Here is a 56786-nt window from a genome sequence, read left to right as displayed (position 1 = left end):
GGTGCGAACTTCGTGCGCCGCGTCCGCAACCGCGACGAGGCGCTCGACGCGTTCACCGTGCTGCAGCCGAAGTGCGAGCAGGTACGTGTGATGCCGTTCCTGGAAGGGATTCCGGTGAGCGTGCATGGCATCGTCTTCCCGGACGGCACGGCCGTGCTGCGCCCCATCGAGATGGTCGTGCCACGCCGTCAGGGCCAGGCCAAGTTCCTCTACGCGGGCTGCGCGTCCTACTACGACCCGCCCCTGTGGATCCGCGACCAGATGCGCAACCTGGCCCGCCGCGTCGGTGAGCACCTGCGCGACTCCGTCGGCTACCGCGGCACGTTCACCCTCGACGGCATCGCCACCGAGGACGGCTTCCTGCCCACCGAGATCAACACCCGCTACGGCGGCGCGATGTCGTGCTTCGAGGACGCCCTGCCGTCGTTGCCGCTCGCGCTCGTCCAGGTCGCCCTGGTCGCCGGGTGGGACCTCGGCATCTCGTCGATGCAGTTCGAGGAGATGCTGCTGCAGGCCGCCGACGCGACGCGGGCCGGCTCCGTGGGCGCGAACGTGCGTGCGGTCCAGCCGACCGAGAAGACCGAGCGCGAGGTCGTGTTCAACGGCTGGTCGTGCCGGTTCGCGCACGGCGACGAGCCGTCGCACGCCACGCTGCGGCTGGCCCCGTCGCCCATCGGCGCACGGCTGGAGCTCGACCTGCACCGCGAGACGATGGAGCACGGCCGGCCGGTCGTGCCGCTGACCGTCGCCGCGTTCGCGCTGGCGGACCAGGAGTGGGGCACGGGCCTCGGCCCGCTGGAGCCCGCCGTCGCGGTCGAAGAGGTTCAGCAGGTCGAGGTCGTGGCCGCCGAGGCCGTCATCGCGTGAACGACGATTCGCCCTCGTCGTCGCCGTACGCGGCGATGAGGGCGAACCGGTAGCCGATCTTGGCCACCGTCACCTCGTGCGGCTGGTTCGCCGGCCGCGCCGTGGTCTCGTAGTCCTTCAGCACCTTCGGGTGCCCCTGCGCGATGCCCAGCAGCAGGAGATCCGGTGTCTCCTGCTTGCGCAGCAGGTGCAGGGCGACCTCGGCGGCCTCGCGCAGCATGTTGTCGTCGCACTCGTTGGCGGCCTCCTGCATGAGGCCGTCGACGTACGAGGGGCACTTGTCCGCCACGGAGCAGACGAGCGCGACGACGCACGCGGCGTTCTCCTGGGCCAGCGCCTCGAAGATCCTCGGTGCGCCCGTCGCCACGGCGTGGCGCGTCTGGGTGATCCAGTCCGGGGCGGTGCGCGGCAGCTCGCGGCCGACGGAGTTCCAGCGCCGCCGGGTCCGCTTGCCGTCCTCGGTGAAGCCCTTGTCCGCCAACGCCATCGCGGCGAGCAGGAAGATCACGCGGTCGCGCACGTGGGCCGCGACCTTGTACGAGGCGCCGAGCTCGACGAGGAACGGGACGGCGTAGGTGCTCGCCTCGGACACCGTGTCGTCGGTCAGGAGTCTGCCGGTCAGCTCGGCGAGGGCGCGCTCCCGTGCGTCGTACTCGGGGGCGACGAGGGCGCGCAGCAACGCGTCGAGTCCCTCGGCGCTTCCCCGGCCGTCGGAGAGCTCGTCCCACGGGATCCTGTCGAGTCCACGCAACGGATCAGGCCGTTGCCACGCACGCGGCAGCTCCATACAGGTGAACGCTACGGGATGTCCCGCCCGAGGGTCGGTTGGCGCAGCCGTACGATCACGCCGTGTCCTTCACGGTGGCCGACATCTTCTCGGGAGCCGGCGGCATGAGTCTCGGCTTCCACGCCCACCGTGACTTCCGGGTCGTCGGTGCGGCCGACGCCCAGATCGGCAAGCCGTCGTCGCGGCTCGGTTCGTTGCGCTGCAACGACACCTACCAGGCCAACATCGGCGTGAACCCGCTCGAGGTCGACCTCGCGAAGGTCTCGCCCGCGGCGATCCGCGAGGTGTGGGGACTCAAGCGGGGGCAGCTCGACGTGCTGCTCGCCTGCCCGCCGTGCTCGGGCTTCAGCCGGATCACCGCGGCGAACCACCTCCGCGACGACCCGCGCAACTCGCTCGTCGGCCGCATCGCCGCGTACGTCGAGGAACTGCGGCCGAAGGTCATGCTGCTGGAGAACGCGCGGGAGCTCGTGAAGGGCAAGCAGCGGCACCACTTCGTGGGGCTCGCCGACGAGCTCACCCGGATCGGTTACGTGGTCTCCGGCGACACGCACATGTTCTCCCGCTTCGGGTTGCCGCAGCTGCGTGAGCGCTCCCTCGTGATCGCGGTCGACGCCGGCCTGCCGTTGCTGACCATGGACGACCTGTGGGCCGGTCGCGAGGTCCGCAAGGCCGCGGTAACCGTGCGCCGCGCGATCGGCAGGCTGCCCGCGGTCGGTGCGGGGGAGGCGCACCCCGAGGACGAGATCCACGTGTCCCCGACGTTCAAGCAGGGCCGCACGATGGAACGGATGCGGGCGATCCCCGCCGACGGCGGCTCGTGGGCGGACCTGTTGAAGTCGCCCGACACCGAGCAGCTGCTCAACCCCGCGCAGCTCAAGATCGTCGAAGCCGGCCGCTGGGGTTCACACCCGGACGTCTACGGGCGCATGTGGTGGGACGAACCCGCGCGCACGATCAAGCGCGAGTGCTCGCACGTCGGCAACGGCAGATATGCGCACCCGGATCAGGACCGTCTCTGCACTGTCCGGGAAATGGCCCTGCTGCAGGGATTTCCGCGATCGTTCCGATTCGACGTGTCAATACTCGGCAACGCTTATCGGCATGTCGGCGACGCGGTTCCGCCGCTGATCGCCCATCAGCTCGCGGCGCTCGTGAAATGGATCTTGACCGGACAACGCCCGGCGGCCCGTGATCTTTGTCTTCGTGGAACTTCCCTGCGTCCTGGGGACATCAGGCCGGTAGAGGTGGCCGAACTGGTCGCCTGAACTCGATCAGGTGTTAGCCGATCCTGTGATCGTTCACTGGGTCGAGTGATCGACATCCCTCGATTCGGTGATAGCGCGTGTCTATGGTTGCGGGCGTTCCAATAGGCCGATGAAATCTCCGCATCCCAGCCGGCTGCACGGAAATCCATCTCGTGCACGGATTTTTGCTGGGACCTTTGAAGGAGAAATCCGCAATGCGCAAGTCGCTCATTGGCGCGCTCGCTCCCCTCGCCGCCATGGCCGGCCTCGTCGGCGCCGGCACCGCTCAGGCCGACACTCCGGACCAGGCCCCCACCCTCCAGGAGCTCAACGAGCAGTGGAACGAGGGTGGCGCGGCCATCGGCGGCGGTGCCGCTCAGATGGTGTCCGCCGCGTGGCTGGGCATCCCGGACTCGGTCCTCGTGTACGGCGGCGGCCCGACCGGCCTGCACGACGTCGAGTACGTCAACGGCGAGGGCTGATCTCGCAATTCTCTCCCGTACATGCCTTCGGGGGTACGGGCCTGCAAGGGGCGGTGGACCACTGGTCCGCCGCCCCTTTCGTATGTCCACATGTAACTGTTCGGCAACGACTTAAATCCGTTGACTGTGAACGACATGGCCCGGCCATGTCCATTGTGGACGAATGCGTCTCATTTGTGCTGGTGTAGCTAAGCGTGCGCGAAGGGTGACCCTCGCCCGATCAGGTGTAACTCGATCGGATAACGTGCCGTCGCTTCCTGTCGGTTCTGTGTCGGTCAGTGGGGTTCCGACCGTCCGATCAGGTCACGACTTTCTCACGCGTTCGGGCTAACTTCAGCGAGCAAGGAGACCCATGGCTTCCCGTCTGCGGATCGGTGCAGCCCTCGTCGGCGCATCGGTCGCTCTCACTTTCTCTGCACTGCCCGCCTCGGCAGATGTCATCGTGAAGCCCGACCACAGCGCGGGCCAGGGTGGTCTTGACGTTTACCTGCAGGGTTTCGGCGACAAGAAGTTCGACACCAGCCTGATCGGCCTCAAGGTCATCGACCAGGAGACGACGAAGGTCAAGGCGTACTGCGTCGAGCTGCCCACGCCGCTGAAGGGCAACAAGGGCCTGCGTGAGGTGCCGTGGGACAAGCACCCGAACCCGTCCTCGAAGTTCCCGCAGAACAGCGGCAAGATCCTCTGGATCCTCACCCACTCCTACCCGCAGAAGCCGGTCAAGGAGCTGCGTGAGGGCCTGAGCGAGCAGGAGGCCATCGCCGCCACGCAGGCCGCGATCTGGCACTTCAGCGACGAGGCCAAGCTCAACCCCGACAAGACGGGCAACGACGACGTCGTCAAGTGGTACGAGTACCTCGTCGAGAACGCGAAGGACGAGGCGCCGCAGCCGAAGCCGACCCTCAAGGTCGAGCCGGAGTCCAAGGAAGGCAAGGCCGGCGAGCAGATCGGCCCGTTCACCGTCACCACGACGGCGGACCAGGTGAAGGTCAAGGGCAAGCTGCCCAAGGGCGTCACCATCACCGACAAGGACGGCAAGCCGCTCGAGAACGTCAACGCCGAGGAGCTCAAGGCTCAGGGCACGGGCGACAAGGTCTCCGAGTTCTTCGTGAACGTCCCCAAGGACGCCCCGGCCGGTGAGGCGAAGTTCTCCCTCGAGGTGAACGCCGAGCTCAAGGCCGGTCGCCTGTTCGTGCAGAGCGACGCGGGTGACGAGAACAAGACGCAGTCGCTGGTCGTCGCCGCGCCGACCAAGGTCGCCGTGGACGCCGAGGCCAAGGCCAAGTGGGTCGCCGCGCCCGTCGTGACGCAGCCGTCCACGCCGGAGACCACCACCACGACCCCGACCCCGACCACCACGACGACCACGAAGCCGGCTCCGGCTCCGGGTGGCAGCGGCAACGACGACGACCTGGCCAGCACGGGTGCGTCGATCGCGTGGCCGCTCGGCATCGGTGTCGCGCTGCTCGCCGCCGGTGGTGCCGCGCTGTTCTTCCTGCGCCGCAAGAAGTCTTCGGTCTGAATCATCCGACTGAAGTAGTGAACGCCCCTGAGCCCGCGCCGGCTCAGGGGCGTTCTTTTCGTACTACCGCCTGGAAATACCGGCGACGGTGATGTCGCCGTCGGCGATCGCCACGTTCCGGTCACTTGAAGCGCCGGAGAACAACGCCCGCACGGGGTCGCGGAAGTTGTCGATGATCTCCACTCGCTGCACGGGTTTCGCCGTCGGGATCACCGCCTCGGGCGTCCACTTGCCACACTTCACGAGGTACGTGTTCACGTTCGGCTTGCCGTCCTCGGTGGCGTAGACGCGCCACGTGAACGGGTCGAGCTGCTCCATGTCCCTGGTGCGCAGGCCGCGGGCGACCTCCTTCGTCTCCCAGGTGCGACCGTTCCAAGTGGACATGTAGTTGTGCAGCGGGCCCTTGGCGTCGTCACCGGTGAACCACAACAGGAACGGCCGCTGCCCGAGCGTCGTGCCGACGAGCTGGATGTAGTCCGGCGACTTCACGCCGTTCGGCAGCGTCAGCGGCGTCTCCGCGACCTTGAGGTGGTTCTCCTGGTCCGCGTCGTCGATCTGCGTGCCCAGGTCGCGGCCCGTGACGGAGTAGAAGTGCAGGTTCCGCGGGTCGAACCAGGTGTAGTAGATGTTGCGGTGGTACCGGTCGTGCAGGTGGCCCTCGGTGCCGCCGCCGGCCAGCGTGTAGACGATCCGCACCCGGCCGTTGCGCTCCTGCCGCAGCTGGCCGATGTAGATCTCGTTCATGTTGTCGGCGCGCTTGACCGAGCCGATCGCCCAGTTGTCGCCGGTGATCTCCTTGGAGCTCTTCCAGGTCTTCCCGCTGTCCTTGGAGACCATGTAGAGCATCGGCCGGTCGTCGACCTGCGCGCCGGGGATCTGGATGTCGCGGGACGTCTCGCGGTAGAAGACGAAGATCGTGCCGTCTCTCGTGACGAACGGCATCGGGTACGTCGCGGCGTTCTTCGAGACGAGCGTCTCCTCCCACACGCCTTCGGCCGAGTGGGCCTGTGGCGAGCGGGACATCCGCAGTTCGACGTTGTGCATGCCCCGGAAGACGAGCAGGTGCCCGTCGGGCGCCTGGATCATCGTCGGGTAGTTGTGCGAGTCGGAGTCACCGTCACCGACGCGCACGGGCGTGGACCACTTGGCCGACCGGTGGTCGTACGACTGGACGTAGTTGTCCTCGTACTGCCCGGCCCAGGAGATGAAGGTCTTGCGGGCTTTCCCGTCGTACAGGCCGCCCGCGACCGGACGGCGGTCGCTGCGGGCGGCGACGTTCGTCGCGACCGTGGTAGTCGTGAACTTCGCTGCACCAGGGGTGGCGTCCGCTGGAGAAGTGATGACGAACGGCAACAGCAACAGCGCGGGAACGAGCCCGCGCACGAGCCGTGACATGTGGCGTTCCTCCTGGTTCTGGCCGCGTGCAGCGGCCGACCAGGCGGCGGCGCGGCCATCATCACCGGCGTCGAGCCGAGTTGTCCAGGCGGCTGTAGCGTGACTTCGGGTCCGGTACCCTGCGACGAGAGTGCGAGGGAGCACCATGAACTTCGACGAGATCAAGAACAAGGCCATGGACCTGGCCGAGGAACACCACGAGAAGGTGGACCAGGGCGTGGACGCCGCGGCCAAGTTCGCTGCGGAGAAGTTCGGGCATGAAGAGCAGATCGAGTCGGTAGCCGACAAGATCAAGGACATTCTTCCGGGTGGCGAGTGAACTCCTCCAACACGGCTGAGCGGGTCACCCCAGGAGAGACCCGCTCTCCTTCTGCGCAGAGCTCGACTTCTCGGCGGCCAGAGATGGTGACCTGGCAGGGCTACAACGAGCCTCGGTTGGAGCAGGTGCGCATCCTGCTTTCGCCGGACCAGCGCCTGCGAGCGTCCGGCCGGCTCGTCGCCGCCGGTCCCAGCGAGCAGTTCAGCGCCTCGTTCGAGCTCGCCGTCGGTGAGGGCGGCCAGGTCAAGCGGGTGCTGCTGCGCACCGCGACCGTCGAGGAGGAGCGGCAGGTCTCCGTGGCCCGCTCCGACGACGGCGCGTGGCTCGTCGACCACGGCAAGGGTGCCGAGCGGCACGCCTTCGACGGTGCGCTCGACGTGGACGTGCAGTTCTCCGTGCTGTTCAACGCCATCCCGATCCGGCGGCTCGGGCTGCACCGCGAGTCCGGCGAGCACGACCTGCCCGTCGTGAAGGTGTCGCTGCCCGACCTGACGGTCGAGGCCGTGCGGCAGACCTACCGGACCGTGTCCGTCGGCGACGCCGAGTCCGTCGTCCGGTTCGAGAGCGGCGACTTCGCGCAGGACATCACGGTCGACGCCAACGGCGTCGTCCGCGACTACCCCGAGATCTCGTACCGGATCTAGGCGCTCACACGCGCACCGCGACCGCGACTCCCTGACCGACGCCGACGCAGGCGGCGGCGATCCCGAGTCCGCCGCCACGGGCCCGCAGGTGCCGGGCGACGTCCACGATCACGCGCGGCATCGAGGCGCCGAGCGGGTGCCCGTACGCGATGGCACCGCCGTGCACGTTGACCTTCTCCCGATCCACTTCGGGCAGATGGTGCAGAACGGACAGTGCCATGGCGGCGAACGCCTCGTTGATCTCCCAGAGATCGACGTCCTCCGCCTGGATCCGCAACCGCTTCAACAGCTTCCGAATCGCGGACACGGGCGCCAGCGTGAACCGATGCGGCTCCTCGGCGGTGACCGCGGACCCGACCACCTCGGCCAGCGGCGTGATCCCCAGCTCGGCCGCCACGGCCTCGGTTCCCATCAGCAACGCGGCAGCGCCGTCGTTCAGCGGCGACGCGTTGCCCGCGGTCACCGGCCCGTGCTCGGAGAAGGCCGGCTTGAGCTTCCCGAGCTTCTCCAGCGAGGTCTCGGGCCGCACGGACTCGTCCCGCCGCACACACCCGCCGTCGTGCAGCTGCACGCTGAAGGCGAACCCGTCGTGCACGCCCGCGTCCCAGGCCGCGGCGGCCCGCCGGTGCGACCGCAGCGCGTAGGTGTCCATCTGTTCACGGGTGATGCCCAGCTCGACGGCGACCTGCTCGGCGGCCAGTCCCAACGGCACTGTCCACATCGAAGGCATCCGCGGGTTCACCAGCCGCCAGCCCAGAGCGGTCGACACGGTCTCCAGCCGGTCCGGGAACGGCTTGTCCGGCCGAGCCGTCACGAAGGGCGCCCGCGTCATGCCCTCCACACCACCGGCGATCAACAGGTCGGCATCACCGAAGGCCAGCGTGCGGGCGCCCTGCACGATCGCCTCACCGCCGGACGCGCACAGGCGGTTGAGCGTCACGCCGGGCACCGTCGGCGGCATGCCCGCCAGCAGCACGGCCATGCGGGCGACGTTGCGGTTCTCCTCGCCGGCGCCGTTGGTGTTGCCGAGCAGCACGTCGTCGACGCGCGCGGGATCGAGCCGGTCGTGCCTGCGGAGCAGTTCCACGATCGGCAGAGCGGCGAGGTCGTCGACCCGGATGCCCGCCAGTCCGCCGCGGTAGCGGCCGAACGGGGTCCGGGCGGCGTCGAGGATCAGCGGACGCGGCATATGTCCCATCTTGCTCGATTACCGCTTCAGCAAGAAGGACACGTACGTGGATTCCGTCGCGACCCCTGGATCGGTGCTGAACGCCCTGAGCTCGATCGTGTGCGGACTCTGCGACAACGTCGCGGTGTTGAGTGAGATCCGCCACCGGCCCGCGACGCCCGGACCGTCCGCTGTAGTGGACACGGTGGCGATCCGCGAGTCGTCCAGTCGCACGTCGAAGCCGGCCAGTCCCGAGACCGAACCGGACAGCGAGTCCAGCCGGACCTCCAGCACCAACCTGCCGCGCGGCACCGCAGCACCCTCACCCATCGGCTGACCGCTCGCGTCGAGCAGGTCCACCCGCGGCCGGGCGAGCATCTTGTCGCGGCTGCGCAGGGGATCGGTCACGGTCGGGCCCGGCGATGGTGGCCGCGCACCGGGCTCGGGGAACAGTTCGATGTCGACATGGGTCACCTGCACCCGCGTCGCGGACCTCAGCGCGGCGTTCAGCGGCGTGGGCACGCTGTCCAGGTCGGCGATCGCCTGGTACTCGACGCCCGGTTGCCATGGAGTTCCGGGCACCGCCGGTTTCAACGTCAGCTCGGCGCCGCCGATGAGGAGCTTCATCTGCGGGTCCTGTGCCTCGGCGGGAACCAGTGCGATCCGCAGCTGCCCGCCGCCCACCACGGCCGGTTTCGGCGGCGCGGGCGGTGCGGACGACGTGACCTGGACGTCGATCGGTGGGGATGGGACCAGCGTCGGGGTGTCGGTCTTGCCGCCGCGGAACCCGATGAGGTCCACACCCACGCGCGTGCTGTCACCGGCGAGCGCGGCCAACCCGACCAGCGCCGTCGCCGACTGCCACGATGGCACATAGGGAGAGGTCGCGACCGGCACGCCGTCGCGTTCCGCCCGCACGCCCCCAGGGGTGAGCACGAGCTCCCACCGCACGCTGATGCCGGGCACCGCGTGCGGCAACGACTGCGAGGAGCCGTTCGGGAACAGCTCGACCAGCGAGTTTCCGGACGCGTCCGTGGTCACCTTGAGCCGGATGGACTCGGGCGGCACCGCGTCCGACTGGATGCTCACCGGACCGGGTACCAGGTCCAGCAGCAGCTCACCGCCACCGCCGGCGGCGTCCGTCTCCACGACGAACCGGCTCTCCTCAGCGCGAACGAATGGGGTGCGCGACCGCAGCGACACCACGTTCGTCGCGCAGCTGCTGGTGATGATCAACCGGTCGTGGTCGTCGCCATCGCCGGGCGTCGCCCGTGCGCAGTCGGTGCGCTTGGCGAACCGCCAGCGCGCCGGGTCGGGCGTGTGGTCGCCGTCGAAGCGGTCGACGAACTCGTACGAGGCGTTGTCGGCGTGCGGCGTTCCCGCGGTGCTGACCGGCTGGGACCGCTGGCCGAACGCGTCGACCGCCCGGATGTCGATCTTCACCTCGCGGTCGTTGTCCAGCCCGTCCAGCTGGATCGCGGGCGGCGTGACGTAGCGGACGCGTTCACCCCAGCGCACCTCGTACCCCGGCGCGTCGCCGTCCCACGTGATCTTCAAGCGGTGGTGGCCCGACCTGGTGACCACGTTGCTCGGGGTGCGCGGCCGGTCGTGCGGCGACGGGATCAGCACGCCGTCGGCCGCGTAGGCCGTCACCGACGTGGGCGGCGGCTGCTTTGGCTGCTTCGGCGCATCATCGGACCCGGCGGTGCGCATGACCACCACACCACCGACCAGCGCCACTGCGGCGGCGACGATGACGACCCGGCGGCGGTCCACAGCTTCAAGCTAAGCCGTCGCCCGCACCTCGAACACCGCTTCGGTGGTAACGGCTTCGCCATGATCCGGTGGCAGGACGGTCAGCTTGAGCCGGTGTCCGCCCGCGGTGAAGTCGGTCGTGCGGAGCCAGATCTCGTGCCGTCCGCTCACGCCGGGGCCGTCCTCGGTGGTCGGCAACATCAGCAGGCGCTTGCCGTCGACCTCGATCTGGATCGCCTCGTGCCTGCCGTTGCCGATCTCCGCGGTGACCAGGATCCGGCCGGTCGGCGGGAACTGCGTCCCAGGCCTGACCCCGGAGTCGTGCATGATCGTGAGCTTGGGCAGCACCTTGTTCGCGGCGGGCTCGTGGTCGGGCAGCCGTGGCAGCGCGCCGGGCCGGGCGCCGGGTTTGCACACGACGACCACATAGCCGATCGCCACGGGCTGGTTCGTCCGGACGACCGCGTCCGTGCGGTTCAACGGCAGGTCCGCGGCCAGCGCGTCCTCGGTGAGTTTCTTGGTCGGGAGCGCGACGCCACCGAAGTCCACGGTGATCGGCTGGGTGTTCCGGGGGTTCGGCACGAGGATGAGTCGTGCCGACACCGCGTCCTCCAGCGCCTGCCGCGGCACCGAGCCCAGGTCGGTGCCCTCACGCAGCGGTACGACCGTGGCGGGCACCTCGCGTTCCGGCACACCGCCGAGACCGAACGAGTCGAGCATCGCCTCGCCCTCGACCATGATCCGCGGTCGCACGACGGTCCACGGCACTGCCACGGCCTCGGCCGCGACGACCACGCCGTCCCGGACGGCGACGATCGCGTCCTTCATGATCCGGACTTCCCAGCGGTGCCGTGAGTCCGGTGCGAGACCGGTCGCGGGCGCGTCGCCGAGCGCGATCAGCTTCTCGGTCGTGGGCAGCTTCGGGTCGGCCGTCAGCCGGGTGCCCTGGGACGACAGGTCCAGCGACACCGCACCGGGCGCAGGTCCCATGGGCCACGGGAGGTCCTGCAGCGGTTCGGGCAGCAACTCCAGCTGGACGTGGCTCTGCTGACCGCCCGCGGCCGTGATCATGACGCGTCCGGTCACGCCATCGGAGTCGGGGACACCCAGCCGCAACGGCTTGTTGGCCTGCAGCCCGGCGGCGCACTTGAAGTCCAGCCGTTTGCCCGTGCCGAACGGTCGCAGCCCGAGGCAGGCCGGGTCACCGAGCACGCGCCACTGCCGGGGGTCGAGGCTCTCCGGGCCGTCGAACCGGTCGATCGGCTCGATCAGCTTGTCCTTCGAGACCAGCACCTTGCGGGGGATCGCGGCCACGGTCAGCGGGTCGGACCGCCTGCCGACCGGGTTGACCGAGCGGATCTCGACCTCGGCCTCGTCATCCGGGTCGAGCCCGGTCAGCTCGGCCTCCGGAGAGGTGACCACCTGTGTGTGGTCGCCCCAGCGCACCTCGTACGCCTCGGCACTGCCGGACCAGGCGAGCTGCAGCGTGTCCGGGTCGAGCGCGGAGGCCCGCGGGTTGCCCGGCTTCTCGGGGGCGGCAGCCTCGACGAGCTCGATCGACGGGTCGACGAACCGCTCCGGCCGTTCCGGGGCCGATTCGTGCCGCAGCACGACGGCGGTCGCGACCACGATCACGAGCCCACCCGCGACGGCGGCGAGTTTCCGTCGATGCACCCGGCGACCTTACGAAATTTCCGCCTTCACGGTTGTGCCGTTCAGCGCAACGATGCGGCCTCCACGTGAGCCCAGACTGTGCAGCGCGGTGATCGCTTCGGGGGACGTGAGGTCGATCGTCAACGGAGTCCGCTCCGGCTGGTTGATCAGCTTCAGCCGGGCCTCATGACCGGCGTCGATGGTCTTCGCGAGACCTCCGGTGCTGGCCAGCGACCCGCGGGCCGCGCCGAGCCGGCCCAGCGCGTCGTCGACCGCGCCGAGCAGCGCGTCGCGGTTGCCCTCGCACATGGCGCGCACCAGCTCGGGCCGGCTGCCGGCGACCCTGGTGCCGTCGCCGAAGCTGCCCGCGGCCAGCGCGAGCGCCAGCGGTCCGCCGTCCGCGCCCACCGCGGCGAGCACCGCGGCCAGCACGTGCGGCAGGTGGCTGATCCGCGCGACGGCCGCGTCGTGCTCCTCCGGTGTCGTGGGCACGACGTGTGCGCCCGCGTCGAACGCGAGCGTGATCACGTCGATCAGCACGTCGTCGGACTGCTCGGCGGTGACCACCCAGGCGGCGTTCTGGAACAGGTCCGCGCGGCTCGCGTCCCAGCCGCTGCGCGACGTCCCCGCCATGGGGTGGCCGCCGACGAACCGGGCCTCCGGCGCGTACCGGTGCACAGCGTCGGCGACCGGCCCCTTGACGCTGGTCACGTCGGTGAGGCGGGTACCCGGCCGGACCTTGCGCAGGACGTCCGGGACCGCGGGCAGCGGGACGGCGAGCACCACGAGCGCGTCCTCCCGACGGGCTCTTTCCAGCGCCTCGTCGAGGCGGAGCACGGTGAAGCCGTCCGCCTCCGCCTTGGCCGCGTCCTCGGCCTGCGCCGCGCCCCAGACCGTCCGTCCCGCCGCCTTGGCCGCTCGCAACACCGAGCCGCCGATCAGTCCCAGTCCGACCACGCAAACGTCTCGCACGCGAGACATTCTGCTCTCACCTCAGGGCATCGAGCGCAAACGCCGCGTAGGTCGCCACCCCGTGCTCCATCGCGGCCTCGTCGAACAGCACGCGGTTGGAGTGGTTCGGCGCGGCCTCGGCCAGCTCGACGCCGCGCGGGCACGCCCCGAGGAACGCCAGCGCGCCCGGCACCTTCTGCAGCACGTAGGAGAAGTCCTCGGCGCCCATCAACGGGTCCGCCATCGGTTCCGACCAGCGGGCGCCCATCGCCGACGCGGCCAGCTCCACCACGTGCTGTCCGACCTGGTCGTCGTTCACCGTCACGGGGTAGCCGGGCACGATGCTGACCTCGGCGTGACAGCCGTGCGCGGCGGCGGTGTGCTTGCACACCTGCTTGATCTCCTTGTGGACGAGCGAGCGGGTCGCCTCGGACAGCGTCCGGATCGTGCCCTCGAGGATCGCCGTCTCCGGGATGATGTTGGTCGTTGTGCCCGCCTTGATGTGCGCGACGGTGACCACCGCGGGGGCGTGCACGCTGACCCGCCTGCCGATCATCGTCTGCAGCGCCCCGACCATCGCGGCCGCCGCGGGTACCGGGTCGAGCGCGTCGTGCGGCATGGCGCCGTGCCCGCCACGCCCCTTGATGTGCACATGGAACGTGTCGGCGCTGGCCATGATCGGTCCCGGCCGGCAGGTCACGACGCCGCTGCGCAGGGTCGAGGTGATGTGCAGCGCGAACGCCTTCTCGACCGGCCGTCCGGCGGCGTCGAGCAGACCTTCCTCGATCATGTACCGGGCGCCGTGGTGGCCCTCCTCGCCCGGTTGGAACATGAACACGACCTTGCCGTTCAGCGCGGCCCTGCGGTCCGCGAGCAGGCGCACCGTGCTGGCCAGCATCGCGACGTGCGTGTCGTGCCCGCACGCGTGCATGGACCCGTCCACTTCGGACGCGTAGGGCAGTCCGGTCGCCTCCTGCAGCGGCAACGCGTCCATGTCGCCGCGCAGCAGCACCGTCGGTCCCGGGTTGTCGCCCGCGAGCACCGCCACCACCGACGACGTGGACTTCCCCGGGATGACCTGCACCGGCAGCCCCTCGAGGGCGTGCAGGACCGAAGCCTGCGTGTTCGGCAGGTTCAGCCCCTGTTCTGGGTGCTTGTGGATCTGCCGCCGGAGCGCCACCGTGCGGGGCTGCAGCGCGCGGGCGGCCTCGAGCAGGCCGATGAACCGGGGATCCGTCATGGTTGTGCTCATGACTCGATAGTGACAGCCGCCACTCATCCGCGACCCTCTCAGCTACCGGGAAGGTCGTCCGCGCCCTACGGTGTGACCATGACGGAGCAGGAGCCGGTCAACGGCTTCGCTGTGGCGGTCGTCCGGGAGGACGGCCGCTGGCGGTGCAGCAGGATGGACAGCTCCGCGCTGTCCGAGCTGGACGCGGCGATCACCCAGTTGCGACAGCTCAGGTCGACGGGAGCCGTCTTCGGACTGCTGGCCGTCGACGACGAGTTCTTCATCATCCTGCGACCGGTCCCAGGCGGAGTCGCGCTGCTGCTGTCCGACGCGGCGGCCGCGCTGGACTACGACATCGCGGCCGACGTCCTGGACCTGCTTCGCGTCGAACCCCCCGACGAGGAGGACAACGAGCTGTGGCCCGAGGGCGACCTCGCGATCCTCGCGGACGTCGGAATGCCGCAGGGTGAGCTGCAGCTCATCGTCGACGAGGTGGACCTCTACCCGGACGAGCAACTTCAGATGATCGCGTCGCGCTGCGGGTTCGGCGACGAGTTCGTCAAGCTGCTCGACACCATTCAGGCGTGACCCCGGAGGACATGATCCGCGTGGCCCTGCGCGAGGCCGCGCGGGCTCCGGCCACCGGTGACGTGCCGATCGGTGCCGTGATCTTCTCGCCGTCCGGGTCCGTGCTGGCCTCGGCGTGCAACGCGCGTGAGGCCCTGGGTGACCCGACCGCGCATGCCGAGGTGCTGGCGATCCGTGCGGCGGCCGCTGTGTTCGGCGACGGCTGGCGGCTCGACGGCTGCACCCTCGCGGTCACGGTCGAGCCGTGCACGATGTGTGCCGGAGCCCTCGTGCTGGCGCGCCTCTCTCGTGTGATCTTCGGCGCATGGGAGCCCAAAACCGGGGCGGTGGGGTCGCTTTGGGACGTCGTACGCGACCGCAGGCTCAACCATCGGCCCGAGGTTCACGGCGGCGTGCTGGAGGAAGAGTGCGCTGAGCTGCTCGAATCCTTCTTCCGGACCCAGCGTTAAGTCGATGTACCCCGTCTTGTATTGTTCTTAGCGGTGACGTGTCCGAGCGGCCGAAGGAGCGCGCCTCGAAAGCGCGTGAGGTTCACGCCTCCGTGGGTTCAAATCCCACCGTCACCGCTCAGCAAAGAGCCCCGATCACCGTCCGGTGGTCGGGGCTCTTTCACGCTCGGAGGTCTCAAGGTCAGTCACGCCGGCCGATGCCTGGGAGGGGACCACCGGCCGGCGCCACTGCCGGACAGCATACCCCATGATCGAACACTTGTTCGAGTGATCTTTGCTGGGCCATTCGGTTAACCGTGAGTAACAACGTCTTCCGAACATCACCTGATCGGGGAAGGATGCGGCGACGCCGCTTTCCTCGGAGGACGAGTTGAGACCCACCCTGCCCAGAGTCGGCTTCGCGGTGACCGCCGCATCCGCCGTCGTTCTGGCCACCGTCGCCCCTGCAGTCGCCACACCCAGCCCCGATGCCGTGATCGCCGAGGTCTACGGCGCGGGCGGCAACAACGGCGCCACGCTCAAACAGGACTACGTCGAGCTCGCCAACCGCGGATCCGCGGCGGTCGACCTCACGGGCTGGAGCGTGCAGTACATCTCGGCGAACCCCGGCGCGACCACCACGTGGCAGGTCACGCCGCTGACGGGCCAGATCGCGCCCGGCAAGACGTTCCTCGTCGCCGAGCAGAAGGGCACGGGCGGGACCGTCGACCTGCCGGCCCCGGACGCGACCGGGAACATCGCGATGAGCGGTACCGCGGGCACCATCGCCCTGGTCAACGGCACCGCCGCGCTCACCTGCAAGACCGCCGCCGACTGCGCCGCGGACACCAAGATCAAGGACCTCATCGGCTACGGCGGCGCGACCGTCCGCGAGGGCAACGCCACCGCCGCGCTCACGCCGACGACCAGCGCGTTCCGTGCCGTCGACTTCGGTGACACCGACGACAACGCCGCTGACTTCAAGCTCGGCGAGCCCCGCCCGGTGAACTCCAAGGGTGAAGGCCCCGGCACCACCCCGCCGGATCCGACGCCGCAGCCCGGTGACAAGCGCATCCACGACATCCAGGGCGTCACGCGCTTCTCGCCGCTGTTCGGCCAGAAGGTCACCGGCGTGCCCGGCGTCGTCACCGGCACCCGTGCCACCGGCGACCGCGGGTTCTGGATCCAGGACACCGAGGCTCCCGACGCCGACCCGCGCACCAGCGAGGGCATCTTCGTCTACACCGCGGGCGCGGCCCCGACCGTCGCGGTCGGCGACAAGGTCCTCGTCAGCGGCACCGTGGCCGAGTACCGGCCGGGTGGCGACACGGCGTCGAACTCGAACCAGACGCTCACCGAGATCGCGCAGGCGACCGTCGCGACGCTGTCGAAGGGCAACCCGGTGCCGGCGCCCGTCGTGCTCGCGAACATCCCGACCGGCTACCTGCCGGACGCGGGCGGCGCGAGCATCGAGTCGCTGCCGCTGGAGCCGGGCAAGTACGGGCTGGACTACTACGAGTCTCTCGAGGGCACGCTCGTCCAGGTCAACGACGCGCGTGTTGTCGGCCCGAGCAACGCCTTCAACGAGTTGTGGATCACGGTCAACCCGGATCAGAACAAGGCGGCCCGCGGCGGCACCGTCTACACCGGATACGACCAGCCGAACAGTGGTCGCCTCAAGGTGAAGTCCACGACCCCGGTGCCCGCGTCGAACGTCGGTGACGTCTTCCAGGGCGCCACGGTCGGCGCCATCGAGTACACGAACTTCGGTGGCTACACGCTGGCGGCGTTGCAGCTCGGGCAGCACCAGTCGGGCGGCATCCAGCCGGAGGTCACGCAGCAGGGCCGCAACAGCGAGCTCTCGGTCGCGACGTACAACGTCGAGAACCTCGACCCGAGCGACCCGCAGGACAAGTTCGACCGGCTCGCCAAGGGCGTCGTGACGAGCCTGCGCAGCCCGGATGTCGTTGTGCTGGAGGAGATCCAGGACAACAACGGTGCCGTCGACGACGGCACGGTCGCCGCGGACCAGACGCTGCAGAAGTTCGTCGACTCGATCGTCGCGCAGGGCGGCCCGCGCTACGGCTGGCGGCAGATCGACCCGGCGAACAAGCAGGACGGCGGCGAGCCGGGTGGCAACATCCGCGTCGGCTTCCTGTTCAACGCCAACCGCGTGTCCTTTGTGGACCGTCCAGGTGGTGACGCCGTCACGCCTGTCTCCGTGGTGAAGAAGAACGGCCGCGCCGCGCTGTCCGTCTCGCCGGGCCGCATCGAGCCGGCGAACGTCGCGTGGGAGAACAGCCGCAAGCCGCTCGCCGGTGAGTTCAAGTTCAAGGGCCGCACGGTGTTCGTGGTCGCGAACCACTTCAACTCCAAGGGGGGCGACCAGGCGATCCACGGTCGCTACCAGCAGCCGAACCGGAGTTCGGAGGTCCAGCGCGCCAAGCAGGCGGCGACCCTGCGCGGGTTCGTCGACCAGGTCAAGGCCGTGGACCCCGGTGCGAACGTGGTCCTCGCGGGTGACCTGAACGACTACCAGTTCTCGCCCGCCGTGCGGACGTTCACCTCGGACGGCGCCATGAAGGCACTGATCGAGACGCTGCCGGTCAACGAGCGGTACAGCTACGTGTTCGAGGGCAACGCCCAGGTGCTGGACCACATCCTGATCAGCAGGAACATCACGCGGTTCGGCTACGACGTCGTCCACGTGAACGCGGAGTTCGCCGACCAGGCGAGCGACCACGACCCGCAGATCGTGCGACTGCGGCCGTCCACGGGCAACGCGCAGGTCGACGAGATCCTCTTCGCCATCGAGGACCTCGCCGACTGCCTGCGCGGCTAGCTGGACGACGCGGTCGAGGTGGACGCCACGACGGCCGCCGTGATCGAAGCGATCACGGCGGCCTGAACGGCGTCCATCGCGCCCTTCACCGCGGCGCCCGCCCAGTTGCCGCGGCTGATCTCCTTGGCGCGCGCCTTGATCGCGCGGGAGTCACCCCCGACGACCTTGTGCGCCGCCTTCATCGCGTACAGCAACGCGATCAGCGCCCCCGTGCGTTCGTCGGGCTCCTGCTGCCCGTAGAGCACGGCGCCGACCCGGTTGCGGATGTCCTGGCCGGGGTTCTCGTCGACGATCACCCAGCCGGTGCTCGGGAAGATGCCCAGGATCCTGCGCTTCTCCAGTCGCAGCACCCCGCGGTCGGCCAGCTGCCGCATGACGTTGTCGCGCACGTTCTTGCGCAGTCGTTCCACGGCCCGCTGCGGCTTCATCGCACGGTCCAACCTGGACAGTCCGTGGTACAGCAGCGGGTTGTCGAGCGGCGTGGGGTCGATGACCTCCAACCGCCTGCCGTCCGGCCCGAAGCCGACGCGGCCCGCGTTGACGAGGTCGAGCAGCACGGCGCCGCCCAGCCCGTTCTCGATCTCCGTGGACCCGGCGAGCACCCGTCCGGTCTCGCCGTCCAGCAGGAGCAGCATCAGATCTTCGGCCAACATGGATCCGACGGTAGGGCGCTCGTGATCGTCCCGCATGCCACTTCGGTCGCTCGTCGCCGCGACCAACGGATGACAAAGGCCCGGTCACCTGACGGTGCCGGGCCTCTGGTCAGCGGAGGATACGGGATTTGAACCCGTGAGGGGGTTAACCCAACACGATTTCCAGTCGTGCGCACTAGGCCGCTATGCGAATCCTCCGTCGCAGAGCCTACCCGACGGGGTCCTGGCCACCCAAAACGGGTGGTCGCAGGCGGGCGGCACGGCTGCGAGGGGTGGCGCCGCACGGCCGTTGTGACCGCCGCCTCCCCGTCGGAAAAGGTTCACACTGCGACGCACGTCTCATTCCTAATGAGATATTTGGACGAGCAAGGATTTCACCATTCAGATCATGATCAACTAGCCTGCGCGCGTGAATACCCAATGGCATATCAGCGCGTTTTTAGCTCCGATTGACAACGTTGCCAAAGGTGGTTTGGTGGCAAACGTACGTCAACTCAGGGCCAAGGTTCTGTTCGACCACGGCCGTCGTCCGGCGTTTCGCGCGGCGGACGGAACGCACATCGACGACCAGGTCCTCGATTTCGGTGCGTGGCACTTCATCGCACGTAGGGAGCCCAACGGGCCACCGGTCGGCTATATCAGGCTCTCGACACCACGAACGGGTGAACTTTTTCAGTCGCGGGCGTTTCTCGGTGCGGAACGGTACGAGGAAATCCTTCGCGCCGAAGGTGTGACGCACGAAGAGACTTTCGAGCACAGCAGGCTGGTCGTCGAGCACCGGGCGCGAAAGCTGGGCCTCGGCGCGTATTTGAACGCCGTCGCGATCGGGGCGGCGCACGCGCTCGGCGCGAAAGTGATGATCGGCACGTCCGGAACCAGGGACGGGCAGCACCGGTTCCACGAACGGTTCGGATTCCGCGCGTTGCCGGAAACCCGCCGGTACGTCGACCACTACACCGAGGACGTGGTGATCATGTGTCACCGGGTCGCGGACGGCGCGGGCGAGTACGACGGCCTGGTCGGCCGGATGCGCGACGAGTTCCCGCGGCTCGCGGTGGCCGAGGACGCCGAGTCGTTCAAGATCATTGGACGCGAGCGTCCCGTCGCACTGGAGTCGGGTACCGCTGACCGCACCTCGTGGCAGCCGGTCCTGTTCGATCCGGTCCGCGACGCGGATGCGCTCCAGGACCTGCTTGCCTCCGGTGAGGTCCGCGAGATCCACGACACGATCGACACCCAGCTCGAGGAGCTCGTCCGCAGCCGCGAGCCGTGGGTGCGTCACGACGCGGAGTCGTTGCGCGCCAAGAAGGACGAGCAGCTGGCCGGGCTCGCCGAATGGGAGTACGGCACCTGGGCCTGGTACCCGTGGTCGGCGCGCCTGGTGCACGTGCTGCCGCGCGAGGAGTTCCGGCTGGTCCGCACCGACCGCAACCGCGGCAAGATCGAACGACCGCAGCAGCGCGAGCTGTTCGGCAAGCGCGTCGCGGTCGTCGGGCTTTCGGTCGGCAACAGCGCCGCCGTGACGTTCACGCTCGAGGGCATCGGTGGCGCGTACAAGCTCGCCGACTTCGACGAGTTCAGCCTCTCGAACCTCAACCGGCTGCGGGCCGGCGTGCACCACCTGGGCGTCAACAAGGCGGTGATCTCGGCCCGCCAGATGTTCGAGATCGACCCGTACCTGGACATCGAGATCTTCACCGACGGTCTGACCGCCGGAAACCTCGACGCGTTCCTCGACGGCGTCGACCTGCTCGTCGAGGAGTGCGACACCCCGTGGGCGAAGATCGCGGCACGGGAGAGTGCGAGGTCGCGGGGCATACCGGTCGTCATGGACTGCAACGACCGCGGCATGCTCGACGTCGAGCGGTTCGACCTCGAACCCACCCGGCCGCTGCTGCACGGCCTGATCGGCGACGTGACCTCGGATCGGCTGGAGAACCTGACGCAGCAGGAGAAGGTCGACCTGATCCTGGCCATGGTCGACGCGTCGAAGATCAGCCCCGAGCTGCGCGCGTCGTTCGACGAGCTCGGCAAGACCCTCAGCAGCTGGCCGCAGCTCGCGTCCGGTGTCGCCCTCGGCGGCGCGCTGACCGCGGAGGTCGCGCGGCGGATCCTGCTCGGCGCGGAGTGCGTGTCCGGCCGGTTCTACGTGGACTTCGCCGAGCTGATCACGCCGTCCACCACCACTCTGCTCGCCGGGAGCCTCGTGTGAACGCGCTCCAGGTGCCCGTCGTCGTGGCGGGAACGGGCCTGCACCTGCCCGAGCGGGTCGTCACCAACGACGACCTCGCGCAGATGATCGACACCTCCGACGAGTGGATCGTCAGCCGCACCGGAATCCGCGAACGCCGCTGGCTGGCGCCGGAGCTCGCCGTGTCCGACATGTGCGTTGCCGCCGCGCGGCCCGCCCTGGACGAAGCGGGCCTGCTCGCTTCGGAACTCGACGTGATCATCGTGGCGACCTACACCTGGGACCAGCCGCTGCCGTCGACCGCGCTGATCGTCAAGGAGGCGATCGGCGCGCACAAGGCGCTCACCCTCGACGTCACGCACGCCGCGTGCGCCAACGGGTTGCAGGCGGCGATGCTCGCCGCGCACCTGCTGCAGACCTCGACCGCGCGATCGGTGCTGGTCATCGCGGCCGACTGCGCCTCCCGTGTCACGGACCCGGAGGAACGCACCACGCGGATCTTCTTCGGCGACGCGGCCGGTGCGGCGGTGCTGCGCCGTGGCGACGTCGAGGGCTCCGGCCTGCTGTCGTGGGACTTCGGCTCCGAGCTCTCGCACGACGTCGAGATCCGGGCCGGCGGCTCCCGCAGGCCGACGTCGGCGGCGACGATCGAGGCGCGCGAGCACTACGTGAGCATGAACGGCCGGACCGTGTGGGAGACCGCCACCCGGTGGCTGCCGGACAGCATCCTCAAAGCGGTGGACAAAGCGCGGATGTCGGTCGGCGACATCGACCACTTCTTCCTGCACCAGGCCAACCTGAACATCATCAAGGCCGCGGTGGAGAAGCTGGGCGTGTCGATGGACCGCGCGCCGGTCACGCTGGACCGGCTCGGCAACACCGGCTCCGCCGGGGTGTTCACCGCGCTGCACCAGTCCTACAGCCAGGGGCTCGTGCGGCAGGGGGACACCTTCGTGATGTCCGCGATCGGGGCGGGTTTCCAGTGGGGGACGCTCTGCTTCCGCCACGCCTGATCGGGTTGTCCACAGGTGTGGACAACACTGTGGGCAACTCGAACGCCTGTTCGATCTAGCGATGTGGGTACACTCGACGTGGACCTCGTGCGGCACACATCTCGCGAACCTCCCCAGGGCCGGAAGGCAGCAAGGATAAGCGGGCTCTGGTGGGTGCACGGGGTCCCCTTATGTGCTGGTCGGCGCTGGCGCGCCTTCCCAGCAGCTCTGATCATGTTGGGGGGCCGAGCCCCCCAAACCCCCCACGGTGCGCTCCTTGCTTTGAGTGGTGGGCTGGGTTTCGTTGTTACCAGCGTTGTCAGGGCTGTCGTTGGTGGGGCGGGTTGTCGTTGGGGCGGTGTGACGCCGATCGGGACTGTCGGTGCTCACCGGTACTGTCTGCGGCGTGGCGCTCGCTCTCTACCGCAAGTACCGTCCGGCCACCTTCGCCGAGGTGGTCGGCCAGGAGCACGTGACCGAACCCCTGCGCGTGGCACTGGCGGCGGGCAGGGTGAACCACGCCTACCTCTTCTCCGGCCCGCGCGGCTGCGGCAAGACGTCCAGCGCGCGCATCCTGGCGCGGTCGCTGAACTGCGTGCGGGGACCGACGCCGGATCCGTGTGGCGAATGCAACTCCTGCATCGGCCTCGCCCCCAACGGTCCGGGCAGCGTCGACGTGGTCGAACTCGACGCCGCGTCGCACGGTGGCGTCGACGACGCGCGTGAACTGCGCGACAAGGCGTTCTACGCGCCCGCGGAGTCGCGGTACCGGGTGTTCATCATCGACGAGGCGCACATGGTCACCACGCAGGGCTTCAACGCCCTGCTGAAGATCGTGGAGGAGCCGCCGGAGCACCTGATCTTCATCTTCGCGACGACCGAGCCGGACAAGGTCCTGCCGACGATCCGCTCGCGTACGCACCACTACCCGTTCCGCCTCATCCCGCCGGGCGTCATGCGCGGGCTGCTGGAACGCAACTGCGCCGCCGAGGGCGTCGCGGTAGAGCCGGCGGTGTTCCCGCTGGTCATCCGCGCGGGCGGCGGCTCGGCGCGCGACACGCAGTCGGTCATGGACCAGCTCCTCTCCGGCGCGGGCCCCGACGGCGTGAAGTACGAGCGCGCGGTCTCGCTGCTCGGCGTCACGGACTCCGCGCTGATCAACGACGTGGTCGACGGCCTAGCGGCAGGCGACGGAACTGCCGTCTTCGGCACGATCGACCGCCTGGTCGAGGCCGGCCACGACCCGCGCCGGTTCGCCTCCGACCTACTCGACCGCCTGCGCGACCTGGTGCTGTTGTGCGCGGTGCCGGACGCGGCCGACCGCAACCTCGTGTCGGCGCCCGAGGACGAGCTCGCCACGATGTCGGCGCAGGCCGAGCGCATCGGGCCCGCGGCGCTGACGCGGTACGCCGAGATTGTGCACACCGGTCTGGTCGAGATGCGTGGTGCGACCGCCCCCCGGCTGCTGCTGGAGTTGTTGTGCTCGCGGATGCTGCTGCCTTCGGTGAGCCAGTCCGAGGCGGCCCTTTTGCAACGCCTCGAGCAGCTCGAACGCCGCCCGCCCGCGGCCGCCGGTGAGGCTGCTGCCCCGGCGGCGGCGGGTGCGCCGATGTTCCAGCGAAAGTCGCAGCAACAGCCCGCGCCCGAGGTGCCGCAACAGGCACCGCCGCCCGCCGCCCAGGCACGGCCGGTCGCGCCGCCCCAGCCCGCTGCCCAACCTCAACCGGTCGCGCCGCCTCAGCCGGTTGCCCAACCTGAACCCGTCGCGCCGCAGCGGCAGGTTGAGTCGCCGCAGGCCGCCACGCCGCCACCCGCACGTCCAGCGGAACCGGAACCGGCCCCCGTGGCGGCCGGTGGGATCGACGCCGCCGCGGTGCGCCGCGTGTGGCCGGACGTGCTTGCGGCCGTGAAGTCCCTGCATGTCCCCACTTTCGCGATGCTGGCCAACGCCGCTGTCAGCGAGGTCGACGGCAACGTCGTCACCATCACGCACCCGGCGGCGCCATTGGCTCGCAGACTCGCCGAACCCCGCGCCACCGAGAAGATCGAAGCCGCGCTGGGCAGCGTTCTCAATGGCACGTGGACGGTCCGCTGCGTCCACGGCGCGCCCGGCGGCGCCGCTGCTCCGCCGCCTCCCGCCAAGGCGCCGCGTCCGGCGCCGACCCGGCCGAGCCAGGCCGCGCGGACCCAGCAACAACCGCAGCGGCAGACACCACCGTCGCGCCCGGCCGACGACGTGCCGCCACCGCCCGAGCCGCCGGAGCCCGACGAACCCCTCCCGCCGGAGCCCGAACCGGACGACGAGGAGTCGATGCTCGCGGAGGCGGCGAGGCCGGTCGACCCGAACGACGACACGCCCAGGCTGGACCCGGAAGAGGTCATGCTGAAGCTGCTGGCGGACGAGCTCGGAGCCAAGCCGCTCAAGCAGAAGTAGCCGCCCAGTCGGGTGGTTCGGCCCCGAGTTGTCCACAGATCGCCGACTGGCGGTTTCCGCAGGTCAAAGGCCGATAGACTGGCTTCGGGGTCGCCCCCGGGACGGGTGGGGGCTGCCTTGGGGTCGGTGAATTCGCAGCCAAGCAGGCCGCTCGCGTCGCCGCGCGGCGGCCCAGAACCGGCCCGCCGCCCGGCGGCCTACGCTTGAAGCACTGAGAACGAACGAGAGGACCCCAGCGGTGCAACCCGGTCAGTTCGACATGCAGGCACTGCTGCAGCAGGCGCAGAGCATGCAGCAGCAGATGCAGGCCGCCCAGCAGGAGCTCGCCGAGACCGAGGTCACGGGCACGGCTGGCGGCGGCCTCGTCACCGCGACGGTGACCGGCGGCGGTGAGCTCAAGGCGCTCGCCATCGACCCGAAGGTCGTCGACCCGGACGACGTGGACACCCTCAGCGACCTCGTGATCGCGGCCGTCCGTGACGCCAACCGCGCGGCGCAGGAGCTGGTCGAGGCGAAGCTCGGCCCGCTCGCCCAGGGTGGGCTCGGCGGATTGCTGGGCTGATGTACGAGGGGCCGGTACAGGACCTGATCGACGAGCTCGGCAGATTGCCGGGCGTGGGTCCGAAGAGCGCGCAGCGCATCGCGTTCCACCTGCTCGGGGCCGACCCGGCGGACATCCAGAAGCTGCAGGACGCGCTGCAGAAGGTCAAGGACGGCGTGGTGTTCTGCGACGTCTGCGGCAACGTCAGCGCGGAGACCACCTGCCGCATCTGCCGTGACCCGAAGCGCGACCTCACGCTGGTGTGCGTCGTCGAGGAACCGAAGGACGTCCTCGCCGTCGAACGCACCCGCGAGTTCAAGGGGCGCTACCACGTGCTCGGCGGCGCGCTCGACCCGCTCAGCGGCGTCGGGCCCGACCAGCTGCGCATCCGGCAGCTCCTCACCCGCATCGGCACGCCGACCGGCGGGGTGGACATCAAAGAAGTGATCATCGCGACCGACCCGAACACCGAGGGCGAGGCCACGGCCACGTACCTGGTCCGGATGTTGCGCGACTTCCCCGGCCTCACCGTCACGCGGCTGGCCAGCGGGTTGCCCATGGGTGGTGACCTGGAGTTCGCCGACGAGCTCACGCTGGGGCGTGCGCTATCTGGTCGCCGGAGCATGTGAAAGCCAGTCCACCGCGGCTCGGGCGCACTCGCCTGGTCGCGGTGGACGGGCCGAGCGGCGCCGGCAAGTCGACGTTCGCCCGAAAACTCAAAGAAGCACTCAACGCCACGCTCATCCCCACCGACCACTTCGCCACCTGGGATGACCCGGTGGCCTGGTGGCCGCGCCTCCAGGAGGTTCTCGACAAGATCGAGAACGGCGAAGAGGCCAAGTACCAGAAGAACGACTGGAGCGAAGGCTTCCCGCGACCGGGCGAGTGGATCACCATCCAGCCGCCGGACATCCTGATCATCGAAGGCGTGTCGGCGGCCCGGAAGTCCATACAGCACAAGCTCAGCTACGTGATCTGGGTCGAGCTCGAAGACCAGGAGCATCGCCTTGAGCGAGCAGTAGGCAGAGACGGTGAACAGAGCCGCCGCCACCTCGAGAAGTGGCAGGCGTTCGAACGCGGCTGGTTCGCCGTCGACGACCCGAAGTCCCGCGCCGACTACGTTGTCACTTCGAGCTGAGCCCGCACGACCTCCGCCTCCGGCGTGCCGATCTCGGTGAACAGGTCCAGCGCGATCTTCCAGTGCTTGTGCGCACTCTCCAGTGACCCCGAGGCCTTCAACGCGTCACCGGCCAGGTGCATGGACTTGGCGTGCACGAGCCGCTGCCCCGACGCCTCACCCAGCGAGGCGGCACGGCGGGCGCAGTCCAGGGCGTTCAACGCGTCGCCCGCGTCGAGGTGGATGCGGCCCAGCGTGACCAGGACTTCCATCTCCGCCAGGCGGAACTGGTAGCGGCCCGCCCGGTCCAGCGCCTCGCGCGCCATGCCGAACGCGTCCTCCAGCCGGCCCACCGCGCGGTAGGCCGACGCCAGGCCGCGCCGGGCGACGCAGTTGCCCCACGGGTACGACGTGTCCTGCGCGATCGCGAGCGCCTCCAGGTGCTGCACGATCGCCTCTTCAGGGCGCCCCTGGCCGTCCAGGGCGCGGCCGAGCATGTTCTTCGCGTCGCAGACGCTCTTGATGATCTCCAGGTCGGTCGCGATGGCGACGGCCTTGCGGGCCTCCTCGGCGGCCTCCTCGAACCGGCCGCGCATGGTCAGCGTTATCGCCAGGCCCTCGTGCGTGGTGTGCGCGAACGACCGGGCCGCCGCGCGGTCGTACAGGGCGCCCGCCTGCACGAAGTACGACGCCGCGGTTTCCGGGCGGCCGAGCAGGGCGTGCACCTCGCCCAGCGCGCGCATGCTGTTCGCCTGGGTGATCCACGAGTCGAGGCGCGTGCCGACCTCCAGCGCCTCCTCGAACGACACCATCGCCCGGTCCAGCTGACCCAGCTGCAGGTAGACGCCACCGAGGTTGAACAACGCAGTCGCCTGCAGCTGGTCCGAACGCACCCGGCGGGTGATCACCAGCGCGCGTTCCAGGTGCGTCGCGGCGTGCTCCAGCTCGCCGAGGTCGATGTAGACACTGCCGGCGTTGGACAACACGGCCGCCTCGACCTGCGGCAGGCTGCCCAGCTGTTCCACGATCGGGATGGCCTGCAAGTAGTAGTCGAGGCCGATCCGGTGCTGGCCCGTCATCCAGTACAGCGTGCCGAGCGAGAACAGCATGGCCAGCTGGCCCATCTCGTCGCGCGGCGATCGCGCGCTCGCGAGACTGATCTTGGCCGTCTCGCGCCACTCGACCGGCAGGCCCTGCGTGTAGAAGTAGCCGCGCAGCGCGTCCGCAAGGTGCCAGACCGCGCACCCCGGATCGCGTTCCGCTGCATAGGCGACCAGCGCGACGAAGTTGGCGCGCTCGGCGTCGAGCCAGGTCAGCGCCTCGGTGCTGGTGCTGAACGTGCGCGGCGTGACGCCTTCGAGCGGCTCGGGGCGGGGGAAGCGCAGCAGCGTGGTCTTCAACGCCTCGGTCGCGTTGTCCACCGACCGCACGTGCCAGTCGACCAGCCTGCGCAGCGCGAGCCGCGAGTCCGCCAGGCCGTCCTCGAACGCGAGCCGCTCGGCCGCGTAGTCGCGCAGCAGGTCGTGGAACTGGTAGCGCGACGGCGCGTGGTTCGCGATCAGGTTCGCGGTCGCGAGCCGGTCCAGCCGCCTGCGGGCGTCCTGGGTGGTCAGGCCGTTCAACGCCGCCGCCATCTCGGGCGTGAAGTCGGTGCCCGGCGCCAGCGAGAGCCGGCGGAACATCTGCGCCAGCTCGGGCTTCAGCGCGGTGTAGGAGAGGTCGAACGCCGCGTGCACGGCGACCCGCTCGTCGCCCTCCACCGCCAGCGCCGCGAGACGGTTGCCCGCGCGCAGTTCCTCGACGTAGTCCTCGATGGACAGCTCTGGCCGGGACACCAGGTTCGCCGCGGCGATGCGCAGCGCCAACGGCAGGTGCGCGCACAACGACGCCAGCTCGTCGGCGGCCTCACGCTGTTCGGCGACGGCCTCGGGACCGAGGATGCCCTCCAGCAGCGACCGGGTCTCGTCCGCGTCCAGCACGTCGAGCCGCACGTTGGACGCCGCGTGCGAGACCGCGAGGCCGCGCAGCGTGTCGCGGCTGGTCACGAGCACCGCGCAGCCGGGGGAGCCGGGCAGCAGCGGGCGGATCTGCTCGGCCGACGAGGCGTTGTCGAGGACCAGGAGCACCTTCTGCCCGGTCAGCGTCGACCGGAACATCGCCTCCTGTTCGTCCTGATCGAGTGGCACCTGATCAGGTGGAGTTCCGAGGGCCCGGAGGAAACGGGGGAGCACGTCCACAGCCGAAAGCGGAGGACCCGGCGCGTAGCCGCGCAGGTTCACGTAGAGCTGCCCGTCCGGGAAGTCGGAGCGCATCCGGTGTGCCGCGTGCACGGCCAGCGCGGTCTTGCCGACGCCGGGCGGCCCGGCGAGCGTCACGACGGGCACGCCCTGCGCGGTCCGCAGCAGCGCGATGATCAGGGAAACGGCCTCGTCACGGCCGACGAAGTCGCCGATGTCCGCGGGCAGCTGCGAGGGCACGACGCGGTCCGGCTTCGCGACCGCGGGCGGCGGCACCAGCCCGCCCGACGCGCTGTCGACGGACCCGGTGAGCACCTGGTTGTGCACCCGGCGCAGCTCGTCGCCGGGGTCGATGCCCAGCTCGTCGGCCAGCAACGAGGAAACGCGCTGGTAGGCGGCCAGCGCCTCACTCTGCCTGCCGGACCGGTACAGCGCGATCATCAGCTGCGCCCAGAACCGCTCGCGCAACGGGTGTTCGCTGGTCAGGCGGGACAGCTCGGCGACGAGCTCGGAGTGCCTGCCCAGCTCCAGGTCGACCTCGACCCGGCGTTCCATGACGTGCAGGCGGCGCTCGTTGAGCCGCGGCACCTCGTCGCGGTGCAGGATCTCGGACGGCACGTCGACCAGGGCCGGTCCGCGCCACAGCCCGAGCGCAGCCGTGAACGCGGCCGAAGCCGCAGGTAGATTGCCCGCCGCGCGCTCCTGCTCACCCTGTTCGATGAGCGGCTCGAAGCGCAGCAGGTCGATCGTCTTCTCGTCGACGTCGATCAGGTACCCGTCGGGGACGGTCCGGATGGGCGTCGCCGGACCGAGCAGCTGTCTCAGGCGCATCACGTACGTCTGGAGGGTGGCTCTGGAACGCGCGGGCGGGTCCTCACCCCACACGTTCTCGGCCAGTTCGTCCACGGAGACGCTCGTGCCGGCACGCAGCAACAGGGACACGAGCAACGCTCGCTGCCGCCCGGCTCGCACCAGGAGCGGCTCCCCGTCGACGAGGACCTGCAGAGGGCCGAGTACGCGAAACTCGACCTGCCGGCTCATGCGACCTCCCTCCGCGATGTGTGTCCGTTCTACAGCCTAGGAGAGCGTTCGCCCGATCGGTCCTGCTCACGTTGGGTCAGCGGGCGTGCGCCAGAAGTATCAGAATGCCTGGTCTAGTGGCCGGATCGTGACCTCACTTACCTCAGAAGGGGTATCGGTAGAGGTTAGGGTCGGCGACCACACCGTGAGATTGCGGATTGTCCCAAGGGGTGTTTGATGATCCATTCAGGTACGGCTCGACGCCGCTGGATTGCCGTGATCGGCATGACCGGCGCGGCCGCGCTCGCCCTGTCCGCCTGCGCACAATCCGAGCGCGGTACGGACTCCGGCTCCGGCAAGGTGGGTGGCACGTTCACCTTCGGCGCCGCAGGCGCACCGAAGTTGTTCGACCCGTTCTACGCCACTGACGGCGAGACCTTCCGGGTGTCCCGTCAGATGTACGAAGGCCTTGTCGGCTTCAAGCCGGGTACCGCCGAGGTCGAACCGGCGCTGGCGACAAAGTGGGAGTCCTCGTCGGACGGTAAGACGTGGACCTTCACCCTGAAGGAAGGCGTGAAGTTCCACGACGACACGCCGTTCAACGCCGAGGCGGTGTGCTTCAACTTCGAGCGTTGGTACAACCAGAAGGGCCCGGCGCAGAGCGACGCGGTCTCGCAGTACTGGCTCGACAACTTCGGCGGGTTCAAGGACACGCCGGACAAGCCGTCGCTGTACAAGTCCTGCTCCGCCAAGGACGCCAAGACGGCCGTCATCGAGCTGTCGAGCTCGACGTCGCAGTTCCCGTCGGTCCTCGGCTTCACGTCGTTCTCCATCTCCAGCCCCGAGGCGCTGAAGAAGTACGACGCCGACAACGTCGTCCAGGCCGGTGACGCGTTCACCTACCCGGCGTACGCCAACGAGCACCCGACCGGCACCGGTCCGTTCAAGTTCGGCAAGTTCGACAAGGCGAACAACGTCGTCGAGCTCGTGCGCAACGAGAACTACCACGGTGAGAAGGCCAAGCTCGACAAGGTCGTCTTCCGGATCATCCCGGACGAGACCGCGCGCAAGCAGGCCCTCGAAGCCGGTGACATCGACGGCTACGACCTGCCGAACGCCGCCGACTGGGCGGGCCTGAAGGACAAGGGCTTCAATGTCGCGATCCGTCCGGCGTTCAACGTTCTGTACTTCGGCATCAACCAGAAGAACAACCCGAAGCTGCAGGACCTGAAGGTCCGCCAGGCGCTGATGTACGCGATCAACCGCGAGCAGCTGGTCAAGTCGCAGCTGCCCGAGGGCGCCAAGGTCGCGACGCAGTTCATGCCGGAAGCGGTGAACGGCTACAACAAGGACATCAAGGAGGTCAAGTACGACCTCGACAAGGCGAAGTCCCTGCTGGCCGAGGCCGGTGCCTCCGACCTGAAGCTCAAGTTCTACTGGCCGACCGAGGTCACCCGTCCGTACATGCCTTCGCCGAAGGACATCTACGGCGCGATCGCCGGTGACCTGCAGAAGGCGGGCATCCAGATCGAGACGGTCAGCAAGCCGTGGAACGGTGGCTACCTGACCGACGTCGACCAGGGCATCCCGGACGTGTTCCTGCTCGGTTGGACCGGTGACAACGGCACCGCGCACAACTGGATCGGCACGTTCTTCGGCCGCCCCGACAACCGGTTCAACACCGGCGCGTCGCCGTGGGGCAAGGCGCTCGCCGAGGAGCTGGCCAAGGCCAACTCGGAGCCGGACGAGGCCAAGCGCACGAAGATGTACGAGGACCTGAACAAGAAGATCATGGAGGAGTACCTCCCGGCTGTTCCGGTCTCGCACTCTCCGCCCGCGCTCGTCCTGAAGAAGGACATCAAGGGCATCACGCCCAGCCCGTTGACCGACGAGAAGTTCGGCGGCGCGAGCAAGGGCTGATCCCCTTCCTCGCTCGGCAACACTTCAATAGAGAGAACAACGGGGTAGCTCAGTGCTCCGCTACACGATTCGACGGCTGATTCAGCTGGTCGGCGTGGTGCTGGTGCTCTCCCTGCTGCTCTTCGCGTGGTTGCGTGCTCTCCCCGGAGGTCCGGTTTCGGCCCTCCTGGGAGAGCGCGCCACGCCGGAGTCGCGGGCGGCACTCACCAAACAGCTCGGCCTGGACCAGCCGATCATCGTCCAGTACTTCAAGTTCCTCGGTCGCGCGGCGTCCGGTGACTTCGGGGTCTCCAACGGCGTACAGCCCGGTGACTCCGCGATGGAGATCTTCCTCCAGCGCTTTCCCGCGACCATCGAGCTGAGCTTCAGCGCTCTGCTCATCGCCATCGCTCTCGGCATCCCGCTCGGGTATCTCGCCGCGAAGCGCCGCGGGTCGTGGTTCGACAACATGAGCGTCATCGGCTCGCTGATCGGTGTCGCGATCCCGGTCTTCTTCCTGGCGTACGTGCTGAAGGACAACTTCTCGCACCTGCTCGGGCTGCCGTCGATCGGCAGGCAGAACGGTGACATCGGCGCGACGCGCGTGACCGGGTTCTTCGTCCTCGACGGCCTGCTCACCCGTGAGTTCGATGCGTCCTGGGACGCGTTGAAGCACCTCATCCTGCCCGCGATGGCGCTGGCCACGATCCCGTTCGCGGTGATCTTCCGGATCACCAGGGCGGCGGTGCTCGAGGTGCTCGACGAGGACTTCGTGCGCACGGCCGAGTCCAAGGGACTCACCGCGCCGGTGATCCGGCGCAGGCACGTGCTGCGCAACGCGATGCTGCCGGTCGTCACGACGATCGGCCTGCAGACCGGTGCGTTGCTGTCCGGCGCCGTGCTCACCGAGAAGGTGTTCGCCTTCCCCGGTGTCGGCGAGGCGCTCGCGCTCGGGTTCGAGCGGCGCGACTATCCGGTACTGCTGTTGCTGCTCATCATGGCGGCGATCGTCTACGTCCTGGTCAACCTGCTGGTCGACCTCTCGTACGCGCTGATCGATCCGCGGATCAGGACGAGGTGAGCGCACGATGACTCTTGGTGTGACCAAGAAGGAGAAGATCGACGCGCTCGCGGAGAACGTGGGCGTCTCGCTCGCGGCCAGCGCGTGGAAGCGGCTTCGCCGCAGCCCGGTGTTCCTCATCGGCGCGACGATCATCGGGATCTTCGTCGTCCTGTCGCTGCTGTCGCCGTGGCTGGCGCCGCACGACCCGGCGGACCCCATGCTGATCAAGCAGGTTGTGAAGGCGCGCAACGAGATCCCGCCGCCGCAGCCGGGTCACCCGCTCGGCGGCGACCTGCAGGGGCGCGACTTCCTGTCGCGCATGCTCGTCGGCTCGCAGCAGACGTTGATCGTCGGCGTCGGCGCGACGTTGATCGGGCTCACCGGTGGGCTGATCCTCGGCACGCTGGCCGGCGCGATCGGCGGCTGGGTCGACTCGGTCGTCATGCGCTTCGTCGACGTGATGCTGTCGCTGCCCGCACTGCTGCTGGCGTTCAGCATCGCCGCGATGTTCGCGCACCCCAGCCAGTTCAGCGTGATCCTCGCGATCTCGATCGTGCAGATCCCCGTGTTCGCACGGCTCCTGCGCGGTTCGATGCTCGCCCAGCGAGCGAGTGACCACGTGCTCGCGGCGACCGCGCTCGGCGTGAAGCGGGGCTCGATCGTGTTCCGGCACATGCTGCCGAACTCGCTCGGCCCGGTGATCGTCCAGTCCACGCTGGTGCTGGCGACGGCGATCATCGAGGCGGCCGCGCTGTCGTTCCTGGGTCTCGGCAACCCGGACGACCGCATTCCCGAGTGGGGCCAGATGCTCGGTGACGTGCAGAAGGTGTTCGACACGCATCCGCACCTCGCGGCGTACCCCGCCATCTGCATCATCATCGTCGCGCTCGGCTTCACGTTGATGGGCGAGACGTTGCGCGAGGCCCTCGACCCGAAGAACAGGCGGTGAGTCGTCATGGCACTACTGGAAGTTCGTGACCTCACCGTGGTCTTCGAGCGCAAGGGCGAGGAGCCGTTCACCGCGGTCGACGGCGTCAACTTCGACGTCGAACCCGGTCAGACGGTCGGGCTCGTCGGCGAGTCCGGCTGCGGCAAGTCCGTCACGTCGCTCGCGATCATGGGCCTGCTGCCCAAGCGCGGCGCGCGCATCACGGGTTCGGTCGTCTACGACGGCACGGAACTGCTGAAGCTGTCGGACAGGCAGATGCGCGACCGGCGCGGCCGCGACCTGGGCATGGTGTTCCAGGACCCGCTGTCGTCGCTGAACCCGGTCATCCCGATCGGCCTGCAGGTGACCGAGGTGCTGGAGCGGCACCGCGGCATGCCGCGCAAGGAGGCCATGGTCGAGGCGAAGGACCTGCTGGACAAGGTCGGCATCCCCGACCCGAACCGGCGGCTATCCGAGTACCCGCACCAGCTCTCCGGCGGGATGCGGCAGCGCGCGTTGATCGCGATCGCGCTGGCGTGCCGGCCGAAGCTGCTGATCGCGGACGAGCCGACCACCGCGCTGGACGTGACGATCCAGGCGCAGATCCTGTCGCTGATGAAGGAACTGGTGCAGGACCTCGGCACCGCGCTCGTGATGATCACGCACGACCTCGGTGTCGTCGCGGGTCTGTGCGACGAGGTGAACGTTCTGTACGGCGGCAAGGTCGTGGAGAAGGCGATGCGGCACGAGCTGTTCGCCAAGCCGCGCCACCCGTACACGCACGGCCTGCTGGCGTCGATCCCGCGACTCGACGCGCCACGCGGCGAGAAGCTGACGCCCATCAAGGGATCCGTGGCCGACAACATCCCGTGGGAGCAGGGGTGTGCGTTCGCTCCGCGCTGCCCGAACGCGCTCGAGGTGTGCACGTCCGTCACGCCGGCGGAGGAGGACCAGCTCGGCCGTCTCCTGCGCTGCCACAACCCGGTGGTGCCGGGAACCCCCGCTGCCGAGGAGGTCCCGGTATGAGCGAAACGCTGGTGTCCGTCGAGGACATGAAGGTGCACTTCCCGATCAAGCGGGGCGTCTTCCTCGACCGGACGGTCGGCTACGTCTACGCCGTCGACGGCGTAGACCTGGAGATCAAGCGCGGCGAGACCTACGGCCTGGTGGGCGAGTCCGGTTGCGGCAAGTCCACTCTGGGCCGGGCGATGCTGCGCCTGAACGAGCCGACCAACGGCCGGATGGTCTTCGACGGCACGGACGTCTCCTCGCTCAAGGGCGAGGAACTGCGCCGGATGCGCCGCCGGATGCAGATGGTGTTCCAGGACCCACTGTCCTCTTTGGACCCGCGCCAGTCGGTGGAGTCCATTCTGGTCGAGGGTCTGCGGGCGCACGACCTGGACAAGAGCAAGGAGCAGACCGGTAAACGGCTGCGCGAGCTGCTGTCCGCGGTCGGTCTGCCGTCGACCGCGCTGCGCAAGTACCCGCACGAGTTCTCGGGCGGTCAGCGGCAGCGCATCGGCATCGCCCGCGCGCTGGCGCTGGAGCCGGACCTGATCGTCGCCGACGAACCGGTGTCCGCTCTGGACGTCTCGGTGCAGGCGCAGGTCGTGAACCTGCTGCAGGAGCTGCAGGACCAGTTCGGGCTGACCTTCCTGGTGATCGCCCACGACCTCGCGGTCGTGAAGCACATCTCCGACCGGGTCGGCGTGATGTACCTCGGTGGCCTGGTGGAAGAGGCGACTGCGGACGACCTCTACGCCGAGCCGCTGCACCCGTACACGCGTGCCTTGCTGTCCGCGATCCCGGTGCCCGACCCGCAGGTCGAGGACCGGCGGGAGCGGATCCTGCTGGCGGGCGACCTCCCGTCGCCGGCCAACCCTCCGTCGGGCTGCCGGTTCCACACGCGGTGCCCGTGGCGGCAGGCCTCGAAGTGCGACACCGACCGGCCCGTCCTGCGGGAGATCAAGCCGGGGCACAAGGTGGCGTGCCACTGGGCGGAGGACATCGAGGCGGGCGTGATCAAGCCGCACGAGGTCGCTCCGATCCTGATCGAGGAGACCGACACCATGTCTCCCGACGTTCCCCTGGTGGGTCCGGCCTCGGTCACCGAGGCCCTCAACCCCTAGTTGGTGCCGTTAAGGCCACCTTCACTGCGTTCGGCGCAGTGAAGGTGGCCTTAACGGCTCCCCGCCTGTCCGTCATCCGGCGGTGTGACTCGCCGACTTCGCAGATTTGTGTGACCTGACGGGCATCCCGCAGGTCTCCAGGGGGTGTACGCGGAAACTCCGGAAGCGAAGGTGTGGGCGTGATCGATCAGATGGAAGCGACCACGGGCGAGTTATCGGAGCTGGTGGACGCCGCGCGCGCCGGAGACCGGCGGGCGCTGGACGAACTGGTGACCGAGTGCCTGCCGCTGGTCTACAGCATCGTCCGACGGTCGCTCTCCTCGGACGCTGACGACGTCGTCCAGGACACGATGATCCGGGTGGTGCGCGGCATCCGTGGTGTGCGCGAACCGGGCCGGTTCCGGTCCTGGCTGGTCGCCGTCACCGTCAACCAGATCCGGCAACACCGCAAGAACCACCGGACGGCCGCGACTCCGCTGTTGGAGGTCGATGACCAGGCCGACCCCAACGCCGAGTTCGTCGACGAGGCCCTGACCAGGCTCGGCATGTCGCGGCAGCGGCAGGAGATCGAGCTCGCGGCGCAATGGCTGGACCAAAACGACCGCGACCTGCTCGCGTTATGGGCGCTCGAACAAGCCGGTCACCTGACGCGTGCCGACGTCACCAGCTCGTTACGGCTCAAGACCCACCACGTCACGGTGCGCGTGAGCAGGCTGAAGCAGCGCGTGGAAGCCACCCGCCTGCTGGTGCGTGCCCTTTCCGCGACACCGCGCTGCCCGCAGCTCGCCAAGGTGGCGCACGACTGGTCGGGCGAGCCGACCCCGTTGTGGCGCAAGCGTTTCCGGCGTCACGTCACGGAGTGCCGCCGTTGCAGCCGGGCCGGCGCTGACCTGCTGCCCGCCGAACGCCTGCTCATGGGCTCGGCCCTGCTGGCGCTGCCCGCCGGTTACGCGGCGAGCGTGTTGTCTGCCGTGCACAGCGCGCCACCCGTGGCGTTGGCCGCGAGCCACGGGTTCGCCGAACTGGTCACCGGCAAGACGGCGCTCGTCGCGGCGGGTGCCACCGCGACGATCGCCCTCGTGCTGGGCGTGGTGATCGCCCCCGCCGTGCTGGCACCCACCGCCGCACCCACCTCGGCTCCCGCTCCGGCGGCGCAGGTGAGCGTGCCGTCGGTCGCTCCCACTCCCACGAGCGCGCCCGCCGCGTCGTCTGCTTCGGCAACTGCTTCCGCTTCGCCGACGCCCGTCGTTTCCTCTGCGCCGCCCAAGCCCGCTCCGCCGCCTCCACCGCCTGCCTCGACGCCTTCGGCCGCGGAGCGGGTGCTCGCGTTGATCAACCAGGTGCGGGCCGAGAACGGGTTGCCCGCGTTGAAGATGGACGACGGCCTGATCAGGGCCGCCGACGCGCACACGAAGACGATGATGTCGGGCTGCGGCCTGTCCCACCGCTGCCCCGGCGAGGCCGACCTCGGTGACCGCGAGAGCGCGGCCGGCGTGCGGTGGTCGAGCGCCGGCGAGAACATCGGCTCGGGAGGTCCCGTCGCGAACGCCCCCGACCCCATCGCCAAGATGGCGCTCGGCCTGACCCAGTCCATGATCGACGAGAAGCCGCCGAACGACGGTCACCGCCAGAACATCCTCAGCTCTTCGTTCAACCGGATCGGCATCGTCGTCACCCGCGACGCGAAGGGCACGGTCTGGATGACTCAGGACTTCGCCGGCTGATCCCAGTTCGGTTTCCGGCCGGTCACGGCGACCAGGCGGTCGGTGAGGGTGGCGGTGTTCGGGGTCTCGACGGGGTAGTGGAACGCCGCGTCCGGGCCGCGGACCGCCGGGGTGTCCGGCAGCCGTTCGGCGATCTTGAGGGCGGCTGCCGCCAGCTCCTCGTCGAGGTCCGCCGGGCGGCCGAGCGCCTTGTTGAGGTCCCAGGCGTGCACGACCGTGTCGACGAGGTGTGACGCGACCTTCCAGCGGCCCGGCATCTGGCCGAAGCTCGCGAACTCCATGAGTTCGTCCAGGTAGCCGGGTTTTCCGAATGTTTGTGTGACGGCGTCTGCGGCGTCGGCGTACGTGCCCTCGTTGGGCAGCTGGGCGAAGCCGAAGGTCGACTCCTTGAGGTGGTCGAGCAGCTGCCCGATGGTCCACTTGTCGCACGGTGTGCGCAGGTCGTACTGGCTTTCGTCGATGGTGGCGATGAGCTTCAGGTTGACGTCGAGGGCTTTGCGATCCAGCGCTAAGAGGTCCATGGTCCGTACCGTACTAACAATACGAACGATCGTGCTAGTAGTTTGTGTCGTACCGTTTGTCTGTGGACGGACGGCTGGAGCGAGGCGAGCAGACGCGCCGCCTGATCGTGCGCCGAGCCGCGGAGATCGCGTCGGCGGAGGGGCTCGAGACGCTGTCGATCGGGCGGCTGGCGGCGGACCTGGGGCTGAGCAAGAGCGGCGTGTTCGCTCTGTTCGGCTCGAAGGAGGACTTGCAGCTCGCGACGGTTCGCGCGGCGCGGGAGTCCGTGGTGTCCGAGGTCGTCCGGCCTGCTTTGGCTGCCGAGAATCCGTTGTGGGCCGTGATCGAGCTGTGGCTGTCCTACTCGGAGCGGCGCGTGTTCCCCGGCGGGTGCTTCTTCTCGTCGGTGCGCCCGGAGTTCGACTCTCGTCCGGGCCGCGTTCGCGACGAGATCGCTTCGCTGGGCCGCGAATGGGAGGGCTTGTTCGAACGACTGGCGCGCGACGCCGGCCTACCCGATCCGGCGCAGCTGGCGTTCGAGATCGTGGCTATTTTGGACGCCGCCAACGCCAACTCGATGCTCTACGACGACGCGTCCGCGTACGACAAGGCGCGGGTGGCGCTGCGCGCCCGGATCGCCATGCCGACCGGCACGGAGATCAACGTCGCGACGCCGAACGACACGAGCATCGCGAGCAGCGGCTCGTCGACCACCTGACCGCCCAGGTAGCCCATCGTGGCGGGGTAGCAGCTCCACAGCAGCGAGCCGATCGCCGCGACCGGCACGAACCGCTTCAGCGGCCACTTCAGACTGCCAGCCAGCATCGCGCCGACGATGCCGCCCGCGGGCAGGAACCGTGCCGCGATCAGGATCGACTCGCCCTTCGTCGCCAGGTGGTCGGCCGTCCACACGACCATCGCCCTGGCCTTCGCGGACTTGTTCAGCTTGTTCAGTGCCCGCATCCCCATCTGGCGGCCGAGGTGGAAGTTCACCATGTCCGCGACGAGGCACCCGAGGGCCGCCGTGGCGATCACCACGTAGAGGGGGAGGCCGCCGTTGGACGCCAGCACGCCCGCACCGATGAGCACGGCCTCGGTGGGGAGGAGCGGGACGGCTGCTACCAGGAACAGCACGACGAGCGTGGCGGTCATGATCCGGGAACGTACGGCACTGAGGTGAACACTCCCGTACCGCTGTGTTCTTCAGCATCCACACAGCAAGCGTGATCTCACCCGCAGGGCTTGGCCTCCGGCCCCCACGTTCCAGCCTACGTCCAGGGTCTGACAATCCCGCGTGTCGTACGTTCCCGCCCCGTGTGTCCTACGTTCCGGACCCCCGAGTTCTACGTTCGTGCTCGGCACACTGGAACCGTGACCGATCAACCCACGTGGGACGACGCCGCCTACCTCGAACTGGTCCGCAAAGCGTGCTTCGTCTGCGAACTCCTCGCCGGCAACCCGGACTACCCGCACCACGTCGTCTACCGCGACGAGCACGCGGCCGTGTTCCTCAACCGCTTCCCGTCGATGCACGGCCACCTGCTGGTGACCCCGACGAAGCACCGCGAACACGTGGTCACGGACTTCGAACTGGACGAGTATCTGGCCGTCCAGGCGATCGTCCACAAAGCAGGCAAGGCACTGACCGAAACCGTCCCGACGGAACGGCTGTACGTCCTCAGCCTCGGCAGCCAGCAGGGCAACCGCCACGTCCACTGGCACCTCGCCCCGCTACCACCAGACACCCCGTACGAAGAACAGCAGTTCGCGGCGTTCCAAACCATGACCCGCCTGAACGACGAAGCCGGGCACGCACTGGCGGCCCGGCTCCGTCACAAGCTGAACTAGCGGTTGGCCCGGTTCACGGCCGACACCACGGCCCGCAGCGAAGCGGCCACAGTGGACGAGTCGATCCCGACACCCCACAGCACCCGATCCCCGACCGCGCATTCGAGGTACGCGGCAGCACGGGCGTCATCACCGGCGGAGAGAGCGTGCTCGGCGTAGTCCAGCACCCGAACGTCGTACCCAACGGAAGCGAGAGCGTCCACAAAGGCCGCGATGGGACCGTTGCCGGAACCGGTGATCTCGTGCTCGTCACCGTCGACGCGGATCACCGCGGTGATCTCCTCGTGCCCGCTGCCGTCGGACGACGCACGGTGCCGCACCAGGTGCAGGGGTACGCGCCCGTCGAGGTACTCCACCGAGAACGCGTCCCACATGTCCTTCGGGCCGATCTCGCCGCCCTGGGTGTCGGTGACCTCCTGGATGACGCGGGAGAACTCGATCTGCAGGCGCCGCGGCAGGTCGAGGTGGTGCTCCTGCTTCATCAGGTACGCGACGCCGCCCTTGCCGGACTGGGAGTTGACCCGGATGACTGCCTCGTAGCTGCGCCCCACGTCCTTCGGGTCGATGGGCAGGTACGGAACTTCCCACGGGTACTCGTCGACGTGCTGGCCCGCATCCTTCGCCTCGGCCTCCAGGGCCTCGAAGCCCTTCTTGATGGCGTCCTGGTGGGAGCCGGAGAACGCGGTGAACACCAGGTCGCCGCCGTAGGGGTGGCGCTCCGGGACGGGCAGCTGGTTGCAGTACTCGACGGTCCGGCGGATCTCGTCGATGTCCGAGAAGTCGATCTGCGGGTCGATGCCCTGGCTGAACATGTTCATCGCCAGGGTCACCAGGCAGACGTTGCCGGTGCGCTCGCCGTTGCCGAACAGGCAGCCCTCGATGCGGTCCGCGCCGGCCAGGTAGCCGAGCTCGGCGGCGGCCACGCCGGTGCCGCGGTCGTTGTGCGGGTGCAGCGACAGGATGATCGAGTCGCGACGATCCAAATTGCGCGACATCCACTCGATGGAGTCGGCGTACACGTTGGGCGTCGCCATCTCGACCGTGGCCGGCAGGTTGATGATCAACGGGCGAGCGGGAGTAGGAGCGATCACGGCCGATACCGCGTTGCAGACTTCCAGGGCGTACGACAGCTCAGTGCCCGTGTAGGACTCCGGCGAGTACTCGTAGCGGAACTCGGTCTCCGGGTACTTCTTGGCCTCTTCCAACGCGAAAGCGGCCGCGTCCACCGCGATCTGCTTGATGCCCGCACGGTCGGAACGGAACACCACGCGCCGCTGCAGGATCGACGTCGAGTTGTAGAAGTGGACGATCGCCTGCGAAGCGCCGCGCAGCGACTCGAAGGTGCGCGCGATGAGCTCCGGGCGGCACTGGGTCAGCACCTGGATGGTGACGTCATCGGGGATCGCGCCGTCCTCGATGATCTCGCGGACGAAGTCGAAGTCGGTCTGCGACGCGGCCGGGAAGCCGACCTCGATCTCCTTGAATCCCATCCGGACGAGCAGGTCGAACATCTTGCGCTTGCGCGCCGGGGACATCGGGTCGATCAGCGCCTGGTTGCCGTCGCGCAGGTCCACCGCGCACCACAGCGGCGCCTCGGTAATTCGTTTGGTGGGCCACGTGCGGTCGGGTACGTCCACTACCTCGACGGTTTCGTGGAACGGCCGGTAGCGGTGGAACGGCATCGAGCTGCCGAGCTGCGTGTTCCACGACGGTTGCGACGAAGGGGCCGGACGCGCGGGCTGGCGGATGCGGCTGGTGCCGGAGGTGTAGGCGTCGGGTGACGTGGTCATGAGATGTGCTCCTGCTGCTGATCGTTGCCAACGACGACCGGCGGCAACGCTGAATCCCGCGACGGGGGGCCGGTCTGATCAGACCCCGTCACGGCAGCGAAGCAGGAGGGCACGCGCCACGTCGGACAGAGTAACCACACCCCGTCCGGATTCGGAACCGACCGCCCAGATTGTGGACGTCACCCGATCGTGTTTCGACCTGCGCGAATACGGGCAACTCTCATGTATGGCCAGATTACGTACATACAGTGGTCGCGGTACGGCGTCCCGCGTGATCAGCGGCATCGGCGCGTTGTTCGCGCTCATCGAGATCATCTACATCCTGATGATCGTTCTGGGTGCGAACCAGGACAACGGCTTCTTCCGCTTCATCCGGTCGCTCGCCGAACCGCTCGCCCTGTTCTTCCCAGGGCTGTTCGATACCGGTAACTACAACGTCAGCGTTTTCCTCAACTACGGTCTCGCAGCCGTGTTCTGGCTGGTCGTGACCGGAATCCTGGCGCGAGCGGTCGCTCGCTACTGAGTAGTACCCTCCGGCCATGCGCAGCCGCATCGTCGGAATCGTCGCCGGGGTGTTGAGCTGGATCGGGCTCGCGCTGGCGGTGGTGCTCGTCGTTCACGTCGTGCTCACCGTCGGCGGGGCCAATCCGGACAACACGATCACCCGCACCGTCAAGGACCTCGCCCAGCCGCTCGCCCTCGGCTTCCGCGACCTCTTCACACCCAGCGACGCCAAGCTTCGCGTCCTGGTCAACTTCGGCATCGCCGCACTGTTCTGGCTCGCCATCCGCGCACTCGTGCTGCGTCTGGTCAGGCGCCTCGGCTAGCAGCCGGGCAACGGCGGCAGTTCCGACGCCGGCACCGCGGACGGCACCCGCACCCGTTCGCCGAGCTGCACCGTCAACGCGCCGCCCACCACTCGGAGCGAGTAACCCGGCCGGTTCGAGCGGAACGTGCCACCGCTGCGCAGGTCCGTCACATGGCTCCATTCGGTACTGAACGTCACGAGGTCGCCGGACACGCGCACGTTCTGGATCTCGTGCGGGCTGACCTCCACCTGCGCGATCCTCCGCGCCTCCGGCCATTCCGCACGCCACGCGTACACGGAGTTGTTCGACACCCACGCGAGAGTCTTCTCGTCGGCGGCCATCCACCTGCTCGCCTGCCGCACCTGCTCCGGCCCGCGCAGCACGCCGTTCTCGTGCCACAACAGCTCGTCGCCGAAGAACACCGGGTTGGTCTGCACACCGCGCGCGACGATCTCGTCCTTGCGCGCCGCCAGGTCGTACCGGTGCAGCTCACCGTCCACAACCCACGCGGCCTTGCCGTGCCTCGTGAACGTGGTGAACAGCGGCCCGGACCGGCGGCCCTCGGGATTGGCGTCCAGCACGAACGGCTCGGCGTCCGACAGGGAATCCCACGCGTAGGCGGTCCACCAGCCGAGGTTGCCCGCGCTGTGGCCGAGGCCGAACGTCAGCCAGCGCCCGTCGAAGTCCGCGCCGACGAACTCACCTTCCGCCTGCATGACCTCGCGCACCTTGCCGCCGGAGACCATCAGCAGTCCGCGGTCCTTGCTCTGGGTGAACACCGTCCGGCCGTCCGGGCTCGCCGCGACGACGTTCGCCTGCGTGCCGAGGTCGCGCAGTTCGGAGTCGGCCACCCGGCGGACCCAGCTCTCCGGCAACGCGACCGAGCACAGTGGACCGTCGGACGCCGTCGGCACGGCGACCACGTTCACGTCCGGCGGCTGGGCGGGCGCCACGGAGATCGTGCCGCACGCGCTGACGACCAGGACCAATGCGAGCGACCACAACTTCACGAGATCCCCCCAGAGCTCAGAACGCCGGCTGCCCCCAGCTGCCGGTGAAGACCGTCTCGCTCAGGGGACGCCTGACCCGCTCGCGGCGTTCCTTCTCCTGGAGATCTTTTGGCAGATCTTCGATTCGGCCCGGCCGCCCGATCGCCACGACGACAACGGGCCGCACGTCGTCCGGCATCGAGAACGCCTCGTGCACGTGCTCCTTGTAGAACCCGCCCATCTGGTGCGCGATCAGCCCGCTGTCCACGGCCTGCAGCACCAGGTTCTCCATCGCGAGCCCGAGTCCGTAGTCCGTGTTGGGCAGCGGACCCCGCGAGTCGGCGGTGATCACCGCGCCCAGCAGCAGCACCGAGGCGCGCCAGGCCCACGACTGGTTGCCGGTGCGCAGCGTGTCGAAGATCCGCTTGAACGTGTCGTCACCGCGGTAGCCGAGCACGAACCGCGCGGGCTGGCTGTTGCCGTGTGACGGCGCCCAGCGCGCCGCCTCCAGCAGGACCCGCATCTCGTCCGGCGTCACGACGGCGTGCTCGTCGAACGCCCGCGGACTCCATCGGGAAGCGATGAGCTCGTTCATTGGGATCGCCTCTCGGGACGTGCTGGGCCAGCCTCGTGATCAGCGGTGCCTGTCGTCTTGGCAAACTGTGAACTGTCGGCTCGACACTGGTGAAGCGGGCGTACAAGTACCGCTTCTACCCGACCGAACAGCAGCGACAGGAGTTGCTGCGCACATTCGGCTGCGTGCGTCTGGTCTATAACAAGGCGCTGGAAGCCCGCACCACGGCGTGGTCCGCCGAGCAACGTCGAGTGAGCTACGCCGACACTTCCGCGATGCTCACCGGCTGGAAGCAGACCGACGAGCTGGCGTTCCTGTCCGAGGTGTCGTCGGTGCCGCTGCAGCAGTGCTTGCGGCATCTGCAGCGTGCATTCGCGGGGTTTTTCGCCAAACGGGCCCGCTACCCGCGGTTCAAGTCCAGGAAGCGGGCCCGGCAGTCGGCCGAGTACACCAGGTCCGGATTTCGGTGGCGAGACGGGCAGCTCACCCTCGCAAAGATGAGTGAGCCGATCGACATCGTCTGGTCCCGCCCCCTCCCGGACGGCGCCGAGCCGTCGACCGTCACTGTGTCCCGCGACGCGGCAGACCGCTGGTTCGTGTCGATCCTGGTCGAAACCGTCGTCCCGCATCACGCGCCCGCAGGTGGTGTGGTGGGAGTGGACGCCGGCATCACCTCGCTGCTGACGCTGTCGACCAGCGAGAAGATCATCAACCCGAAGCACGAGCGGCGCGAGCGCATCAGGCTCGCGAAAGCGCAGCGATGTCTGGCGCGCAAAGCCAAAGGCTCTCGTAATCGGGACAAAGCCCGCCGCAAAGTCGCACGTATCCACGCCCACATCGCCGACCGCCGGCGCGATCATCTGCACAAGCTGACCTCTCGACTCGTTCGTGAGAACCAAACGATCGTGATCGAGGACTTGAACGTGTCGGGGATGTTGCGTAACGGCGGGCTGGCTCGCGCAGTCTCCGACGCCTCGTGGTCGGGGTTCCGTTCCATGCTTGAGTACAAGGCAGCGTGGTACGGGCACGGGCGTGAGGTGATCGCGGTCGATCGGTGGTTCCCGTCGAGCAAGATGTGCTCGGCTTGCGGAGCGCTGGCCGATGCCATGCCGCTGAGTGTGCGGGAGTGGACGTGCCGGTGTGGCGCGGCCCATGACCGAGACGTCAACGCGGCGCTCAACATTCTGGCCGCCGGGCTGGCGGTTGCAGCCTGTGGAGACGGTGTCAGACCAACCCGGCGCTAGTCGGCGAGGCAACTGTCGAAACCTCCCCGTATGGGTGAAGAAGCAGGAACCGTCAGCTGTAGGGCCGACGGGAAGTCAAATCGCGTACTGCCACCCCGTGATCGCGTAGGCGCCGAACCATGCGCTGAACACGGCCACCATGCCCAGCACCGTGATCGTGGTCGACGTGCGGCGTTTCGCCAAGGCCAGCGCGATCGGCACGAGCAGCGTGAACGCCGGGACCAGCAGGCGGGCCTTGGAGTTCATCAGGCCGTTCGAGCCGATGTCCATCATCAAGACGCCGAACGCGTAGACCATCAACGGCCACTCGACCCGGCGCCGGATCCCGACGATCAGCAGCACGATCGCGCCCGCCAGGAACCACACCGTCGCGAGCTCCAGCACCGACCGGGGATTGCCCAGGTGGATCAGCGCGAACTTCCACGTGGCCGCGCCGCCGTCGAACCGCGAGTCCCAGCCGCGTTCCTGCAGCGCGAACCAGCCGTCGAGGCGGCCGGTGCGGGCGGCGACCCAGCCGAGGTAGCCGACCATGCCGACCGGGGCCACGATCCCGCCGAGCCACGCCCGCCAGTCACCTCGGCGTTCGATCACGGCGGCGACCGCCGCGAGCCCGACGGCCAGGATCAGCGCCGCCGCGGTCGGCCGGACCAGGCCGGCGGCGGCGCAGCAGACGCCCGCGAGGATCCAGCGGCGTTCCACCACGCCGACCAGGGCCCATGCGGCGAACGCGCAGAACGTCGCCTCGGCGTACGCCATCGACAGCACGATCGCCATCGGCGACGCGGCGAACAGGGCGACCAGGATCAGGCCGGTCTTCTCGGACCCGCCGCGGATCGCCCGGCCCAGCCGGTACAGGCCGTACGCGCAGAACACGCCGCTGACCAGGCTGACCGTGAACGCCGCGCCGGTCACGTCGACACCGGGCAGGCCGTCCACCCAGCGCACCAGCGCGGGATAGCCGGGGAAGAACGCGAGCGGCGTCTCCGCCGTGCGCCGGCCGAACGCGTCCACGAGCTTCGGGTCGACGTTGTTGTAGCCGCTCTCGGCGATGCCGAGGAACCAGTGGCCGTCCCACGACGTCAGCACCGAGGTGACCGACTTGTGCGCGTTGTCGGCCATCAGGACGAGGACCAGCATGCCGAGCTGACGGACCGCGAGGAACACCAGCGCCGGCGCGACGAGCAGCGTCACACGGTGTCTGAGCACCCGTGTTCGCACGCTCTCCTGCATCGCTGGGGGAGCCTCCACCACGTCGACGGTCGACACCTCGGACAGAGTAGTGCCCGTCACGGCACCCGATTCCCACTGGTCGGTACGGGTAGGCTCGCCTCCGACGTGGGATTTCGGCAAGTCGTGAGGAGGCAGGTCGGTGGCGCTCGTCGTCCAGAAGTACGGCGGATCATCGGTGGAGAGTGCCGAGCGGATCAAACGCGTGGCCGAGCGCATCGTCGCGACACGTAAGGCCGGCAACGACGTCGTCGTCGCCGTCTCCGCGATGGGTGACTCGACCGACGAGCTGCTCGACCTGGCCCGTCAGGTGTCCCCGGTCCCGCCCGCGCGTGAGCTCGACATGCTGCTCACGTCCGGCGAACGCATCTCGATGTCGCTGCTCGCCATGGCCATCCACTCGCTGGGTGCCGAGGCGCGGTCGTACACGGGCTCGCAGGCCGGCGTGATCACCACGGCGGTGCACGGCAAGGCGCGCATCATCGACGTGACGCCGAGCCGGATCCAGGACGCGCTCGCCGACGGCGCCATCGCGATCGTCGCGGGCTTCCAGGGCGTCAGCCAGGACTCTAAGGAGATCACCACGCTCGGCCGTGGCGGCACCGACACCACCGCGGTGGCGTTGGCCGCGGCGCTGAAGGCCGACGTGTGTGAGATCTACACCGACGTGGACGGCGTGTTCACCGCCGACCCGCGCATCGTGCCGAACGCCCGCCGGCTGGAGACGATCTCCTACGAGGAGATGCTCGAGATGGCCGCGTGCGGCGCGAAGGTGCTCATGCTCCGCTGCGTCGAGTACGCGCGCCGCTACGGCGTACCCGTGCACGTCCGATCTTCGTTCAGCAACAAGCCCGGGACCATCGTGTCCGGGTCAGTGGAGGACCAAACCGTGGAACAGGCGATGATCACCGGCGTCGCGCACGACCGGTCCGAGGCCAAGGTCACCGTGACCGCCGTGCCCGACCACCCCGGCGTGGCAGCCAAGATCTTCCGTGTCGTCGCGCAGGCCGAGCTCGACATCGACATGGTCGTGCAGAACATCTCGCAGGCCGCGTCCGGCCGCACCGACATCACGTTCACGCTGTCGAAGGACGACGGCCCGCGTGCGGTGGCGGCGCTGGAGAAGGCGCGCGCCGAGATCGGCTTCGACCAGGTCCTCTACGACGACCACGTGGGCAAGGTGTCGCTGATCGGCGCGGGCATGCGCTCGCACCCCGGCGTCACGGCCACCTTCTGTGAGGCGCTCGCGACCGCGGGCGTCAACATCGAGATCATCTCCACCTCGGAGATCCGCATCTCGGTGATCTGCCGCGACACCCAGCTCGACGACGCCGTGCGCGCGCTGCACGACGCGTTCGAGCTCGGCGGCGACGAAGAGGCCGTTGTCTACGCGGGGAGTGGCCGATGAGCGCCCCGGTTCTCGCGCTGGTCGGCGCGACCGGTGCCGTCGGCACCGTGATGATCGACATCATGAACACCCGCTCCGACTTCCCGTGGGGCGAGGTCCGGCTGATCGCGTCCCCGCGCTCTGCGGGCAAGAAGATCAACGTGCGCGGCCAGGAGCTGACCGTCATCGCGTTGTCCCCCGAGGCGTTCGACGGCGTGGACATCGCGATGTTCGACGTGCCGGACGAGATCTCCGCCGAGTGGGCGCCCATCGCGGCGTCGCGCGGTGCGATCGCGGTCGACAACTCCGGCGCCTTCCGCATGGACCCCGAGGTGCCGCTGGTGGTGCCCGAGGTCAACGTCGACAAGATCGGCGACCGGCCGCGCGGCATCATCGCGAACCCGAACTGCACGACCCTGTCGATGATGGCCGCGCTCGGTGCCCTGCACCGGGAGTTCGAGCTCCGCGAGCTCGTGGTCTCGTCGTACCAGGCGGCGTCGGGCGGCGGCCAGGCGGCGATCGACCGGCTCTACGACGAGCTGTCCGCGGTGGCGGGCAAGCAGGTCGGCGTGGAGGCCGGTGACGTCCGGTCCACAGTGGAGGCTGCGGGCCTGCCCATCGCGGACTCGCCGTTCCCCGCGCCGCTGGCGCTGAACGTCGTGCCGTGGGCCGGTTCGCTGAAGGACGACGGCTGGACGTCCGAGGAGCTCAAGGTCCGCAACGAGTCCCGCAAGATCCTCGGCATCCCGGACCTCAAGGTGTCGGCGACCTGCGTGCGCGTCCCGGTCGTGACCACCCACTCGCTGGCCGTCCACGCGACGTTCGCCCGTGAGGTGACGGTCGAGCAGGCGCACAAGATCTTCGAGGCGCAGCCGACCGTCGTCCTGATCGACGACCCGGCCGCCAAGAAGTTCCCGACGCCGGCCGACGTCGTGGGCGAGGACGCGACCTTCGTCGGGCGCGTGCGCCAGGCGCTGGACTTCCCGAACACGCTCGACTTCTTCGTGTGCGGCGACAACCTCCGCAAGGGCGCGGCGCTGAACACGTACGAGATCGCGGAAGCCCTCGCCAAGACCCTGTGAATAAGCCTTAACCGGCCCCCATCGGGATTTATCACCCGATGGGGGTCTTTACTTTGTTCTGACCAGTGCGTTTTCGGCGTATTTTCCGGCCGTGGATTGGGAAACGCCCGCAATGCGCCGCGCTCTGGCCAGGCGCGACATCGGTGCGGTGTATCGGCTGGTCTGCGCGGCGGGGGCCTCCCAGCGGCGCATCGCCGACCTCGTCGGACAGAGTCCCTCGGAGGTGTCCGAAATCCTCGCGGGCCGAGCCGTTCGCACATACGACGTGCTCGCGCGAATTGCCGATGGTCTTGGAATACCGCGCGAATACCTGGGCCTCGCGCACATTCCCGCGTACGGTGAGGAGGCGAGCCAGCGAACGGAGGACGAATCCGTGAAGCGTCGCCAGTTCCTCGCCAATGCCGCCGCGATCATCGTCGGCGACGCCGTCCTCGGCGACCCGGCCGCCACCGCCGCCCCGCCGACGGCCATCGAAGCCACGAGCCGGGTGGGCATGGCCGACGTGTACCGGCTGCGAGCCACCACCGCTTCACTGCGACAGCTCGACTACCGGCTCGGCGGCGGCGCTTCGCGGGTCGCCGCGCTGGCCCAGGTGCAGGCGTCCGAGACGTTGTTCCAGGCATCGATGACCGACGAGGTGCGCAAGCATCTGCACAACGCGGTCGCGGACCTGCACAACGTGGTGGGCTGGGCGTCGTTCGACAGCCTCATGGCTGATCAGGGACGGCACCACTTCCTCCGAGCGCTCGAGCACTCGAAGCAGGCCGAGGACCCAGGGCTCTGTGCCTTCCTGCTGTGCCGGATGGGGCACATCGACATGGCGAACGACCGTCCGGGGGAGGCGCTCAAGCTCTTCCAGCTCGCCGAGTTGCCTGCCGCCGAGGCGCGTCTCGGGGCGATCGGCTTCGTCACCTCGTGCTATCAGGCGCGCGCCTACTCCGAGATGGGGCGCGCCGACCGGGCGCTGGACCTGACGAGTCGCAGCGAGGACAACTATGCGCGGCACGTCGATGATGCGGTTCCGGAGTGGCTGGAGTACTTCCGTTCCTGGGGTGCGGAATCGGTGCGCGGCAACGTCTGCTTCGCGCTCACCCGTGAGCACCCGGAGCACGCGCCCATGGCGTTCGAGGCGATGCGGACCACGGTGAACGCGCAGAAGGCCGGGCTGGAGAAGGACAACCTCATGGACCTGGCCACCCTCGCGACGCTGCACATTCGGGGAGGCAACACTGAGCACGGTCTCCGCATGGGCGGAAACATCGTGGATCGGGCCGAGCGAGTCGCCTCGAAGCGCCTGAACAAGTGGCTGCGTGTTCTCGCCGACGCGGCGACGGAGTGCGGTGCTGCCGATGGGCGGGATCTGGCTCACACCATTGGTTTGCTCCCGTAAGGTGAGTCGCTGTGAATACCGAGTGGGAAGCCGCTTGGTCGGCCGCAGCGCACTTGTACCGGCACCTGTTGTCGGGTGGCGAACCGCAGACCATGTTCACACCGCTACTGCTGGATCCCGGTGAGGACGCCTACTCCGATCTGCCGCTGACCTACTCCCGTTTCTACGGGATGAACGTGGAGTACCAGCAGACCACCGGCCTGTTCCTCGGTTCGCCGTTGTTCATGGCGGCCGGGTACGCCGCGACGGCGGTGGGCAACTCGATGGCCCGCAACCGGGCCGCCGCGCAGGCGGCACCGCAGTGGCGGGAGCACTGCCTGGCGCGCACGGTGGTGACGAACGTCCGGACGCGGTGCCTGGTCAACGGTCAGTGGATCGGGTTCGATCACGGAGCGATGGTCGAGTTCACCGCCGACCTGCCGAACGCCGCGTGTGTCATGACCTTCAACGGCGTGGAACCGCTGTGTCTCAACGGGATCGGTGCTCCCTGGCTCGCTGTGCTGCTGTCCTACTTCCTGCACGGCCGCGAACGCCTCGGCGTCCTGCCCCACCTGCATCCGCTTCAGCAGATCGGCTTCAAGTAGCCGGGGTCGACCCAGCCCGACCGGTTGTCCTCGGTTTCGACCTGCCACTGCCGGGTTTCGCGGTTCTTCACGGTCAGCTTCAGTCCGCGTGGCAGTTGTGTCACCGGGTTGGTGTGCTCGTCTCGAAGCCACAGGTCTTTCGCCGCGATTTCGTACTTGTCGCACCTGCCCTGCGGAGCTGGTGTTGCTTGTGGAGTCGGCTCACCGGTGGAGTCCGGTTCTCGAACCAGCACGACAACCAAGATCGCGATCGCGCTCAACGCGACGAGGGTGGCCACAATGGCGATCCCCTTGTAGGAGCGGGGTGCGGGCTGCTTCGGTACCGGCTTCATGTCGAGGATGTCTCTGATCGCCCTCAACTCCGTTTCGGCGAACTTCCGCTCTCCCTTCAAGGAACGGCAGATCGTCGCCTTGGATGTCTCGATGCCGACAGCCTTCAGTCGCTCGACCAGATCCTTCTGGGTCAACCTCTTCCGCGCCATCTCTTCCTTGAGGACCGTCACGTCCGTCGCAGCGATTTCAGTCATTTCTCTCTTTCACTTCGGTGCGTTTCAGCAGGTAGGGGACTTGTAAAATTTCATTGTTGAAATATCTTGCGGCCGCGATTCGTGATGTGTCCTACTCGTTGTGTCGGCGCTCGCTCCGCGCAGACGATAACAAACCGCTACTAGTGAGGGATGCTCAGTAAATGGTTCGCAAATCCGCTGCTCTCGGCCTGGCGGCGCTCGCTGCGGTCGTCGTGCTGGCAATGCCCGGTCAGGCGTCCGCAGGCTCGAAGACGAAGCTCTTCCTGAGGTTCGCGACGAAGAGCGCGTGCACAGTTCACCTGAACTACCCCAAAGAAGGGGTCGTGGCCAACAGCACGTTCACGGTGCCCACCGGAAAGACCATTGTTTGGCGATACAACGTCAATGAGACCTGGGCCCTCATCTCCTACCAGGACCGAGCGCACAAGCAGTTCCCCTGGTGGGGGTTCACGAAGCGCGACTGCATCGGCAAGTCGATCAAGCAGTCGGATTACCCCGCCGGACACCCGGTACCCGACAAGATCCTGGAGGGGCGCAGCCGGGTCGCGAGCGACGGCTGGCGACGTGTCACGTTCAACGTGCCGGCCGCTCCCGTTGCCGTCCACCACAAGAAGGTGACCAGGAACGCGACTCTCCGCGACGACGCCAACTTCGTGATCGGCAACGTCAAGGAGGGGTGGCACGTCGACGTCACCAACGTGACCCGTTCCAACGGTCACTGGGTCGAGGTGTACGTCCCGAACGCGAAGCGGTGGGCCTACATCGAGCGGGCGGCGCTCGCCTGACCGCGGGCATACTGCGCGCATGACCGAAGTCGTGCTGGGCGTGGATCTGGGCACCACCGCGACGAAGGTGATCGCCGTCGACCGGCGGGCCAAGGTGGTCGCCTCGGCGGAGCGTGAGTATTCGATGCGCACCATGTCCGAAGGCCACGCCACGCACGACCCGTCGCGAGTGCTCGACGCCGCTTTCCAGGCTCTGGCCGAGGTGGCGGCGTCGGGCACCGTTCGCGCGTTGTCGTTGACCGGCGCGATGCACACGTTGCTGGGGCTGAACGACGGCGAGCCCGTCACGGAGTCGTTGAGCTGGGCGGACAACCGGGCGGTCGAGCAGACCGAACGCCTGCGCGGTACGGCCCGCGGCAAGGCACTGCACCAGGCCACCGGCACGCCGATCCACTCGATGTCGCCGCTGACGAAGCTCGCGTGGTTCGCCGAGCACGGCTTCACCGCCCAGAAGTGGTGTGGTCTCAAGGACTTCGTCCATCGCGAGCTCACGGGCCGGTTCACCACCGAGCACTCGTCGGGCTCCGGCACAGGCCTGATGGACATCCGGCGGCTCGAGTGGCACCCGGACGCGCTCGACTTCGCCCAGATCAGCGCCGACCAGCTCCCCGAGCTCGAAGCGCCGACCGCGCACAGCCCGCTCACCGCGGAGATTCCCGGACTGCCCAAGGGTTTGCCGGTCGTCGCGGGTGGCGGTGACGGACCGATGGGCAACCTCGGCGTCGGCGCGGTCGTGCCCGGTGTGGGGGCGGTGTCGCTGGGAACCAGCGGTGCGTTGCGGGTCGCCCAGGAGGGGCCCGGAGTCGACGACGAGTGCCGGACGTTCTGCTACGCCATCGGCGACGGGCTGTGGGCGCGTGGCGGCGCGATCAGCAACGGCGGGGTCGTGGCGCAGTGGGCGGCCGAGACGTTCGGCGTCGACGTGGGGGAGCTGCTGACCCGCGCGGGCGAGGTTCCTGTTGGCGCACAAGGGATCGTGGCCCTGCCGTACCTGCTCGGCGAGCGCGCGCCGTGGTGGGATCCGACCGCTCGCGCGGCGTTGCTCGGCTTCCGGCGGGAGCACGGGCCGGCGGAGATCACGCGGGCGTTGGTGGAGGGTGTGTGCCAGCAGCTCGCGACGGTGCTGGACGCGGTGCCGCACGTGGACAGCGTGCGGGTCACCGGTGGCGCGTTCCGCAGTCCGTTGTGGGCGGAGGTGCTGGCGGCGGCGTTCGGGCTGCCGCTGGAGATCACCGAGGACAGCGAGGGCTCCGCGGTCGGGGCGGCGCTGCTGGCGTGGCGGGCGCTCGGTGAGCTGGAGTCGCTGACGGCCGCCGCGGACATCGTGGTGCCTACGCGGCGGATCACCCCGGATCCGGACAAGGTCGCGTACTACGCGCGGAAGAGGCCTTTGGTGCAGCGTGCGTACGGCGCGCTGAAGGACCTTTGGGAGGACCAAAGGCCGTAGTCGTGATCGTCCGTCCGGCGCACTCTCCACGGATGACGTTCATTCAACTGATCGAGTACCGGACGAGCCAGCCCGAGCAGCTGGACAAGCTGATGGACGAGTGGATGGCCTCGTCGCAGGGCGAGCGGACCGCCACCAGGGCCGTCACGACCAGTGACCACGACACGCCCGGCACCTACGTCGAGATCGTCGAGTTCCCGTCGTACGAAGAGGCGATGCGCAACTCGGAGATGCCGCAGACCAGCGAGTTCGCCGCTCGCCTCGCGGCGCTCTGCGACGGTGAGCCGACCTTCCGCAACCTCGACGTGCAGCGGGAGGACAAGCTCTAAACACAGTCGGGGCAGTATCCCCAGAAGACGACCTCGGCCTCGTCGATCACGAAGCCGTGGGTGTCGGACGGCTCGAGGCACGGCGCGTCGCCCACGACGCAGTCGACGTCCTCGGTGCGCCCGCAGCCGCGGCACACCAGGTGGTGGTGGTTGTCACCGGTGCGCGTCTCGTAGCGCGCGGGGTGGCCCGCGGGTTCGATCCGGCGCACCAAGTCGGACCGCGTGCACGCGTGCAGCACGTCGTATACCGCCTGCGTGGAGACCGTGCCGAGCCGGGCGCGCACGCCGTCGGCCACCTGCTCCGCCGTCGTGTGCGGATGTGTGTAGAGCCACTCCAGCACCGCCAGGCGGGGTGCCGTGATGCGCAGCCCCGCCTGTTTGAGCAGCTCCCGTGGTTCCAACTTCATAGCCTCGCTAAATATTCTGTTGCCGGTCAGGCCACCATGGTGGGGTGACCCTCGCCCCGTTCCAACACGTCCTCCGGCTGCCTGGGGTTCGAACCCTGATGGTGTTGATGTTGCTGGCGAGGATTCCACCGACGGCCGTGGGTGTCACCATGACACTTCACGTGGCAGTCACGCTCGACCGCGGCTATGGCGCCGCCGGACTCGCCAGCGCGGTGATCACCGTCGGCATCGGCATCGGGTCGCCGCTGATGGGGCGCCTGATCGACCGCCGCGGCCTGCGCACGATGTTGCTGCTCTCGGTCACGAGCATGACCCTGTTCTTCCTGCTCGCACCCCTGATGACGTACGTGGTGCTGCTCGTGGCGGGGTTCGTCGCGGGCGTCCTGTGCGTGCCCGCGATGTCGCTCGGTCGGCAGGCGATCACCGCACTCGTGCCGGTTCACCAGCGACGCACGGCCATGTCCCTGGATTCGATCTCGGTCGAGCTGTCGTTCATGGTCGGCCCGGCGCTAGGCGTGCTGGTGGCGACGAAGCTCTCGACGAGCTGGGCGCTGGCCGTGATCGGGCTCGCGACGCTGGCGTCCGGTGCGTTGCTCTACGCGGTCAACCCGGTGCTGGTGCACGAGGACGACGACGTCGAGGGGCCGCACCCGAGCAAGCGCGAATGGGTCACCGGGCCGCTGCTCGCCACACTCGCGGTCGCCGCGGGCGCGGTGTTCGCGCTGAGCGCGATGGAGGTCGCCATCGTGGCCAGCCTGGAGCGCGTCGGCGAGGCCAGTTGGATCGGCGTCGTGTTCGTCGTCATGTGCGCGTCGTCGGCCATCGGCGGCCTGATCTACGGCTCGATCAAGCGCCCACCAGGTCAGATCACGCTGATGGCGCTGCTGGCGTTGTTTGCGATCCCGGTCGGGCTCGGGGACGGCAACTGGCTGGTCCTGTCACTGGCGTTGATCCCGATGAACGTGATGTGCGCGCCGACGATCGCCGCCACCGCGGAGAAGATCACCGGACTGGTGCCGCCCACCGTGCGCGGCGAGGCGCTCGGCCTGCACGGCTCCGCGTTCACGTTCGGATCGGCGATCGGTCTGCCCCTCGCGGGTGTCGCGATCGACCACTCGGGCCCGCCGCTCGGGTTCGTCGTGGCTGGAGCGGGCGGGTTGCTGCTCGCGGCGCTCGCAGTCGTGCTGACGCGCCGGTCAGGCCGGCTCGGAGAGGTCCTGGGCGGAGTTCGCGAGAGCGAGGCCGGTGCGTAGCGCGCCGACCGCCTCCGCGACCGCCTCACGGAACACCCCGCCGACGCCGAGGATGTTGGCGAACCCGTGGAACAGGCCCTCGTGCCTGCGCAGCACCACGGGAACGCCGGCCTCGGCGAGCTTGGCCGCAAACGCTTCCCCCTCGTCGCGCAACGGGTCGAAACCCGCCGTCGCGAGGTAGGTGGGCGGCATCTTGCTCAGGTCCTCGGCCAGCATCACGGACACGCGCGGGTCGTGCCTTTCATCGAGCCCTGGGGCGTAGTGGTCCAGGAACCAGTCCATCTTTTCGTCGGTCAGGAAGAAGCCGTTGCCGAAGAGCTCCCGCGACCGCCGCCGAACCGACGCGTCCACACCGGGGTAGAAGAGCAGCAGGAACACCGCCGCGCCGGGGTTCTGGTGCGCGGTCACCGCGGCCAGGTTGCCGCCCGCGCTGTCGCCGCCGAGCACGATCCGCGCCGGGTCGATTTCCAGGTCGGCGGCCTTCTTGACGGCGTACTCGAGCACGGTCTGCGCGTCCTCGACCGCGGCCGGAAACGGGTTCTCGGGCGCCAGCCGGTAGTCCGCGGCCAGCAGCTTGATGCCCGCCTCGGCGGCCAGGAACCGGCACAGCTGGTCGTGGCTCTCCAGGCTGCCGGACACCCATCCGCCGCCATGGAAGAAGATCAGCAGTGGGGTGTCCTTGCTTTTGTGCGGCGTGTAAAGCCGTGCGGCGAAGTTCCCGATCTTCAGGTTCCTCGTGTCGACCGCGGCGATCGGCGGGCCCGCAACGAGCTTGCTGGAGAGCTCGAGGTCCAGGCGAGTCGACTCCGGTGTCGAGGTGCTCCAGCCCCGGCCGGTCAGCGTCTGCAGTTTCAGCAGGAGCTGGGCTTCGGGGTGCAGGTCCTGCCCGTCCAGCCGGATCGGCGGGCCGGCGATCAGGCGGCGCAGCGGTGCGGGCAGACCGAACGCGAAGCGCAGCGCACCGGCGAGCGCCCGAGCCTGGAGGTTCGACATGTGTCCGACGTTACTAGCCGGTAGCGAAGACATCCACATAACTGGAGGTGCGAGGATCGAACAATGAGTGTGAAGGTGGTTGGGATCGGCGGCTCGATCAGGCCCGACTCGCAGTCGGAGCGGGCACTGAAGATCGCGCTTGCCGGTGCGCGGGAGGCGGGGGCTCAGACGGTCGAGTACAGCGGTGCTGACCTCGTGCTTCCCTTCTACGATCCTTCACAGCCCGAGCGGTCTGAGGTGGCTCGGCGGCTCGTCGCCGACCTTGCTTCGGCGGACGGGGTGATTCTCGTTTCGCCTGGGTATCACGGGACTGTGTCCGGGCTCGTCAAGAACGCTCTGGATTACGTTGAGGATTTGCGGGCCGATGATCGGCCCTACTTGGATGGACGCGCTGTTGGGTGCGTTGCTGCTGCTTATGGGTGGCAGGCTTCGGTCAACACGTTGAGTGCGTTGCGGTCGATTGTGCATGCGTTGCGGGGGTGGCCTACGCCGTTGGGGGCTGCCGTTAATTCCGCTCAGGTGAAGTTTGACGACGACTGCAGTTGTTCGGATCTGGACGTTGCGGCGAATCTGCGGACTATTGGGCGGCAGGTTGTGGAGTTCGCTCAGGCTCGCGCGTCTCACCGCGGGGTTAGTTGAGGGTCTTTGGCTGCCGGTTGCATGCGTGATTGGTCTTTGCGTGGTGGTCGCTTGGCTGCCGGTGCCGTGCGTGGTTGTTCTTTTGTTGGCTGCCGGTGTCGTGGGGCGCTGCGTCTTCCGGGGGCGCCTTCGGCGCCGCGATTGGGGCTTGACTTGGGGCCCCTCGCGGCGTGG

52 protein-coding genes, 2 tRNA genes, 1 other RNA gene and 1 pseudogene (1 of these 56 running past the window's edge) are annotated in these 56786 nt (G+C 68.7%); 37 read left to right on the top strand and 19 right to left on the bottom strand.

From position 1 onward, the window contains the following. Nucleotides 1-867 carry the 3' portion of an ATP-grasp domain-containing protein gene (locus QSK35_RS23130; protein ID WP_285749546.1) on the top strand. 561 nt of this gene lie to the left of the window's left edge, so 867 of the gene's 1428 nt are visible here — the last part of the coding sequence; its start codon lies beyond the left edge, outside the window; the stop codon is at nucleotides 865-867. On the opposite strand, the gene QSK35_RS23125 is transcribed toward QSK35_RS23130, so the two are convergent. After that, nucleotides 857-1654 (bottom strand): hypothetical protein, encoded by a 798-nt coding sequence (locus QSK35_RS23125; protein WP_285749545.1) that lies wholly within the window; start codon nucleotides 1652-1654, stop codon nucleotides 857-859. The genes QSK35_RS23130 and QSK35_RS23125 overlap by 11 nt on opposite strands. Before the next feature lie 62 nt (nucleotides 1655-1716). Between QSK35_RS23125 and QSK35_RS23120 the strand changes: the two genes are divergently transcribed. From QSK35_RS23120 to QSK35_RS23110, 3 genes are all read left to right on the top strand, one after another. Next, nucleotides 1717-2922 carry a DNA cytosine methyltransferase gene (locus QSK35_RS23120; RefSeq protein ID WP_285749544.1) on the top strand — a complete coding sequence of 402 codons (1206 nt, stop codon included), beginning with the start codon at nucleotides 1717-1719 and terminating at the stop codon, nucleotides 2920-2922. 194 nt (nucleotides 2923-3116) lie between these two features. Continuing rightward, entirely contained in the window at nucleotides 3117-3383 is a 267-nt protein-coding gene (locus tag QSK35_RS23115; protein WP_285749543.1) for a hypothetical protein, read from the top strand. A 352-nt stretch (nucleotides 3384-3735) separates the two neighbouring features. Continuing rightward, nucleotides 3736-4905, top strand: a complete 1170-nt coding sequence (locus QSK35_RS23110) for a Cys-Gln thioester bond-forming surface protein (protein WP_285749542.1) — start codon at nucleotides 3736-3738, stop codon at nucleotides 4903-4905. 63 nt (nucleotides 4906-4968) lie between these two features. On the opposite strand, the gene QSK35_RS23105 is transcribed toward QSK35_RS23110, so the two are convergent. Continuing rightward, nucleotides 4969-6300 (bottom strand): BNR-4 repeat-containing protein, encoded by a 1332-nt coding sequence (locus QSK35_RS23105; RefSeq protein ID WP_285749541.1) that lies wholly within the window; start codon nucleotides 6298-6300, stop codon nucleotides 4969-4971. Nucleotides 6301-6445: 145 nt separating this feature from the next. On the opposite strand from QSK35_RS23105, the gene QSK35_RS23100 reads away from it, so the two are divergent. Beyond that, entirely contained in the window at nucleotides 6446-6619 is a 174-nt protein-coding gene (locus QSK35_RS23100) for an Rv0909 family putative TA system antitoxin (RefSeq protein ID WP_285749540.1), read from the top strand. An 83-nt stretch (nucleotides 6620-6702) separates the two neighbouring features. Continuing rightward, on the top strand, nucleotides 6703-7263 hold the full coding sequence (locus QSK35_RS23095; RefSeq protein WP_285749539.1) for a putative glycolipid-binding domain-containing protein: 561 nt from the start codon (nucleotides 6703-6705) through the stop codon (nucleotides 7261-7263). A gap of 4 nt (nucleotides 7264-7267) precedes the next feature. On the opposite strand, the gene QSK35_RS23090 is transcribed toward QSK35_RS23095, so the two are convergent. Genes QSK35_RS23090 through QSK35_RS23070 form a run of 5 tightly spaced genes read right to left on the bottom strand, consistent with a single transcriptional unit; the run spans nucleotide 7268 to nucleotide 14042 of the window. Beyond that, entirely contained in the window at nucleotides 7268-8452 is a 1185-nt protein-coding gene (locus tag QSK35_RS23090; RefSeq protein ID WP_285749538.1) for a thiolase family protein, read from the bottom strand. Nucleotides 8453-8470: 18 nt separating this feature from the next. Further along, complete coding sequence (locus QSK35_RS23085) at nucleotides 8471-10207, bottom strand: hypothetical protein (protein ID WP_285749537.1); 1737 nt, start codon at nucleotides 10205-10207, stop codon at nucleotides 8471-8473. A 9-nt stretch (nucleotides 10208-10216) separates the two neighbouring features. Then, entirely contained in the window at nucleotides 10217-11860 is a 1644-nt protein-coding gene (locus QSK35_RS23080) for a fibronectin type III domain-containing protein (protein ID WP_285749535.1), read from the bottom strand. A gap of 9 nt (nucleotides 11861-11869) precedes the next feature. Beyond that, the gene (locus QSK35_RS23075; RefSeq protein WP_285749772.1) at nucleotides 11870-12811 is read right to left on the bottom strand and encodes a prephenate dehydrogenase; all 942 of its coding nucleotides are present in this window, start codon (nucleotides 12809-12811) and stop codon (nucleotides 11870-11872) included. Nucleotides 12812-12827: 16 nt separating this feature from the next. Further along, the gene (locus QSK35_RS23070) at nucleotides 12828-14042 is read right to left on the bottom strand and encodes a M20 metallopeptidase family protein (protein WP_285749533.1); all 1215 of its coding nucleotides are present in this window, start codon (nucleotides 14040-14042) and stop codon (nucleotides 12828-12830) included. Between the two features lie 78 nt (nucleotides 14043-14120). On the opposite strand from QSK35_RS23070, the gene QSK35_RS23065 reads away from it, so the two are divergent. The 4 genes from QSK35_RS23065 (at nucleotide 14121) to QSK35_RS23050 (ending at nucleotide 17879) form a co-directional block, all read left to right on the top strand. Further along, a complete protein-coding gene (locus QSK35_RS23065) occupies nucleotides 14121-14609 on the top strand; it encodes a tRNA adenosine deaminase-associated protein (RefSeq protein WP_285749532.1) in 489 nt (162 codons plus the stop codon). 11 nt (nucleotides 14610-14620) lie between these two features. Further along, a complete protein-coding gene (locus QSK35_RS23060; RefSeq protein ID WP_285749771.1) occupies nucleotides 14621-15058 on the top strand; it encodes a nucleoside deaminase in 438 nt (145 codons plus the stop codon). A 32-nt stretch (nucleotides 15059-15090) separates the two neighbouring features. Next, nucleotides 15091-15175: transfer RNA gene (locus QSK35_RS23055), tRNA-Ser, on the top strand. Between the two features lie 253 nt (nucleotides 15176-15428). Then, nucleotides 15429-17879, top strand: a complete 2451-nt coding sequence (locus QSK35_RS23050; protein ID WP_352244142.1) for a DUF8508 domain-containing protein — start codon at nucleotides 15429-15431, stop codon at nucleotides 17877-17879. Here the strand turns inward: QSK35_RS23050 and QSK35_RS23045 are convergent. Beyond that, nucleotides 17876-18532, bottom strand: coding sequence for a GOLPH3/VPS74 family protein (locus tag QSK35_RS23045; protein ID WP_285749531.1), 657 nt, complete (start codon nucleotides 18530-18532; stop codon nucleotides 17876-17878). The two genes, QSK35_RS23050 and QSK35_RS23045, sit on opposite strands and share 4 nt — an antisense overlap. Before the next feature lie 113 nt (nucleotides 18533-18645). Further along, nucleotides 18646-18730, bottom strand: a tRNA-Ser gene (locus QSK35_RS23040). A gap of 211 nt (nucleotides 18731-18941) precedes the next feature. On the opposite strand from QSK35_RS23040, the gene QSK35_RS23035 reads away from it, so the two are divergent. The 7 genes from QSK35_RS23035 (at nucleotide 18942) to QSK35_RS23005 (ending at nucleotide 25828) form a co-directional block, all read left to right on the top strand. Beyond that, nucleotides 18942-20744 (top strand): GNAT family N-acetyltransferase, encoded by a 1803-nt coding sequence (locus tag QSK35_RS23035; protein ID WP_502881701.1) that lies wholly within the window; start codon nucleotides 18942-18944, stop codon nucleotides 20742-20744. Further along, nucleotides 20741-21736 (top strand): 3-oxoacyl-ACP synthase III family protein, encoded by a 996-nt coding sequence (locus tag QSK35_RS23030; RefSeq protein WP_285749527.1) that lies wholly within the window; start codon nucleotides 20741-20743, stop codon nucleotides 21734-21736. Before QSK35_RS23035 ends, QSK35_RS23030 begins: the two co-directional genes overlap by 4 nt. Before the next feature lie 77 nt (nucleotides 21737-21813). After that, nucleotides 21814-21908: signal recognition particle sRNA small type (gene ffs, locus QSK35_RS23025), an RNA gene on the top strand. Nucleotides 21909-22121: 213 nt separating this feature from the next. Continuing rightward, nucleotides 22122-24149 (top strand): DNA polymerase III subunit gamma and tau, encoded by a 2028-nt coding sequence (locus tag QSK35_RS23020; protein ID WP_285749525.1) that lies wholly within the window; start codon nucleotides 22122-22124, stop codon nucleotides 24147-24149. A 259-nt stretch (nucleotides 24150-24408) separates the two neighbouring features. Further along, nucleotides 24409-24711 carry a YbaB/EbfC family nucleoid-associated protein gene (locus QSK35_RS23015; RefSeq protein ID WP_285749769.1) on the top strand — a complete coding sequence of 101 codons (303 nt, stop codon included), beginning with the start codon at nucleotides 24409-24411 and terminating at the stop codon, nucleotides 24709-24711. Next, nucleotides 24711-25319: a recombination mediator RecR gene (recR, locus tag QSK35_RS23010; protein ID WP_285749523.1), complete on the top strand. Its 609-nt coding sequence runs from the start codon at nucleotides 24711-24713 to the stop codon at nucleotides 25317-25319. The genes QSK35_RS23015 and recR overlap by 1 nt, the downstream gene beginning before the upstream one ends. 41 nt (nucleotides 25320-25360) lie before the next feature. Then, complete coding sequence (locus QSK35_RS23005) at nucleotides 25361-25828, top strand: uridine kinase family protein (protein ID WP_352244141.1); 468 nt, start codon at nucleotides 25361-25363, stop codon at nucleotides 25826-25828. Here the strand turns inward: QSK35_RS23005 and QSK35_RS23000 are convergent. Continuing rightward, nucleotides 25807-29085 (bottom strand): AfsR/SARP family transcriptional regulator, encoded by a 3279-nt coding sequence (locus QSK35_RS23000; protein WP_285749520.1) that lies wholly within the window; start codon nucleotides 29083-29085, stop codon nucleotides 25807-25809. The genes QSK35_RS23005 and QSK35_RS23000 overlap by 22 nt on opposite strands. Before the next feature lie 216 nt (nucleotides 29086-29301). Here QSK35_RS23000 and QSK35_RS22995 point away from each other — a divergent pair, with 216 nt between their 5' ends. The 6 genes from QSK35_RS22995 to QSK35_RS22970 all read left to right on the top strand — a co-directional run bounded on the left by QSK35_RS22995 (nucleotide 29302) and on the right by QSK35_RS22970 (nucleotide 36807). Then, nucleotides 29302-30984: an ABC transporter substrate-binding protein gene (locus QSK35_RS22995; protein WP_285749518.1), complete on the top strand. Its 1683-nt coding sequence runs from the start codon at nucleotides 29302-29304 to the stop codon at nucleotides 30982-30984. Nucleotides 30985-31036: 52 nt separating this feature from the next. Further along, complete coding sequence (locus QSK35_RS22990; RefSeq protein WP_285749516.1) at nucleotides 31037-32044, top strand: ABC transporter permease; 1008 nt, start codon at nucleotides 31037-31039, stop codon at nucleotides 32042-32044. A 7-nt stretch (nucleotides 32045-32051) separates the two neighbouring features. Next, nucleotides 32052-32975 carry an ABC transporter permease gene (locus QSK35_RS22985; RefSeq protein WP_285749514.1) on the top strand — a complete coding sequence of 308 codons (924 nt, stop codon included), beginning with the start codon at nucleotides 32052-32054 and terminating at the stop codon, nucleotides 32973-32975. A gap of 6 nt (nucleotides 32976-32981) precedes the next feature. Beyond that, nucleotides 32982-33980, top strand: a complete 999-nt coding sequence (locus QSK35_RS22980; RefSeq protein WP_285749512.1) for an ABC transporter ATP-binding protein — start codon at nucleotides 32982-32984, stop codon at nucleotides 33978-33980. Next, nucleotides 33977-35083, top strand: coding sequence for an ABC transporter ATP-binding protein (locus QSK35_RS22975; RefSeq protein ID WP_285749510.1), 1107 nt, complete (start codon nucleotides 33977-33979; stop codon nucleotides 35081-35083). Before QSK35_RS22980 ends, QSK35_RS22975 begins: the two co-directional genes overlap by 4 nt. A gap of 179 nt (nucleotides 35084-35262) precedes the next feature. Further along, the gene (locus tag QSK35_RS22970; RefSeq protein WP_285749508.1) at nucleotides 35263-36807 is read left to right on the top strand and encodes a sigma-70 family RNA polymerase sigma factor; all 1545 of its coding nucleotides are present in this window, start codon (nucleotides 35263-35265) and stop codon (nucleotides 36805-36807) included. Here QSK35_RS22970 and QSK35_RS22965 read toward each other — a convergent pair. Continuing rightward, nucleotides 36789-37328 (bottom strand): TIGR03086 family metal-binding protein, encoded by a 540-nt coding sequence (locus QSK35_RS22965; RefSeq protein ID WP_285749506.1) that lies wholly within the window; start codon nucleotides 37326-37328, stop codon nucleotides 36789-36791. The two genes, QSK35_RS22970 and QSK35_RS22965, sit on opposite strands and share 19 nt — an antisense overlap. 62 nt (nucleotides 37329-37390) lie before the next feature. On the opposite strand from QSK35_RS22965, the gene QSK35_RS22960 reads away from it, so the two are divergent. Beyond that, nucleotides 37391-38026: a TetR/AcrR family transcriptional regulator gene (locus tag QSK35_RS22960; RefSeq protein WP_352244140.1), complete on the top strand. Its 636-nt coding sequence runs from the start codon at nucleotides 37391-37393 to the stop codon at nucleotides 38024-38026. Nucleotides 38027-38046: 20 nt separating this feature from the next. Here QSK35_RS22960 and QSK35_RS22955 read toward each other — a convergent pair. After that, nucleotides 38047-38460: pseudogene (locus QSK35_RS22955) on the bottom strand (DedA family protein); the annotation flags it as partial. A gap of 219 nt (nucleotides 38461-38679) precedes the next feature. Between QSK35_RS22955 and QSK35_RS22950 the strand changes: the two are divergent. Further along, complete coding sequence (locus tag QSK35_RS22950) at nucleotides 38680-39156, top strand: HIT family protein (RefSeq protein WP_285749504.1); 477 nt, start codon at nucleotides 38680-38682, stop codon at nucleotides 39154-39156. On the opposite strand, the gene leuA is transcribed toward QSK35_RS22950, so the two are convergent. Then, nucleotides 39153-40946 carry a 2-isopropylmalate synthase gene (leuA, locus tag QSK35_RS22945; RefSeq protein WP_285749502.1) on the bottom strand — a complete coding sequence of 598 codons (1794 nt, stop codon included), beginning with the start codon at nucleotides 40944-40946 and terminating at the stop codon, nucleotides 39153-39155. The genes QSK35_RS22950 and leuA overlap by 4 nt on opposite strands. Nucleotides 40947-41172: 226 nt before the next feature. Here leuA and QSK35_RS22940 point away from each other — a divergent pair, with 226 nt between their 5' ends. Together QSK35_RS22940 and QSK35_RS22935 are read left to right on the top strand one after the other, a co-directional pair. Beyond that, a complete protein-coding gene (locus QSK35_RS22940; RefSeq protein ID WP_285749766.1) occupies nucleotides 41173-41469 on the top strand; it encodes a hypothetical protein in 297 nt (98 codons plus the stop codon). Nucleotides 41470-41485: 16 nt separating this feature from the next. Next, nucleotides 41486-41773 (top strand): hypothetical protein, encoded by a 288-nt coding sequence (locus QSK35_RS22935; RefSeq protein WP_285749501.1) that lies wholly within the window; start codon nucleotides 41486-41488, stop codon nucleotides 41771-41773. Here QSK35_RS22935 and QSK35_RS22930 read toward each other — a convergent pair. Further along, on the bottom strand, nucleotides 41770-42765 hold the full coding sequence (locus tag QSK35_RS22930; RefSeq protein ID WP_285749499.1) for a hypothetical protein: 996 nt from the start codon (nucleotides 42763-42765) through the stop codon (nucleotides 41770-41772). The genes QSK35_RS22935 and QSK35_RS22930 overlap by 4 nt on opposite strands. A gap of 16 nt (nucleotides 42766-42781) precedes the next feature. Then, complete coding sequence (locus QSK35_RS22925; protein WP_285749497.1) at nucleotides 42782-43339, bottom strand: nitroreductase family protein; 558 nt, start codon at nucleotides 43337-43339, stop codon at nucleotides 42782-42784. 89 nt (nucleotides 43340-43428) lie between these two features. Here QSK35_RS22925 and QSK35_RS22920 point away from each other — a divergent pair, with 89 nt between their 5' ends. Continuing rightward, nucleotides 43429-44562 carry an RNA-guided endonuclease InsQ/TnpB family protein gene (locus tag QSK35_RS22920; protein WP_285749495.1) on the top strand — a complete coding sequence of 378 codons (1134 nt, stop codon included), beginning with the start codon at nucleotides 43429-43431 and terminating at the stop codon, nucleotides 44560-44562. A 75-nt stretch (nucleotides 44563-44637) separates the two neighbouring features. On the opposite strand, the gene QSK35_RS22915 is transcribed toward QSK35_RS22920, so the two are convergent. Continuing rightward, the gene (locus QSK35_RS22915; protein ID WP_285749493.1) at nucleotides 44638-45852 is read right to left on the bottom strand and encodes a glycosyltransferase family protein; all 1215 of its coding nucleotides are present in this window, start codon (nucleotides 45850-45852) and stop codon (nucleotides 44638-44640) included. A 79-nt stretch (nucleotides 45853-45931) separates the two neighbouring features. On the opposite strand from QSK35_RS22915, the gene QSK35_RS22910 reads away from it, so the two are divergent. The 4 genes from QSK35_RS22910 to QSK35_RS22895 all read left to right on the top strand — a co-directional run bounded on the left by QSK35_RS22910 (nucleotide 45932) and on the right by QSK35_RS22895 (nucleotide 50232). After that, nucleotides 45932-47197, top strand: a complete 1266-nt coding sequence (locus QSK35_RS22910) for an aspartate kinase (protein WP_285749491.1) — start codon at nucleotides 45932-45934, stop codon at nucleotides 47195-47197. Then, nucleotides 47194-48258: an aspartate-semialdehyde dehydrogenase gene (locus tag QSK35_RS22905; RefSeq protein WP_285749489.1), complete on the top strand. Its 1065-nt coding sequence runs from the start codon at nucleotides 47194-47196 to the stop codon at nucleotides 48256-48258. The genes QSK35_RS22910 and QSK35_RS22905 overlap by 4 nt, the downstream gene beginning before the upstream one ends. 91 nt (nucleotides 48259-48349) lie before the next feature. Next, the gene (locus tag QSK35_RS22900; protein ID WP_285749487.1) at nucleotides 48350-49648 is read left to right on the top strand and encodes a helix-turn-helix domain-containing protein; all 1299 of its coding nucleotides are present in this window, start codon (nucleotides 48350-48352) and stop codon (nucleotides 49646-49648) included. Nucleotides 49649-49659: 11 nt separating this feature from the next. Next, on the top strand, nucleotides 49660-50232 hold the full coding sequence (locus QSK35_RS22895) for a hypothetical protein (RefSeq protein ID WP_285749485.1): 573 nt from the start codon (nucleotides 49660-49662) through the stop codon (nucleotides 50230-50232). Here the strand turns inward: QSK35_RS22895 and QSK35_RS22890 are convergent. Next, nucleotides 50211-50735 (bottom strand): DUF6471 domain-containing protein, encoded by a 525-nt coding sequence (locus QSK35_RS22890; RefSeq protein ID WP_285749484.1) that lies wholly within the window; start codon nucleotides 50733-50735, stop codon nucleotides 50211-50213. The genes QSK35_RS22895 and QSK35_RS22890 overlap by 22 nt on opposite strands. A gap of 185 nt (nucleotides 50736-50920) precedes the next feature. On the opposite strand from QSK35_RS22890, the gene QSK35_RS22885 reads away from it, so the two are divergent. From QSK35_RS22885 to QSK35_RS22875, 3 genes are read left to right on the top strand one after another with little or no spacing between them, the layout of a single operon-like run. Continuing rightward, entirely contained in the window at nucleotides 50921-51544 is a 624-nt protein-coding gene (locus tag QSK35_RS22885) for a hypothetical protein (RefSeq protein WP_285749482.1), read from the top strand. 19 nt (nucleotides 51545-51563) lie between these two features. Beyond that, nucleotides 51564-52991, top strand: a complete 1428-nt coding sequence (locus QSK35_RS22880) for a gluconokinase (RefSeq protein WP_285749480.1) — start codon at nucleotides 51564-51566, stop codon at nucleotides 52989-52991. 32 nt (nucleotides 52992-53023) lie between these two features. Then, complete coding sequence (locus QSK35_RS22875) at nucleotides 53024-53320, top strand: hypothetical protein (protein WP_285749478.1); 297 nt, start codon at nucleotides 53024-53026, stop codon at nucleotides 53318-53320. Here the strand turns inward: QSK35_RS22875 and QSK35_RS22870 are convergent. Beyond that, nucleotides 53317-53727, bottom strand: a complete 411-nt coding sequence (locus QSK35_RS22870; RefSeq protein ID WP_285749476.1) for a Fur family transcriptional regulator — start codon at nucleotides 53725-53727, stop codon at nucleotides 53317-53319. The genes QSK35_RS22875 and QSK35_RS22870 overlap by 4 nt on opposite strands. A 98-nt stretch (nucleotides 53728-53825) precedes the next feature. Here QSK35_RS22870 and QSK35_RS22865 point away from each other — a divergent pair, with 98 nt between their 5' ends. Then, the gene (locus QSK35_RS22865) at nucleotides 53826-54980 is read left to right on the top strand and encodes an MFS transporter (protein WP_285749765.1); all 1155 of its coding nucleotides are present in this window, start codon (nucleotides 53826-53828) and stop codon (nucleotides 54978-54980) included. Here the strand turns inward: QSK35_RS22865 and QSK35_RS22860 are convergent. After that, on the bottom strand, nucleotides 54924-55973 hold the full coding sequence (locus QSK35_RS22860) for an alpha/beta hydrolase (protein WP_285749474.1): 1050 nt from the start codon (nucleotides 55971-55973) through the stop codon (nucleotides 54924-54926). The genes QSK35_RS22865 and QSK35_RS22860 overlap by 57 nt on opposite strands. 63 nt (nucleotides 55974-56036) lie before the next feature. On the opposite strand from QSK35_RS22860, the gene QSK35_RS22855 reads away from it, so the two are divergent. Then, complete coding sequence (locus QSK35_RS22855; protein WP_285749472.1) at nucleotides 56037-56612, top strand: NADPH-dependent FMN reductase; 576 nt, start codon at nucleotides 56037-56039, stop codon at nucleotides 56610-56612. The last annotated feature ends 174 nt before the right edge of the window (nucleotides 56613-56786 follow it).

Origin of the sequence: Lentzea sp. NBRC 105346, from assembly GCF_030269605.1 — a bacterium.
Taxonomy (GTDB): domain Bacteria; phylum Actinomycetota; class Actinomycetes; order Mycobacteriales; family Pseudonocardiaceae; genus Lentzea.
This window is presented reverse-complemented; position numbering and strand designations above follow the sequence as displayed.

Excerpts from the sequence above, each read along its gene's own strand:
- QSK35_RS23125 (WP_285749545.1), bottom strand. The coding sequence starts at position 1,654 with ATGGAGCTGCCGCGTGCGTGGCAACGGCCTGATCCGTTGCGTGGACTC.
- QSK35_RS23115 (WP_285749543.1), top strand. The coding sequence starts at position 3,117 with ATGCGCAAGTCGCTCATTGGCGCGCTCGCTCCCCTCGCCGCCATGGCC.
- QSK35_RS23110 (WP_285749542.1), top strand. The coding sequence starts at position 3,736 with ATGGCTTCCCGTCTGCGGATCGGTGCAGCCCTCGTCGGCGCATCGGTC.
- QSK35_RS23105 (WP_285749541.1), bottom strand. The coding sequence starts at position 6,300 with ATGTCACGGCTCGTGCGCGGGCTCGTTCCCGCGCTGTTGCTGTTGCCG.
- QSK35_RS23100 (WP_285749540.1), top strand. The coding sequence starts at position 6,446 with ATGAACTTCGACGAGATCAAGAACAAGGCCATGGACCTGGCCGAGGAA.
- QSK35_RS23095 (WP_285749539.1), top strand. The coding sequence starts at position 6,703 with ATGGTGACCTGGCAGGGCTACAACGAGCCTCGGTTGGAGCAGGTGCGC.
- QSK35_RS23090 (WP_285749538.1), bottom strand. The coding sequence starts at position 8,452 with ATGCCGCGTCCGCTGATCCTCGACGCCGCCCGGACCCCGTTCGGCCGC.
- QSK35_RS23070 (WP_285749533.1), bottom strand. The coding sequence starts at position 14,042 with ATGAGCACAACCATGACGGATCCCCGGTTCATCGGCCTGCTCGAGGCC.
- QSK35_RS23065 (WP_285749532.1), top strand. The coding sequence starts at position 14,121 with ATGACGGAGCAGGAGCCGGTCAACGGCTTCGCTGTGGCGGTCGTCCGG.
- QSK35_RS23060 (WP_285749771.1), top strand. The coding sequence starts at position 14,621 with ATGATCCGCGTGGCCCTGCGCGAGGCCGCGCGGGCTCCGGCCACCGGT.
- QSK35_RS23045 (WP_285749531.1), bottom strand. The coding sequence starts at position 18,532 with ATGTTGGCCGAAGATCTGATGCTGCTCCTGCTGGACGGCGAGACCGGA.
- QSK35_RS23015 (WP_285749769.1), top strand. The coding sequence starts at position 24,409 with ATGCAGGCACTGCTGCAGCAGGCGCAGAGCATGCAGCAGCAGATGCAG.
- recR (WP_285749523.1), top strand. The coding sequence starts at position 24,711 with ATGTACGAGGGGCCGGTACAGGACCTGATCGACGAGCTCGGCAGATTG.
- QSK35_RS23000 (WP_285749520.1), bottom strand. The coding sequence starts at position 29,085 with ATGAGCCGGCAGGTCGAGTTTCGCGTACTCGGCCCTCTGCAGGTCCTC.
- QSK35_RS22995 (WP_285749518.1), top strand. The coding sequence starts at position 29,302 with ATGATCCATTCAGGTACGGCTCGACGCCGCTGGATTGCCGTGATCGGC.
- QSK35_RS22985 (WP_285749514.1), top strand. The coding sequence starts at position 32,052 with ATGACTCTTGGTGTGACCAAGAAGGAGAAGATCGACGCGCTCGCGGAG.
- QSK35_RS22980 (WP_285749512.1), top strand. The coding sequence starts at position 32,982 with ATGGCACTACTGGAAGTTCGTGACCTCACCGTGGTCTTCGAGCGCAAG.
- QSK35_RS22975 (WP_285749510.1), top strand. The coding sequence starts at position 33,977 with ATGAGCGAAACGCTGGTGTCCGTCGAGGACATGAAGGTGCACTTCCCG.
- QSK35_RS22965 (WP_285749506.1), bottom strand. The coding sequence starts at position 37,328 with ATGGACCTCTTAGCGCTGGATCGCAAAGCCCTCGACGTCAACCTGAAG.
- leuA (WP_285749502.1), bottom strand. The coding sequence starts at position 40,946 with ATGACCACGTCACCCGACGCCTACACCTCCGGCACCAGCCGCATCCGC.
- QSK35_RS22940 (WP_285749766.1), top strand. The coding sequence starts at position 41,173 with ATGGCCAGATTACGTACATACAGTGGTCGCGGTACGGCGTCCCGCGTG.
- QSK35_RS22935 (WP_285749501.1), top strand. The coding sequence starts at position 41,486 with ATGCGCAGCCGCATCGTCGGAATCGTCGCCGGGGTGTTGAGCTGGATC.
- QSK35_RS22925 (WP_285749497.1), bottom strand. The coding sequence starts at position 43,339 with ATGAACGAGCTCATCGCTTCCCGATGGAGTCCGCGGGCGTTCGACGAG.
- QSK35_RS22905 (WP_285749489.1), top strand. The coding sequence starts at position 47,194 with ATGAGCGCCCCGGTTCTCGCGCTGGTCGGCGCGACCGGTGCCGTCGGC.
- QSK35_RS22885 (WP_285749482.1), top strand. The coding sequence starts at position 50,921 with ATGGTTCGCAAATCCGCTGCTCTCGGCCTGGCGGCGCTCGCTGCGGTC.
- QSK35_RS22880 (WP_285749480.1), top strand. The coding sequence starts at position 51,564 with ATGACCGAAGTCGTGCTGGGCGTGGATCTGGGCACCACCGCGACGAAG.
- QSK35_RS22875 (WP_285749478.1), top strand. The coding sequence starts at position 53,024 with ATGACGTTCATTCAACTGATCGAGTACCGGACGAGCCAGCCCGAGCAG.
- QSK35_RS22870 (WP_285749476.1), bottom strand. The coding sequence starts at position 53,727 with ATGAAGTTGGAACCACGGGAGCTGCTCAAACAGGCGGGGCTGCGCATC.
- QSK35_RS22865 (WP_285749765.1), top strand. The coding sequence starts at position 53,826 with ATGGTGTTGATGTTGCTGGCGAGGATTCCACCGACGGCCGTGGGTGTC.
- QSK35_RS22860 (WP_285749474.1), bottom strand. The coding sequence starts at position 55,973 with ATGTCGAACCTCCAGGCTCGGGCGCTCGCCGGTGCGCTGCGCTTCGCG.
- QSK35_RS22855 (WP_285749472.1), top strand. The coding sequence starts at position 56,037 with ATGAGTGTGAAGGTGGTTGGGATCGGCGGCTCGATCAGGCCCGACTCG.